Genomic DNA, 57,671 nt, shown 5'->3' with positions numbered 1-57,671 from the left:
CCTTATCGGAGCCTAACCATGTCTACTCCCAACCTCAACGACCTCTTCCAATCCGCCCAAGACGAAGGGTTACTCTCTAATACCTCCTTCCAAGCCCTCAACGTGATTGATATTGGTGCCCAAATCCAAGCCGGTTTAGGGATCGCGATCGATGACGTAACCGCCAGCGAAGTGGTGCTCGTCACTATCATGCCCGACGACTCCGGCTCCATTCGTTTTTCCGGTAATACCCAGGTCGTTTGTGCCGGACATAATACCGTTGTCAACGTCCTCCAATCCTCTGCCCAAAAAGACAATATCCTCATCCACAACCGCTATCTCAATGGCACCGTTCTCTATCCCTACTGCCCCGTCACCCAAGCCATCCTGATGGACAGCCACAACTATGATCCCAACCTGGGAACCCCCCTTTATGATCAGACAGTAGTACTGTTGGGAACGGTGCTAGCCAAAGCCCAGGAATTTGCCGATAATGGCATACCTGTGCGCACGATTACCCTCCTAATTACCGATGGAGCCGATGCCCATTCCCAACGGGCCACCGCGAAGACCGTGCGATCGCTCGTCCAGGATATGCTACGAGCCGAAAACCACATTATTGCAGCAATGGGCATCGACGATGGCGGCTCGACCAACTTCCGGCAAGTCTTCCGCGACATGGGCATTCGTGATGAGTGGATTCTCACGCCAGGGAACGGCCACAAGGAAATCCGGCAAGCCTTCCAACTCTTCTCCCAGTCCGCCCTTCGCGCTAGCCAAAGTGCTGCGGCCTTCAGCCAATCCGCCCTGGGAGGATTTGGGAGTACTGGTTCGATCAATTAAAACCCATTCAAATTAAAAACCCATTCAAATTACCCGATGAAAGTTAGGTGTTCGAGAGCATTGAAGCCATATCCTGAGAAGCACTACGGGTTGTCTCGCGCTGGCACGAGGCGATCGACGACTTGCACCAACTGCTGCACAACAGCTAGCATTTGTTGTCCCTGCGCCTGTGTTACTTGAGCAAGATTCTCCAGGCTGCGTTCCATTCGCTGCCCCTGCGCCTCGACCACCCGCTCTAAGCGATCCAAACCCCGCTCCATGCGATCCAGGCTGTGCTCCATCCGTTCAAAACCCTGCTCCATCCGTTCAAAACCCTGCTCCATGCGCTGACCCTGAGCTTCAGTCAATAGGCGTAATTCAGTGATCGACTCAGATAACATGCCGATCTGTTGGGTTTGCAGTTCTAGATTACGAGTCTGCTGCTGCGAGGTCCTGACCAAATCGGCACTCATGACCACCAACTGCGCTAAGTCTACCTGCATCTCATCGAGTTGCTGTTGCATGGTCACTCACTTACCTCCTGTCTAGACCCCTCGCGTTTAGCTGAAGCATAGCGTTGATGAGTTTACCTATTTTACCTTATGGCTTTCTACCCTATGACTTTATGACTTTACTTTGACCTTGGCGATCGCGCCTGCAACTTAAGAACTTCATGATCATTAGCGTCTTCACCCGCGTCTTCACAATCATTGGCGTCGCTACGGTGGCGATCGCGAATGCTTTCAACGAGAGCAAGGGTTACCAAGTACGGTAGGCTTTTGGATACGTTTGCATTGCGTTTAAACTCTGTCCTGCTGCTGTTGCTGTCAAGTCATGTCGCGATCGACTGCCCTACGTGCCTACATCCTGGCTCGGTTGTTGCTGGCCCCGCTGATGCTATGGACCATCACCACCCTGGTCTTTCTCCTGCTGCGGGCGACCCCCGGTGATCCGATCGATGCCCTGCTCGGTCCCCGTGCCCCCGCCAGCGCTAAGGAAGCCCTCCGCCAACAGTTGGGGCTTGATGCGCCCCTCTGGTCCCAATACCTGAACTATTTGCAAGATCTCCTGCGCTTGGATCTGGGAAGTTCCCTCGCGAGCCAGGGTCAAACCGTCTGGCAAATTATTGGTGCCCATTTCCCGGCCACCGTTGAACTTACCCTAGGGGGAATGCTGGTGGCCAGCAGTGTGGGGATTGGGATTGGGGTGCTGGCGGCGTCACGCCCCAATTCGCGCTGGGATGTCGGGGGACGGTTGTTTGGGATTTTGACCTATGCGGTGCCGGTGTACTGGTTTGGCATGATTTTGCAACTGCTCTTGGCTGTCCAACTGCGGTGGTTCCCGATCGGGACCCGTTTTCCCCTGAATGTATCCCCTCCCCAAGGACCCACGGGTTTATATTTATTGGATAGTCTCCTCGCGGGCAATCTGCAACAATTTGGTCTGACGCTCTACTATCTCGCCCTGCCTAGCTTAACCCTGGGTATTTTGATCAGCGGCATTTTTGAACGGATCGTGCGGGTCAACCTACAACAAACCCTGAAAGCCGATTATGTCGAAGCTGCCCGTGCCAGAGGTATCCCCGAACGCCGGATTGTGCTTAACCATGCCCTGCGTAATGCCCTCATCCCCGTAGTCACCGTCCTGGGCTTAACCTTTGCCTCGCTCTTGGGGGGAGCCGTCCTCACGGAAGTGACCTTCTCCTGGCCGGGATTGGCGAACCGACTCTACGAAGCCATCTCCCAACGGGATTATCCTGTTGTCCAGGGTTTGATGGTCTTCTTTGCCGCGATCGTGACGATCGTGAGCATCCTCATCGACATTCTCAACGCCTACATTGATCCCCGCATTCGCTATTGAAAGACACGCCCTAGGGCATCTGACCTTGGAAAAGTTAGGACGCCCCATCGGCTGCTTAAATCAGATAATACGCCGCGATCGCTCTGGCCCGCCTTCCACATTAGTAGCCCTATGGCTGCGCTTCAGGGTGTTTTCCAGCCCGTATTATGCCAGCAGTTCACCCGTGGCTTGCAGGGTATGCAGGCGGCTGTAAATACCCGGTTGGGTGAGGAGTTGCTCGTGACTGCCAATTTCAGCAACTCGGCCCTGATCAAGGACGACAATTTGATCGGCATCGCGGACGGTGCTGAGCCGGTGGGCAATGATGATCAGGGTGCGGGTGCCGTAGAGCGATCGCATGGCCAGTTGGATCTGCCGCTCGGATTCATAGTCCAGGCTGGAGGTGGCTTCGTCGAAGACCAGAATATCGGGATCAACCAACAGAGCACGGGCAATCCCTAGGCGTTGGCGTTGACCGCCAGACAGGCGCAGGCCCCGTTCCCCAACGATCGTTTTGTAGCCCTGGGGTAGCTGGGTGATGAATTCATCGACGCGGGCGATCGCGCAGGCAGCTTCCACCTGATCAACGGTGGCGTGGGGGTTGCCGTAGGTGAGGTTATCCAGCAGGGTGCCGTTGAAGACACCTACCTCCTGATGCACGATCGCCAGCCGTTGCCGATAGCCCGTCACATCCAGCCGTCGGATATCCTGCCCGTCGATCCGAATCGCACCGCTGGTGGGGTCATAGTAGCGGAACAGGAGTTTCACCAGCGTGGATTTACCCGACCCCGAGCGCCCCACTAGGGCCACGGTTTAGTACGGCTCAATCACGAAATTAATATCTTGGAGGACTGGGCGATCGGCATGGTAGGCAAAACTCAGGTGCGCAAATTCCACCTTGCCCGTAAACCGATAGTTGGGCGGGGGAGCCGTGGTCTGATCCACCCAAGTGGCGGCATCCACCCCCGTCGGCTGGTGCATCAGTTCGTGGAACCGCAGCATGGGGGAGTAGCGACGGGCGAAGACTTCGGCCAGGTTATTGATGGGATCGAGTTCGGCGTAGGCCATGCTGGACACCGTGAGGACGGTGATAAAGTGTCCGATCGACATCTGGCCGCGGACCGTTGCCCCCAGGGTGAGGGCCAGCACAATAAAGACGGAGGTTTGTACCAGAATGCGTTGCCAGGTGGCGAGGGTGACATAACCCTTGTGGATGCGATAGTCCACGACTTTGAATTCCCGCTCGACCCGTTGCCGTTGCCGATCTAATTCCTTGGCTTCGGTGGCAAAGGCTTTGACGGTTTTGATATTGGTGATGATTTCTGAGGTGCGGCTTTCGGTGTTTTCCATGTAGCGATCGAGGCGAGCTTCGGTGTTAATCAAGGCCCGGAGTCCCCGAAAGCTAATGGCCAAAATCAGGATGAAGGAGGCGAAGGAAAACAGGGCAATGCGCCATTCAATCACGCCAATGATGGCAAAGATGCCCAACACCCGGAAGAGTTTGGGAAACATCTGTCCCGCCAGTTCGGGATAGCCCCAGGTGTGGTTCATAATGCCCCGCGCCACCCGTCCGGCAATCCGACCGGGGTTGTTTTCGTCGTAGAACCCTAGGGGCAGGGTCAAGATCTTGCGCAGAACCCGCTGGTTATGGTCCCGGCGTGCCCGCAGGGGGATATCCCAATGGAACCACAGGGTGAGCCAGGGTTGGATCGGTGCCCGGACGACGGTGACGAGAAAAATCAGCGCCAACAGGGTCAGCAGCGCCAGGGTTGGGGTCATACTTTGACCGCTCAGGGTGGCAATGCCTTGCACGAGGCTCTGCACCGGGCGATCGAGGGGTTGTTGGGACAGGACATTGAGAATCTGCCCGATCGCGTAGGGGACGAGCAGGTCGGTAATTTCAAACAGGCTGGTGATGCCAATACTCAGGAGGGCGATGCCCCAGTGGGGCCGGTAGTAGTTGAGGATATCGCGAAAAGAAGCCATAAAAATCCAGGGCGATCGAGTCTCGCCCCGCCTAATGCGGTAGATGATCAGCAATGCGCCTTTGGTATCGCCAAGCGATCAGCAGCCTTGGCAGCTTGGCAAGCATCAGCGATCGCGGTAAAGCCTAGCGGTGTCTCAAAAATAATGAATAATTGTAACGTAACGCACCGACGATCGTGTGGCTCCTCAATTGCCCATGCCTAGTACAGCAAACATAAAGTTCCGCCATGTTGGTAGTAACGACTTTAGTCGTTGCCGGCTAAAGCCAGCACTACGAACGTTGCAGAATTGACTTGTCGAGCTACTAGATTCCGTTGCCCATCAAGAGCCTGGGGGATAGCTGTCTGAGTCTATCGAAGACTCGACTGTCTCAGGGGCAGGCAGGATAATGAGATTGGTAACAAGGCAGATTAGATTCGGTCCTCCGTCAACCAAAGTTTCATGGACATCTCTCTCCTGAACTAGAATGAAGGCAAAACCCTTGAATTTAAGCGTGATCTTTCCTCACCGCAGAACTTGCTGAAAACCCTAGTTGCCTTTGCCAATACGGCTGGAGGTAGGGTGATTATTGGGATTGATGATCAGACTAGGCAACCGATTGGGATGCCCGATCCGTTAGCTGAAGAAGAACGGCTTGGGAATTTGATTGCTGATGCCATTAGTCCGCGTCTAGTGCCTAATATCGAACTGTTTACGCTGGAGGGCCAGACGCTACTGATTGTTGAGGTTTATCTGAGTAGTTCTCGGCCCCATTACCTGCGATCGCAAGGTCCTGAGAAGGGAGTGTATGTCCGGCTAGGTTCGTCTAATCGACAGGCCGATCGCGAGTTAATTGCGGAGTTGCGGCGATCGGTGGCTGGGGTAACGTTTGATGAACTGCCGATGCCGGAGTTATCTGTGGATGATCTGGACCTAAAGGTGGCGCGGCGTTGTTTTCAGGGGCGGCGGGATTTAAATGAGCAGGCATTGTTGACGCTGAAATTAGTGCGATCGGAGCAGGGTAAATTAGTGCCAACGCAAGGGGCCATGTTGTTATTTGGCCACGATCGCATTAATTATTTTCCCGATGCTTGGGTGCAGTGTGGCCGGTTTATTGGCCGCGATAAGGCAGTAATTTTTGACCATATTGAGCTTTATGACCCTCTGCCGCAAATGGTTGAGAGTATCCTGCTTTTTTTGAAGAAACACGCGCTCCGGGGGGCTGATTTCTCGGCGCTCCAACGGCGGGATGTGTGGAGTATTCCCCTGGGAATTTTGCGGGAGGCGGTGATTAATGCGCTGGTTCATGCTGACTATTCCCAGCGGGGGGCACCGATTCGGATTGCTTTTTTTGACGATCGCATTGAGATTGAAAACCCTGGCATTCTCCTACCAGGGCTGACGATCGCGGATATGAAGCAGGGGATTTCTAAAATCCGTAATCCGGTGATTGCCCGTGTATTTCGCGAACTGAATTTGATTGAGCAATGGGGCAGTGGTGTGCGGCGGATGTTCAATGAGGCGGCTGCGTTGGGGTTGCCGGAACCGGAAATCCTGGAGATTGGGATGCGCCTACGCTTGATTGTCTATCTGGCGGATGTGGTAATGGTTGCCCCATCGGGTGTACAGACTGAGGCACAAGTCGAGGTACAAGTTGAGGGATCAGAGGCACAAGTTAAGGAATCAGAGGCACAAGTCGATCGCGATATTCTTGCCCTGTGTGCGATTCGGCCCCGTTCTTCGAGTGAGATTGCAGCCGCTTTGGGGCATAAGCGTTTGAGTGGGAATGTGCGCCAAGCGCTCCCGCGTCTCAAACGGGCAGGGTTGTTGGAGTATACCATTCCGGAGAAACCCCATAGTCGCTTGCAAAAGTATCGGCTGACGGCGAGGGGGAAAGCGCTGTTGGAATGAGGGTGTAGCGATCGCGCGTTGGGTGACTGGATTGGATCGCGGGTTCAGATCGGCGATCGATCCAGGATGTAAATAAAGCTTAACAATTTTAACGAAAAATGTAGGGCGATGATATTGCTTCGGGCGAGTCCTGTCCCCTGTTAGCAAGCCTACGCTAAAGTAGTTGATATCAAAATCTTCTATGCAGGTATCGGGATAGTAACCATGCAAGACACTAGAATATCCATCCCTGTAGATACTGCCACCGCCCAGGCTTACCAAGCAATATCAGCAGAGGAACAGAGAAAAATAGAACTCCTACTAGGTGTGCGGATGCGCGAGCTACTCAACTACCCATCCATACCGTTATCACAACTTATGGATGAAATTGGTCACAAGGCAGAAGCTAGTGGCCTAACCCCAGAGATACTGGAAAACCTTTTGCGTGATGAATAAACCTCGTTATATCCTGGATACAAATGTAGTTGTTAGTGCTCTTTTGCAACCTCGATCTGTCCCACGCCAAGCCTTTGATCTTGCCTTTATGAGGGGCACAGTCTTAATCTCAATAGCCACGATCGATGAATTAGATTCAGTCCTCCGCAAGCCAAAGTTTGATCGTTATATTTCAGAACGCGATCGCTTGCATTTCTTGGCAATCTTTATTCAAGATTCGATAATAGTTGATTTACGGGAAAAGCTAAACATATCTGATTGCCGTGATCCCAAGGATAATAAATTTCTAGAGCTTGCTGTGAGTGGGAATGCAGATTGTATTATTAGTGGTGACGACGATCTATTAGATCTTCATCCATTCCGAGGGATATCGATTATCACCCCTCAAGGATTTATCTGTCATTAAATCGTGCCAACTCAGCGAATGAACGAATTTGGCGGGGTGGGGTGTGTCCAGATGTTTATGCGACAATGGGGGGATGGCAATTCCCTAACTTTACCTATGGCTGATTCACTGAAACTTTTGATTGATTTGAATGGGGCAGGTCTGGAGTTGGACCGGGCGGCGATGGAACGGTTTGCCTTCAGTTTGGCGCAGGAGATCCAGGGGGTGTTAGTGGATGAGGCACGCTTGGCACGGGAAGCAGATATCCCGGAGGGGGCGCGATCGGGGGCGGCGGCGTTTCTGATGGGGATTTTGCTGGCGGAGGTGAATCGGGCGAATCTGAAAAAATTGACGGATTTTTTGGGGAATCGGTTTTATGGGACGAAGCTGGTGTTTAGCTATGAGGAGGATGGCAAGAAGGTAAGTTTTGAGTATCGCGATGAGGCGGAGTTGGATCGGGCGATCGCTCGGATTGAGGCGGTTAGGGCTAAATTAGGGGTGCAGGTGGTGCCGGTCGATCGGGAAGTGGGTTAGATGGGTAAGTTTGCGCTGCTGATTGGGGTGGGGGACTATGACGGCAAAAGTTTCAAGCCGTTGGCTGCGGCTCCGAGGGATGCGGCGGCGGTGGCGCAGGTGTTGGCAGATCCGGCGGTGGGTGGGTTTACGGTGGCAACGTTGCTCAACCCAACACGGGACCAGTTGGCGGAAACACTGGAGGTATGGCTGGCCGATCGCAGGGCGGCGGATACCTGTGTAGTGTTCTTTTCGGGGCATGGGGTGAAGGACGATCAGCGGGATTTGTATTTTGCGGCGACGAATACGCGCAAGGTGCGGGAGCGGTTGGTTACGTCTTCGGCGGTGTCGGCCCGGTCAATTTATAGCTGGATGAATCAATGTCGGGCGCAGCAGCAGGTGATGATTTTGGACTGCTGTTTTAGTGGGGCGTTTGGGGATTTGGTGGTTCGTGATGATGGGGTGGTGGATTTGCAGGGGCAGTTGATTGCCGAGGCGACGGGGCGGGTGGTGCTGACTTCGACGAGTTCGGTGGACTATTCGTTTGAACGGAAGGGGGAGGATCTGTCGATCTATACGCGCTATTGGGTGGAGGGGCTACGCACGGGGGCGGCGGATCTGGATAATGATGGCGCGATTTCGGTGGATGAGTTGCACCGCTATACGAAACGGAAGGTGCAGGAAGCGGCTCCGGCGATGGAACCGCAGTTGATTTCGTTGCGGGAGGGGGAGGGTTATCGGATTGTGTTGGCGAGGTCGCCGCAGGATGATCCGAGGTTGATTTTCCGGAAGGCGGTGGAGGACGCGGTGAATTCCCAGGGTAAGTTATCGGTCCCGGCGCGGCGGTTGTTGGCGCGGAAATGGCAACAGTTGGGGTTATCGCAACCGGAGGCAGAGGCGATTATTGCTGAGGTGCGGCAGCCGTTTTTGGAATATACGGCTAAGCTGGCAGATTATCGGCAAACGCTGGTGGAGACGTTGCAGGAGGAACTGCAATTGTGTGCGGAGACGATGCAGGATTTGCATAAATACCAACAGGAGTTGGGGCTGCGGGATGAGGATGTGGCCGCAATTCAGCGAGAATTATTAGGATATGTTTTAGGTGATGGTTTATGGCTTAATAATTTTGCCCTTACTATCCAGGTTTTTGAGTTTGAAATAGTTCGGGTGAATGAGCAGGGATCGGTGATTGAGAAGATTCCTGGACGGGCGGGAGGGTTGCGAGAAAAGCTGAGTGAGCAGGTTTGGCTGGAGATGGTGCGGATTCCGGCGGGGCAGTTTTGGATGGGACAAACGGAGGCAGAGAAAAAAGAGTTGATTCGGCTGGTGGGCGAAGAAAATTATCACAAGTGGTATGCAAGGGAATTACCGGGACATCAGGTGACGGTCCCGGAATTTTATCTGGGTCGATTTCCCGTAACGCAAACGCAGTGGCGGCTGGTGGCAGAAATGTCCAAAGTTAATCGAGATCTCCAGCCTGATCCGGCTAAATTTAAGGGGGATAATCGTCCGGTTGAGCGTGTTAGTTGGGATGAGGCGGTGGAGTTTTGCGATCGCCTAACCCGCCACACCAAGCACAACTATCGGTTACCTACGGAAGCAGAATGGGAATATGCCTGTCGGGCTGGCACGGATACGCCATTCTATTTTGGGGAAACCATTACGCCGGAGTTGGTGAATTATAACGGCAACTCTACCTACGGGCAGGGACCAAAGGGTGAATATCGCCAACAAACCACCGAAGTTGGCCAATTTTCGCCCAATGCTTTTGGTTTATATGATATGCATGGGAATGTTTGGGAATGGTGTCAAGATATTTTCCATCCTGATTACAATGAAGCACCGATAGATGGCAGTGCGTGGGTGATTAATGGCAATGCTGCTTATCGCCTGCTGCGCGGCGGTTCGTGGGGCTTCAATCCGAGGGACTGTCGCTCGGCCTACCGTAGCCTCGGCCTACCCGACGGCCACGACGACAACCTTGGTTTTCGTTTGGCGTGTTCGGCGGCGAGGACTCTGTAGCCCTTTGCCCTCTTCCCCTTTTGCCCTTTGCAATTCTTAATATTTCTTCTTTTTTCTCTTTAAAATGGGGGCTTTAAAAAATTTAAAATTTCAAAAATCGAGGTTTGCAAACTTTTGTTAACCACTAAGGCACAAAGAACACGAAGAAACACAAAGGGGGCAGGTTTATCAAGATTGTCTGTGGGCCGTATAGATTTTGGGATTGGGGCAGGTTTATGAAGATTATCTGTGGGCATCATAGATCCTGGCGAACCTGCCCCTACATACCGATGAATTTGATGCCGGTAGGGGCAGGTTGCGAAACAATCGATGGGGGAAACCAATCATATTTATGAACCTGCCCCGGATAACACCTGCGGGTAAACCAAGGGATCGGGGCAGGTTGATCAAGATTATCTGCGGGCAGCATAGATCCTGGGATCGGGGCAGGTTTATTAAGATTGTCTGTGGGCAGCGTAGATCCTGGCGAACCTGCCCCTACGCATCCATAAATTGAATACTGGTAGGGGCAGGTTGCAGGACAATCGATGGGGTAAACCGATGATATTGGTGAACCTGCCCCCGATAACGCCTACGGGAAAACCGAGATATTGGCATGGGGCCGCATAGATCCTGTGGGTCGCATAGACCCTGGGATCGGGGCAGGTTTATCCAGATTGTCTGTGGGCATCATAGATCCTAGAGAACCTGCCCCTACATACCCATGAATTTGTTCTGGTAGGGGCAGGTTGCAGGACAATCTATGGGGCAAACCGATGATATGTGTGAACCTGCCCCGGTAATACCTATGGGGCAACCGAGATGTTGTCTGTGGTCCGTATAGATTTTAGGATTAGGGCAGGTTTATCAAGATTGTCTGTGGGCATCCTAGATCCTGGGATCGAGGCAGGTTTATCAAGGTGTTCCTTGCCATGTCCGACATACACAACGGGTAACGTGAATTCAAGCGGGCTAACGGCCTGTATGGCTCATGTGTTGAATCCATCTAGACTATGTAGCCGCTACCCTGTTGCCGATCGCCCAACGTAGGGCTTACCTTGAGCGATCATCGCACCCCTCACCCCTTAAGTGGTCGTAGACGGGCTAATCAGGTTATAGATTGAGGTCATCCAGTCGGGGTGATAGCTCTGGATTGCCTTCATATACTGTGCCCGTTCAAAGGCACTCTCATCTGGACAGTGAATCTGGCTCATACTGCCCTGCATTTGTTTGACCGAATCGTATTCGTTTTCCTCCAGCCAGTGACGCACTTCCCGTTCCAAAACCTGGATATGCTCAATCCCATGCCGGAGTAAGACCGAACAGATCTGGGTGATTTTGGCACCTGCCATGAGCATTTTGATCACATCCGGAGCCTTGTGAATCCCACTGGTTGCAGCGAGATCAGGACGAATCCGACCATAGAGAATCGCGATCCAGCGCATGGGTAAGCGTTGATCCTGCGGTGAACTCAACAGCAAGTGGGGATAGACTTCAAGATTATCGAGATCAATATCCGGCTGATAGAAACGGTTAAACAGTACTAATGCATCGGCCCCTGCTTCATCCAGGCGTTTGGCCATATTTGCCATATTGCTGAAATAGGGACTGAGCTTAATGGCCACGGGAATGGAAACCTCAGCCTTCACCTCCCGTAAAATATCAATATAATTCTGCTCCACCGCCGATCCGGGCATATCCGGATTCGTGGGCACATAATAGACATTGAGTTCGATCGCGTCAGCCCCGGCCTCTTGCATCAGCCGTGCATATTCCACCCAACCGCCACGGGAAAACCCATTCAAACTGGCAATAATGGGAATCTGAACCGATGCCTTCGCCGCGCGAATGTGTTCCAGATATAACTCCGGTCCCACATGGAATTCTTCTGGTTCCGGGAAATAGGTCAGAGATTCTGCAAAACTGTCAGTCCCATAGGTCAGGTGATGGTGCAGTTCAAATTTTTCCCGTAACAACTGTTCCTCGAATAAGGAATGCAGCACGATCGCAGCCGCTCCCGCATCTTCAAGCCGCTTAATATTGTCCAAATCTTCCGTCAGCGGTGCAGCAGCAGATGGTACGAGGGGCGATCGCAAATTCAGGCCCAAATAGGTCGTGCTTAAATCAACCATGATGTTCTCCTTGTCACCGATGAATGGGGGTGCAATGACTGGTGGGATGGGCAGCTTGCCCGTCAGGACCAAGCGTGAGGAGAGAGGAGTGAGGAGTGAGGCGTGAGACGTACACTCTCTCCTCTCTTCTCTCTCCTCTCTCCTCTCTCCTACCTAAACTGGCGTTGTCGGCTGGGAGCCACTGGTCTTCTCCGTCGCCTCACTCCCCACTGGGCCATGCCCATTGCCATGCCCATTCCCCGTTTCCATCGGGCGGGCTGCTAGGTATTGGTACATCTGCCAGCGCAGGTTCACATCCTCCTGGGCTTCCTGGAGCAGGCGTTTGGCATCGGCGGGTTTGCTCTTGGTGAGCATCTTAAAGCGGTTCTCGTTGTACATGGACTGGGCCACTGGTTGCTTCGGTGCCCGCGAATCCAGTTGCAAGGGGTTCTTGCCTTCCTTGCGAAGATCGGGGTTATAGCGATAGAGCAGCCAGCGTCCGCTTTCGACCAGATCCTTTTGATGGTTCATGGCGGTGGTCATATTGATGCCGTGGGCGATGCAGTGGCTGTAGGCAATGATCAGCGAGGGACCGTCGTAGGCTTCCGCTTCCAGGAATACCCGCAGCGTATGCTCATCCCGTGCCCCCATTGCGACACTGGCGACGTAGATGTTGCCGTAGGTCATGGCGATCAAACCTAGATCCTTCTTGGGTGAGGGTTTCCCGCCAGCGGCGAACTTGGCGACCGCCCCCCGTGGCGTGGCCTTGGAGGATTGACCGCCCGTATTCGAGTAGACCTCGGTGTCCATGACCAGGACGTTCACATTGCGGCCACTGGCGAGGACATGATCCAAACCACCGTAGCCAATGTCATAGGCCCAGCCATCCCCACCGACAATCCAGACACTCTTGCGCACCAGGTAATCGGCCAAACTCAGCAGTTGTTGGGCCTCTGGGGTATTCATCCCTTGCAGAATTTGCTTCAGTTGGGCCACCCGTTCCCGTTGTTCCCAAATATCGGCTTCGGATTTCTGGACGTTACTCAGGAGCGCCGTGACCAGGGAATCGCCAATTTGACCCGCTAGCCGTTGCAGCAGTTCTCCGGCGAATTGCGCTTGTTTGTCGATCGCCAACCGGAACCCCAAGCCAAACTCGGCATTGTCCTCAAACAGACTATTGGACCAGGCGGGACCGCGCCCTTCAGCGTTTTGGGTCCAGGGCGTAGTGGGTAGGTTGCCGCCGTAGATCGAGGAACAGCCCGTGGCATTGGCGACTAACATGCGATCGCCAAACAACTGGGTCGCCAACTTGATATAGGGGGTTTCCCCACACCCAGCACAGGCCCCGGAGAACTCGAACAGGGGTTCCTGCCATTGCTGTTGCCGAATGCGATCGAGGTGCAAATGACGGCGATCGGGGTTGGGCAGGCTCAGGAAGAAGTCCCAATTTTGGCGCTCCTGTTCCCGCAGCGGTAGCTGGGGTTCCATGTTGATCGCCTTGCGGGAGGGCATGGATTTATTCTTGGCCGGACAGACATCGACGCAAATGCCACAGCCGGTGCAATCCTCCGGTGCCACCTGAATCGTGAACTGTTGACCCGCAAATTCCTTATCCTTGACCGCCGTGGCCTTAAAGGTAGCCGGAGCCTGGGCCAATTCCGCTGCCTCGTAGGCTTTACCCCGGATCACGCCATGCGGGCAGACCATAATACACTTGCCGCACTGGACGCACACATCTGGGTCCCACACGGGGATTTCCTGGGCGACATTGCGTTTTTCCCACTTGGCGGTGCCGGTGGGATAGGTGCCATCGATCGGCAGGGCACTCACGGGCAGATCATCACCTTCACGGGCCGCCATTTTCCCTAACACCTCGCGCACAAAGGCGGGCGCGGTATCGGGGATGGGGGGATGCCGATGCAGGACGCTGCTGGTCTGGGTGGGAATTGTGACCTCGAACAGATTCGCCAGGGTATTATCGACCGCCTGTAGGTTCATGCGGACAATTTCTGTCCCCTTCTTGCCGTAGGTCTTTTCGATCGCCTTCTTGATCTGGGCGATCGCTTCCTCACGGGGGAGAACCTTGGCGAGGGCAAAGAAGCACACCTGCATGATCGTGTTAATCCGCCCCCCCATGCCACTCTCACGGGCGACCTTGTTGGCGTCGATCACGTAGACCTTAAGCTGCTTCCGGATGATTTGCTCTTGAACCTCGATCGGCATCTGATCCCAGACTTCATCGGGACCGTAGGGGCTGTTGAGCAGGAAGGTGGCCCCGTTGACGGCTTCCTTGAGGACATCCAGTTTTTCCAGGAAATTCCACTGGTGACAACCGACAAAGTTAGCCTGGGAAATTAAATAGGTCGAGCGAATCGGTTGCGGCCCAAAGCGCAGGTGGGAGACGGTGATCGACCCGGATTTCTTCGAGTCGTAGACAAAATAGCCCTGGGCGTAGTTATCGGTTTCTTCGCCAATGATCTTGATCGAGTTCTTGTTCGCCCCGACCGTGCCATCGGCCCCCAGACCGTAGAACATGGCCCGGACCACAGATTCGGGTTCCGTCGAGAAGCTGGGATCAAATTCCAAGGAGGTGTGGCTGAGGTCGTCGTGAATGCCGATCGTGAAATGATTCTTCGGCGTCGCCTGACTTAGGTTGTCGAACACCGCCTTGACCATTGCCGGACTGAATTCCTTCGAGGAGAGGCCATAGCGTCCGCCGACGACCTTGGGCATTGCCCCGGTCCAACTTTCCATTAATGCCGTCACCACATCCAGGTACAGCGGCTCGCCACTGGCCCCCGGTTCCTTGGTGCGATCGAGGACCGCGATCGCCTGCACACTGGCCGGTAACGCCGCCACGAATTGCTGAGCCTCCCAAGGTCGATAGAGCCGGACTTTCAAGACCCCTACCTTTTCCCCCTGTTGGGTGAGGTAATCCACGGTTTCATGGACCGTTTCACAGCCCGACCCCATCAGCACTACTACCCGCGTCGCATCGGGGGCACCGTGGTATTCAAACAGGCGATACTGGCGGCCCGTCCGGGCCGCAAACTGATCCATTACCCGCTGCACAATCTCCGGACAGGCGGTGTAAAAGGGATTCACCGTTTCCCGCGCTTGGAAGTAGACATCGGGGTTTTGGGCGGTGCCGCGCAGGACCGGGCGATCGGGGGTCAGGGCACGGGCACGATGGGCCAGGATCAAATCTTCGCGAATGAGGGCACGCAGATCGTCATCCTCCAGCAGCGTCACCTTCTGTACTTCATGGGAGGTGCGGAACCCGTCGAAGAAGTGGATAAAGGGCACCCGTGCTTCCAGGGTCGCCGCCTGGGCAATTAGGGCAAAGTCGTGGGCCTCTTGGACCGAGGCAGAACACAGTAAGGCAAAGCCCGTTGAGCGCACGGCCATGACATCCTGGTGATCGCCAAAGATCGAGAGAGCCTGGGCCGCTAGCGATCGCGCCGCAACGTGAATCACCCCACAGGTCAGTTCCCCAGCAATTTTGTAGAGATTCGGGATCATCAACAGCAAGCCTTGGGACGCCGTAAACGTCGTGGTCAGGGTCCCTGCTTGCAGGGCACCATGCACGGCTCCAGCGGCACCGCCTTCACTTTGCATTTCCACCACACTGGGGATCGTGCCCCACAGGTTGGGGCGACCTTCCGACATCCAGGCATCGGCCCATTCCCCCATTGGCGAGGCCGGGGTAATCGGGTAGATGGCAATTACTTCGTTTAAGGGATAAGCGACACGGGCAACGGCTTCATTACCGTCGATCGTGGCTACAGCTTTCGTACTCATAATGGTCTCCTCAAACCTTGAGGGTACGCGTCAAAATCGAGTGAAAAATCCTTGCTTAATGAACGCTTAATGAACTCCTATGAAATCAGGTCGATCGTTTTCCCTGGTATGAGTCAAAATCAAGAAGATAATTAACCCTATCAACAGATACAAAAAATCGCTAATTTTAACTACATAGGACATTAAGAAAAAATTACGAGATTCCAAAATTATTGTTGCAAGTAATACAGCCGCTCCCTCTCTAGGGAAGTACGGTCAAGCCTTGCGAACGAGGAGCTTAAGCCCCTTGTCTGTACCTCACCGAGTATGGAAGTGCTGTATCTGTCAAGCTATTTACAGGATATAAGTTCTAGACCTAACAGGTTTTAGCCAATTAGTTAGCCAATTAGATTGATAAGCAATTATTGGTTAAATATCAACCGGATATTGACAACTGGCTGCGATCGTCATCATCGTCATCTATCATCCATGAAGTTTCATCCTGTTAAACGCTGTACTGATTTTCCTTACAAGAAGTCCCATTCAGTCCCTACAGTACTGATCATCCTAGATAAGCCTAGCAATAGATGAAAATATCAGTTTTTCTTAACACCCTGCATTCCAGGAACATCTCCTTGCTATTCATTACTATTCATTACTATTCATTGCAATAATGCGGAGTTATTGACAACTCTTAATCTTGGTATACAAAAGTATATGTAACTTAATGTAATAGATGCACTTGAGTGGTTGATTATTTGATTTGTGGCTTACAAAAGTGTTAGACTGGATAGAGTATTTTGATTTTATATCAAGTTCTCTATCAAGTTTCTTGTATGGGTGCTGTTGCACCGAAGAGGTTTGTATTTATGAAAACGATTAAGAAGGTATCGGCTTCCCTTTTTGCTTTGATTGTGATTTGTTTCTTCCTGCCATTTATTTCGATATCGTGCCAAGATCTATCGATTCTAGAGTTATCAGGTATTGAATTAGTTACTGGCACAACGGTGAGTATGCCAAGCTTGGGGTCCCAATCTCAGCAAGAGAAAATTCCACCGGATGCGAGAGCAATTTTTGCATTGACAGCCGCTGCGGTTGGCTTAGGGACAAGTTTTGCTCAAAAAAGAAGAAGTTCGCTATTTTCAGCTATTTCAGCAATCATTGACTTTTTCTCACTACTATGGCTAAAATCTTCTCTGGATGATGAAATTGCTAAACAAGGTTCTGAATTTATGGGAATTAAGGTGGCTTATGAATCGGGTTTCTGGGCAGCCTTTTTACTATTTATCTCGGCTGGCATCTTAAATGCATGGATCTTCTTTGAGAAATCAATAAAGTCACTCCGGGAAGATTGATGTCTGCTGTTGTATCATCGCTACTGGTGACAAGCGATACCTGCCTGCACCCTACGAAGCGGCTTAATCCTTAGCTAACTTTCCTGTGTTTCTAGGAGAAGACGGGAAGTAGGGGATCAACGGGAGACCGTTGCTTCGGCAAGGCGCAATCGGGATTCAGGTTAAAAACTAGGGGGCGCGATCGTATCGATGCATGAACCATGACTAGTGGGTATTGACTGGCGTTGTATCCGGGGGGAACTCACCACCGTGAGGGATGCGGGTGACAGCGGCGCAGCGTGCGACGTGTACGCCCCCGCAGAATTTCCATAGCCGCTTAGGAAGCAGGTACGATACCATCCTTGTATGTATACTGCACGACACCAGCATCATGGAGCCAGACTCGCTGCCAACCGAGGTTATTCTGACACACCCCCAGCAAACTCTAGGGCGTGTGCGTCTGGAGGGAAATCTGCAACCGGGTAGCTATCTCGACTTTCAGGGGCAAACCTACACAGTGCTAGAACGCCGACATCGTTACCAGTTTCGATCGGGCCGCTATCGTCTCCACCAAATTGCCCTCTATGTCCAATCGGCTCCCCAAGCGTTAACCGAAAAGAGTTGGGTTGATGGCCGTTGGGTGATCGGCGATGCCACCTGTCAATTTAATGCCCTTTCGGAACTTATTCGCTGTGCCGTCCATCCTGAAGGCCCCTGCGAAACTTGCCGCTCCTATGAACCACGGGCTTAGGATGTCAGCATGAACAAGGTCAAAATCCTGAATGTAGAACTGGATAATCTCTCCCAGGCTGAAATGCTAGCCCAACTCCAGGAAGGGGTTGTGTTTACGCCCAACGTTGATCACCTGATGCGGCTCCAGTGGGATCGGGCGTTTTTCAATGTGTATCAGGATGCTACCTTTAAGGTCTGCGACAGCAAGATTATGCTGTATGCCGCTGCCTTTCTGGGGACCCCGCTGAAGGAAAAGCTGTCCGGGTCCGATTTCTTCCCGGCTTTTTACACCTATCACCGCGATAACCCCGCTATTCGGATCTTCCTGTTGGGGGCAGCACCCGGTGTGGCCCAACAAGCCCAAGCCAATATCAATGTCAAGGTGGGGCGAGAGATTATTGTGGGTGCCCACTCCCCCTCCTTTGGGTTTGAGAAAAATGAGGCCGAATGTGATTTTTTGATCGATCTGGTCAATCAATCCGGGGCAACCGTTTTAGCTGTGGGGGTGGGCGCACCGAAGCAGGAGATCTTTATCCACACTTATCGCCACCGGATGCCTCAGATCAAAATCTTTCTGGCGATCGGGGCGACGATCGATTTCGAGGCCGGGAACGTGAAGCGATCGCCCAAGTGGATGAGCGAGATTGGCTTAGAGTGGCTATACCGACTCCTAGCCGAACCTAAGCGCCTCTGGAAACGCTATTTGGTGGACAATCCCCCTTTCCTCTGGCTGATTCTGAAGCAAAAGTTCAATGCGTATCGTGATCCCTTTACTTGAGCTAACCGGCCCACTTCTGGCCACTGGGTAGCAGTGTAGAATAGGGCTGGAAAACGCACTGTGGGTTGTCCAGGGAGGAAGGTATTTTGGACGAGTTACGGTCTGCCCTAGAGTTAGCCACCGAAGATGAACTACGCCACCTCACCCAACTTCTCTTCTGTCGGCGGCTGAATCCTTTGGACTATTGGCAAACGCCCGATCCCCTGCATGTGCAAAGCCTGGATCGCGATCGCTGGCTGGCCAGCCTGGAGCAGCGTTTTCGGTTTCTGGCGGCGGATGGCCTGACGGTCCTGCAACAGAAGACCGATCGGGTGGGCTATCGCCAAGTCCTGTTGCGTGTGTGCCACTACCTCAAAATTCCCTATCGCGAGTCGCTGGCTACCACTGATCTTGAAGCAGAAATCTTTTTGCACCTAATGCACCAGGCATGGCAGCACCTTTCTCCTGGTGAACAGGATCGCCTCCGGTTGCGGGTGCAGCGTGCCCTTGCCCAGATGAAACCGGGCGAACCGCTGCCCGCGAGTCTTCAGCATGACCCGATCGGACTATTGCTCAAGGGGGGGGGCGTCCTGGCGGTGACCTCTGTCCTGCGGCCCCTGCTCCTGCGCCAGATTGCCCGCCAAATGGCCCTTCAGATGGCGACGTACCAAGTGGCGAAACAGTCCTTACTCAGGGGCGGGATGACCGCTGTTACCCAGTTGCATAGTCAAATGATGCTGCAAACCGCAAAACAAGGGATGGCCCTGGCTGCCACCCGCCAGGTTGTTTTACGGGGACTGTTGGCCTGGTTAGGTCCTGTGCTGTGGGCCTGGTTCCTGAGTGATCTGGGTTGGCGCACGATCGCCACTAACTACGGTCGCATTATTCCCGCCATTTTTGCCCTGGCCCAAATTCGCCTGTTACGCACTGAACATTGGGAGATCGCTTGAATCCCCGTTTTCAGGTCCTCTCTGGTGGTGATCGTAACCTGGGGGCAGGGCTACGATCACCCTGGTTGTGGATGCAGCTATTTTGTGGCCTGTTCCCCTTCAGCCCGATCCTCGCGGGCCTGAGTTTTGGGGTCGTGCTGGTGCAGATCCTCCGGCAGCGGGCGGCGGTGATGGCCCAGCGTCCCCTCAATCGGGCTTTGGCTGCCCTCAGTGGGTGGCTTATCTTCACGGCAGTTGTGGCCGATGATCGCGGGAATGCCCTCCTGGGGTTGGCGAACTTTTTGCCCTTCTTTCTGTTCTTTGCTGTGGTGCGGGAATTGCGGATGACCGTGGCCCAAGTTCACCGCATGGCCTGGATTCTGGTGATCGCGGCGGTCCCTGTCATCGCGATTGGCTTGGGACAGATCTATGGAGGGTGGGCCGGTCACGTGCGGCTGTTGGGGGGAACCTTTGATTGGCTGATTGAAGCAGGGGGAACGCCGCCGGGGCGTATGGCCTCGATCTTTGCCTATGCGAATGTGCTGGCTAGTTACCTAGTGGTTACCTTCACCTTAACACTGGGGTTATGGGTAGACGCGTGGACAACCCTGCACCGTAGGCACTTGCAGACGGCAGCTTCAGGGGCATGGCTGCGATCACCCCAGGTTTTCACTCGTCTGCGCTGGCAATCGTTCGACTGGACAGCTCCCATTGTCTGGCAAATCGGATTTCTCTCCCTCACCGTCGCCGCGCATCTGGTGGCTATCTTACGCACTGACTCGCGCAGTGCCTGGGGGATTACGGCGATCGTCGGTCTGGTATTTGCGATCTATTGCCGCTGGTATGGCGTCATCCTGGTGGGATTGGGGATGATTGCCAGCGTGTTTTGGGCCGCCTTTGGTCCCTTTGGGCAATCCGTACTGCGGGCGATCGTCCCTACTTTTCTGTGGGCTAGGCTAACGGATCAAAATTTCCCCGATCGGCCTCTGGCCTCCCTGCGGATGACCCAATGGCAGTTTGCCGCGACGATGACCCAGGAGCGCCCTTGGACGGGATGGGGCCTGCGCTCCTTTTCCCGACTGTACGAAGCCACAATGGACTATTGGCTCGGACATCCCCATAATCTGCTCTTGATGTTGGCCGCAGAAACGGGGATTCCGGCCACCCTGGGTTTGGTGGCGATCGTGGCCACCGTGCTCTATCGGGGCGTTCGCCAGTGGCAAGTCTGCGATCGTCAGTCTGACCCGACGCTTGCTCTAATGCTGTTCACCTATGGGATGGCCTTTGGGACCTGTCTCCTGTTTCACAGCTTTGATGTTCCCCTCTTCGATGCCCGCATTAATGGGCTGGGATGGCTGCTCTTGGCAGCGATCGCGGCGCTAGCAGGTGCGCCCAAGCCCGACGCGCCCAAACCCGATGCGTCTAAAGGACCGATCGGCCAGGGATGCGGTCATTAGCGTACCGTGAACAATCCCGATCTTGTCGTGATAGCGAACGTAATCTAGTCGGTTGGGGCAGTTGCACCGCCCCGATGCCAATGACTCGAGAGGCCCATGAGTCATTAACAGTAGGCGGTAACATCCTCGCCACAGTCATCGGCTAGATAGCACAGGGCACGGAAGCGCAGCCCCACCATTTGCTCATACAAGGGGTTGAGCTTACACAGGGGCGGAATGTGGACAACCTTATGGCCAAATAGCTGAATATCCCGCTCAAAGGGGCATTGGGGCGGAATCATTTTGCACAGGAAATGGGCCAAGCGGGGATCATGAACTTCGAGGCCATCCAGCCAATCTTGAATGGGACGTAGGGGTTGGATACTGGCTTTGTCGCTCGATCCGTGTAGGGAAGAAGCCACCCCCGTTGTGAGGCCTTCGTGAATGGCCGTGACCGCTCCCGTGTCTGGGTCCTCCGGGGTATGCAGGGTGGTGCGGAGGGCTGCAAGAACGCCCAAATCCAGGTTGAGGGCCGTGGCAAACTGGTGGAGAAGATCGTCCTCTGGGGCAGAATAAACCCCATCCGCGATCGCTACCATGACGGCTGTTCGCAGGAAGTTTTCGCGGGTACTGGGTTCTGGCCCCAACCCCGCTGCCAGTTCATTGGGGGTTAGGGGGGTGAAGGGATCGAGATCGATCGCGGGACCTAGATCTGTTTGCAGGAGATCGTGAATCAGGTCCTTTTCTTCGGCGTCGAAGTGGCCGTCTGCCCACGCCAGGGTAATTAAACCACGCAACCAGGTCGCGATTTGTTCGTTGGTATAAGTTGGTTGGATGACTCCCGTCATAACCCGTTAGCCCTCATGACGTTCTGATTTAGTGATTATCCGACTCAATTCTAAAAGATTCTGAGGGGCAGGTAAGGGATCATTGGCGATTCCTAAATTGACCGTTCAAGATCTTAAGAATTTTTAAAGCTTGCTTCATCAATATTCGGTTCATTGGATGCTCTGTTTTAGGAGGTTTTAATTAAGATTTAACCGGCAGGGAGGGGGGCTATTGATAAGCGCTGGGATGCTATAGCTGTTGCCTCTCTAATGAAGGACTGTTGAAGTACGGTCAAGCCTTGCGAACCAGGGGCTTAAGCGCCTTGCCTGTACCTCACCGAGTATGGAAGTGCTGTATAACTCCTGCCGGTCTGCCAACGATCGTGCCTAAGCAGGCATGGGAAAAGCCCAGGAGTGGGTATTTTGACGACTAAAGTCGTCACTACAAACTAAGCAGGCATGGGAAAAGTCCAGGAGTGGGTATTTTGATGACTAAAGTCGTCACTACAAACTAAGCAGGCATGGGAAAAGTCCAGGAGTGGGTATTTTGATGACTAAAGTCGTCACTACAAACTAAGCAGGCATGGGAAAAGTCCAGGAGTGGGTATTTTGACGACTAAAGTCGTCACTACAAACTGGGTATTTTGACGACTAAAGTCGTCGCTACAAACTGGGTATTTTGACGACTAAAGTCGTCACTACAAACTGGGCGGATTGGGTTATCGGGGTAGAGGCGGGTGGTTGTCGTGGTTTTGGCTGCAAGCTTCTGCCTGGCAAGGCTACTAAATGGAGAGCATCTTGATGCCAAGCAGGATCAAAACTACACCACCCAGAAATTCAACTTTTTCCCCAAAATGTCCTGAAATTCGCTTCGCTAGAAAAAGTCCTAAATAGGTTGACAGGAAGGCCCCGATGCCAATCACAATGGAATAGATTGCAATGGGTTTGCCGATCAGGCCGAGGGTCACCCCTACCCCCAGGGAATCAATGCTGGTTACGCTAGACACAAACAGGATTTTCAAAGGGCTGTGAACTTTGACTGTATTGCTTTTGTGGAGCGCGGGCGATCGCATTTCCTGATAGGACTGATAGCACATGTGCCCGCCCACTGCACATAACAGGAAAAAAGCGACCCAATGATCGTAGTCAACAATCAGATTTTGGGCGATGCGACCCAGGAGAAATCCTAAAAAGGTAGCCAACCCTTCGGAAAACCCAGAACTGAAGGCAAAGAATAAGGCCCGTCGGCGGGAAAAGTACCGAAACCCTAGGGCCAGGGCTGCGGAAAATGAATCAATACTTAAAACGAGCGTAAAGATCAATAGTTCCAATAGCATTTCTAGATCCTATGCGGGGCTTGCTAGAATCTTACCGAAAAAAGCAATAATGCTAATAAAAAAAGCACCTCTTGCAAGGTGCCCTTTCAATTTTGAATCAATTATGAAAATGCCGTGGTTTAAGTCTACAGTTGCTTCACTTCTGAAACGAGCTTGGAAACCACATCTTTGGCGCTACCAAAGAGCATCATGGTTTTGTCCTTGTAGAACAGGCTATTGTCTACCCCAGCAAAGCCTGTACTCATCCCCCGCTTGATCACGATCGTATGTTGGGCGCGATCGACATCCAGAATGGGCATCCCATAAATTGGGCTGCTGGGATCTTCCCGTGCAGCGGGATTGACCACATCATTGGCCCCAATCACTAACGCCACATCGACCCGCTCAAATTCGGGGTTGATATCGTCCATGTCGTAAAGCTGGGGATAGGGGACATTCGCCTCGGCCAGCAGCACATTCATGTGACCGGGCATCCGTCCGGCGACGGGGTGAATCGCGTATTTCACCTCAACGCCTAGGCGTTCCAGTTGATCCGCCAGTTCCCGGACGGAGTGCTGGGCTTGGGCCACGGCCATCCCATAACCGGGCACAATCACGACCGATCGGGCATAGCCCAACATCATGGCGCCTTCTTCCGGTCCGATCGAATGGACGACGTGTTCCGTTTGGCCCGCCGCACCCGCCACTGCCGCACCGCCACTGGTACCAAAGGCACTGAAAAGCACATTCGCCAGCGATCGATTCATCGCCTTGCACATGATGTTGGTCAGGATTAACCCCGATGCCCCCACCAAGGCTCCGGCAATGATCAGCATATTGTTATACAGAATGAACCCGGCAGCACTTGCTGCTAGCCCAGAGTAGGAGTTGAGCAGCGAAATCACTACGGGCATATCAGCCCCGCCGATCGGGATCACAAACAGGACCCCCAGGATGAGGGAAATCGCCACCAAGCCCCAGAATACAGTCAGGTTATAGGGGTTGATCAGGAGGTAAATACTGCCCACCAGAAAGCCACCCAGCAGGAGTGCATTCACGGGCTGTTGCAGTGGGAAGGTAATCGGTGCGCCCGTGACTAGCCCCTGGAGTTTGGCAAAGGCCATCAAGCTGCCCGTGAGGGTGACCCCCCCAATCAGGACACCGAGGGAAATGGTCAAATTCGCATCTAGGGGGACAGTCGCAGTCCCCTGCAAGCGCCAAAACTCCGCGATCGCAATCAGGGCCGAAGCAGCCCCCCCTAAACCATTGAGAATCCCGACCATCTGGGGCATATCCGTCATCGCCACGGTCTTGGCAATCACAACCCCAATCAGGGAGCCGATGAGAATCCCCACCAGCACCATTTCGTAATTCACAACTTGCCGATCGAGCAGGGTCGCAATGATCGCGATCGCCATGCCCACCGCCGCAATCACATTTCCCTGCCGCGCCGTTGCCGGGGACCCTAGCTGCTTGAGGCCAAAAATAAACAGAGACGCGGCGAGCAAATAGCTCAGTTGAATACCCGTGGGCAGAAATTCACTTAGATTGCTCAGGACACTCATGCCTTGACCTCTTTCTTCTTAAACATTTGCAACATGCGATCGGTCACCAGGAAGCCACCGACCACATTCACGGTTGCCAGGATCACCGCTAACAGCCCCAAGGCCACGGTGAGGTTCCAATCCCGCGCCCCCGCCACCAGCAGCGCCCCCACCACCGCGATCCCGGAGATGGCATTCGCACCGGACATCAGCGGGGTATGGAGGGTAGGCGGCACCTTGTTGATCACCTCAAAGCCCACAAAGGCCGCTAGCACAAACACAACTAAACTCGTAATCAATGCTTCGGGCATGATGCTTGATAACTCCTTGGGAAATATTTGGGAATGCCTTAGTTGCCTGATGGCTAACTTCCGGCTAACTCCCGGCCAACTGACGGCTAACTGACGGCAGACGGTTGGTTCTGCCCGGCGGCCAAACTATCCCGCACCCGCTGATTCGTGATCTCGCCCGCATGGGCCACGCAGGTACTCCGGATAATGTCATCCTCAAAGTTGAGGTTGAGTGCCTGATCCTTAATCAGCAATTGCAAGAGGGCAGCCAGGTTTTTGGCATACATCTGGCTGGCATGGACGGGCATGGCCGATGCCAAATTCATCGGACCGATAATGGTCACGCCATTACGTTTGACATCCTTCCCCGGTTCGGTACAGGCACAGTTCCCCCCCTGCTCAGCGGCAAGGTCTACCAGGACTGATCCCGGTTTCATCTGTTGCACCATCTCTTCCGTCACCAGAATGGGCGCACGACGCCCCTGGACTTGGGCTGCCGTAATCACCACATCGGATTGGGCCACGTGGGCGGTCACCACTTCCCGCTCTTTTTGCTTCGCGGCTTCCGAGAGTTCACAGGCATAGCCCCCCTCGGCACAGGTTTCCTCATCCAATTCCACTTCGACAAACTTAGCGCCTAAGCTTTGGACTTCTTCTTTCACTTCGGGACGAATATCAAAGCCTTCAACCACAGCCCCCAAACGACGGGCCGTGGCGATCGCCTGTAATCCTGCCACCCCAGCCCCCATCACGAGCACTTTGGCGGGGGGAATGGTCCCGGCGGCGGTGGTCAACATGGGGAAAAACTTGGGCGAGACGGTGGCGGCAATCAGCACTGCTTTGTACCCCACCACCGAGGCTTGGGAGGAGAGGGCATCCATGCTTTGGGCACGGGTGGTGCGTGGGATCATTTCCATTGCAAAGGTCGTGATCTGGCGCTCCGCTAGAGCCTGGATGCGTTGGGGATCGCCCAAGGGGTTCAGAAAGCTGATCAGTACGGCCCCTGGCTGGAGGCGATCGGCCTCCCAGCCTCCTTCTGGTAAGCCTTGGGGCGGATTCAGCTTGAGGAGAATATCGGCTTGAGACCAGAGGCTATAGGCATCCGGGACAAGGGTCGCGCCTACGGCGGCATAGGCATCATCACTAAAAAAGGCACGATCGCCCGCCCCACTTTCGATCAGGACTTCGATCCCTTGCTTCACTAGCCGTCCGGCCACCTCTGGGACCAGGGCGACGCGGTTTTCACCCACCGCAATTTCTTTCGCAACTGCAACTTTCATCGGGTCTCCCTTCGTTCACTCGATTCGCTTAGACATCGCTACGGTAGCCAGGTCGCCAGGTATACTGGCCTACCCCTTCACCAACCACGGACGAGCCGGGGTTGTCTGAAACCCTTGGGACTTGTCTTGCATAGTAGGACGATCCCCCGATCCTAAATGGGGATCTTCACCTTGTTTTCAGGTTGTTTCATGGCCTGACAACCGAATCGGTCCTGAGAGAATCCAAGGCTGCGGCAAAATCTGTATTTTTTCTTTAGTTTTCTTTGCTTGTCCCTAGAAGGTGGCGAATTTCAAGCGGACGTAATGCAGCCGTGAAAGATACCCATACTCAAGGGTTCAGTCACCAATTTTTAACAATTTGTTTGAGTATCTTGGAAGATTAACGGCAGCATTGTCTGCCTATCCTCTGGCTTCCCAATCACGTTTATGTTCAACAATAATGTCAAGATTTTACAAAGTTTTACCCTGAAAACCTCAGAGTAAATTACTCTCATCATTTCCTAATGGTGTTAGGTTTTACCCGCGTCCTCTTATTGGGGATCACGATCAACAGGGCTGCTGGCGAGAACCCTTAAGACAGGTCTACTAAAATTCCCCATTGCGATCGTCGAAGCGAACCCAATGGGGAAAAACAAACCTAAGTAGGCACGTAAGTTAGATAATTATTGGGCTTGATGATAAGCCTGGGGGCCACTCCAGACGTTATCCGTCATTTGGCCAAAGATCAGGGGTTGATCGGTGTTGGCCAATCGCGTCTCACTGCGCGTATCCACAGACCAGAGTGGCCAGCTTTCATCCCCTAATTCCCCTGCTTGGAAGAGAACCCGATCGGGATGTTCCTGGCTCCAGCCCAGCAGGATGGCATTGCTATACATCATGCGGGTGGGGGCAACGGTAGTGGTTTGGCCCGCCTGCCGCTCCCAAATGACCGCATAATCCGAGGCATCTGAGGTATTAAAGAAACCCTCAAACTGTCGCGCCAGCAGGCGATCGCTTTTTTCACTCCAGGCGATCGGCACGATCATTGAAATCGCCCCTGGTTGCTCCGCTTCGCGGTTGGGCGTGCGCGGATTCGTGGCCAAGGGAGAGGTGGCGGTCACAACCTGTAGGTCACCCGTTCTCAGGTTTTCTAAAAACATGACACTGCTGACCCGGCTACGGTACATCTCCGGTTGCACTTGCATTTGGAGACGGCTATAGGCGGCATAGTCGCCGTCGGGGGAGACGAGCGATCGACTGCGGTAGTAACGTAAACCCGCCCCTTGGGTTGAGCTGACCTCATCTTGGGTCGCTAACACCCAACTCCAGGGCACGGGATGGGGACTGTTAAGGGGATCCAGTTGAACCGACGATTCCATCATGGTGGGGGCAGCAGGGTCAGACAGGGGAGGATTAGCGATCGTGGGGGCATTGGGCACCGCAGTCGCATCAGGGTTGGCGAACGCCCTCTGATGACCAACAAACACCCCTGGTACCCAGAGGAGCGCAACCGCTAACCCCAAGCACGAATGAATCCGAGGTCGGATGGCGTGAATGGTAACTTTAAACATCAAAATAGGATCTCTAGACGGCAGCTTTTAGTGTGAGCAGCGACGCCAGAACAGTGGGTAATTATCTCGGCTTTCCTTTTTATGTATAGCAAGTTGACAAGGGCAAGCTAGGGCTGTTGATTAAAGTTTGCGCATCCCTTAGCATTTCTTTACGATTGGGGCACGCGGAACACTGATCAAATCAAGGTCAGTGCCGGAGTCTGATAATCTAGAGAAAGCACGTAACGAAATCTTACAGAACGCAGCTATGGCACTCCTCACCACGGGTAAGCGCTTTATTCGGGACCTGGAAGCGACTGGTGCTTTGGGATTGTATGTTCCCCTAGAGGGCGGCTTTGAAGGTCGCTATCAACGGCGATTGCGGAATGCGGGCTACCCAACGCTGCATCTGACCGCCAAGGGGTTAGGGGATTTGTCCGCTTACCTCATGGGGGTGCATGGGGTCCGTCCCCCCCACTTGGGCAAGAAAAGTGTGGGGCATGATGCGGCAGTGGGTAATGTCTACTTTGTCCCGCCGATTCTGGGGATGCATTTGGAACAACTGCCCAGCACCGCCAAGGGACTGGCCCTCTGGTTGATTGAAGGCTATGTCTTGACTCAGCAAGAATTAGCCTATCTGGCGGCTCTGCCTAGCTTGGAACCGCGCCTGAAGGTGGTGGTGGAGATGGGCGGTGAACGGGTCTTTACCTGGAAGCCGTTGAAGAGCTTGCTGGCGGTGGCCTAAAGGGAGCATGAGGGGACGATCGTGACGGGCCGATGGGGAAGCCAGGGTTTCCCGTCCCGTGCTGGTGTTCCCGTTGCTGCCTAGCAACTACTAGCAACTAATCGTAACTACTCGACATATTGAACTGTGACGGCATCCGCTATCCTGAAGGTGGGTTCCTTCGTTTTGTAGTTTCAGCTACCGTTAACTATGTCTAAAGACAATGTCTTTCAATTCTTTTCCCAAGCAGCGAAGAATGAGCAATTAAAGGATAAGCTGCAAATGGTGACGAGTCCGGAGGATTTAGTTAACCTGGGCAAGCAGGAGGGGCTAGACTTTTCCTCTGAACATGTAGAGGAGGCGATCGGTGAGTTAAAGGAACAGCCGAATTTCTTCCGCTCGCTGGCTGCTGCTGCTTTAGCGGTTTTCACCCCTTCCCATGACGATTACCCAGAAGTCGGCGTTCAACCCTTTAGCGGCGATCCGAATCCCCACCCGTAAGCCAGCCATTCCCACACTCTCCTAACGCTAAGCCCAAAGTATCCCTGAGTGTCCCTTAGGGTTCTTGCTGCCTTTGGCCGCTTAGGGGGAATTCTCCTGTTCTCGAGCGACTGGTGGTGCAGCCAATTCTGGGAACGTCACTTCTTCATAGACAGCCGCGATCGCCCCCTCCCAGCCCACACTCGCCAGGGAAATGCGATCGCCTTCGCCATAGGGATGCAATACCCACAACCCCTCAGCATTCCGCCGAAACACCTCCACTTGGGGGCGAACTTGGGAAATCAACACGTATTCCTGTAGGCTTTCCAGGTGGCGATAGTCTGTGAACTTGTCCCCGCGATCGAAGGCTTCCGTACCTTCAGATAGCACCTCAACAATGAGGCAAGGATGTTGTTTGAAGAGGTTACATTGCCGATCGCGATCGTCGCAGGTCACCATCACATCTGGATAGTAATAGCGATTAATTGCCTCAATCCGGGCTTTCATATCGAGGGCATAAACCCGGCAGCCTCGGTTACGCACATGACTGCGTAACATCCCCCAGAAATTTAGGGCAATGGTAACATGGGCGTCGGTGCTCCCCGCCATTGCATAGACTTCCCCATCCCGATATTCATGCTTGATGGGGCTAGTTGCCTCCGCTTTGAGGTATGCCTCTGGAGATAGATAGGTTGAGGCCGGAACTGCAATCATAGGACAACGATCGCCTTCAGATAGAATGCTTGACTATTGTGACCCATCATCCAGTACCTAGGACGTTGCTAACCTATGCGACTGCATTCTAGCACCCCACCTTTGTCGGTTTTCCTATGGGGACTGGCAAGCTGACTGCCCTCTCAAAGCTGATGATCTGTTGTATGGGAGCGTCAAAGGTCAGGAATGTTAGAGTGGAAAGCGGAGCTTGTCAAGCATTGAGGCCCCTATGGCTGGAGCACTAAAACGCGTTGAGCAAGAAATGGCAGCCTTGGATCAGGCGGTTGCCGATCTCGCTGCGGAGATGAAAAGTGTCTATAGCAGTTATTTGGCGGTTTTAGGCCAAGCTGTCCACAAGCAATTGATCCTGGCCTGCTATCGGCTGTGTACCCAAGGCTATCCGGAAGCTTTTTTGCATCTCTCCTTCCCCCAACGGCAACAGTTCCAACAAGCCCTGCGTACCTTGGCGGCCCAAGCTGCCGATCGCCTCACCCATCTGCTCACCCCCGCCCATCCGGAGACGCTTGCTGGTAACGAGTTGGCCCCCGATCAGGACCATCAGGCCGACGATCGCCCCCATCCGCCTGACCAGCCCCCCCTAGATCGCTCCTGGGATGATGAAGAAATCCTGTCATCGCTGGCGGCGGGCATGAAGGCTGCCCTAGAACAAGCCCAAGCTGAAAATCGCTTACCGGAGGGCCTCGACTCCGGCGATCTGTCTGCAATGGTACAGGCATTCTTTAAGCAATCCCAGGCAACCGGGAACAGCGATAGCTCCCCGGTAGAGCAGCTTGTCCGGTGGCAAAAACGCCAAGAAGCCGCGATCGCCGAGCAACTCCAGCGCACCTCCTATCACGCCAACCGCCTGTTACAGCGTTTCAACATTCTGCACCAGCACCTACCAGATCAAGTCTTCAGTGCGATCGCCCGTGCTGATGCACCGGAAGGCAGTAGCCAATCTCCCCATATTCTCAATCTGTTGGTGGAGACCAAGGAGCGGGAGCGCCCATCGGTCGTGGTGAGGGAAGTAGATGCAGAGGCACAGAGCGATATCACTCTTGACGAAATGGAGGCAATGGATGAGATGCGTGAGATGGATGAGATGGATGAGACAGATGGGGAGGGAGATGATGAGTCGCGATATCGCCAGCCAGCCCTTACTCACCTGATTGCCTTAAACCTGCGGTTAGCAGAAATTGAATTTATTGATCCCAACGTCATGGCTGGACGCAATCGTATCCGTGACCTCACGGCCCGATTGAAACAACTACGGCGGACCTATCGCAAGAAACAACGGGAATGGGCCATCATCGAAGCCGAAGCCGCTTGGCGATCGAGTTGGGTGGAGGATTAACCCGTGCGCCGCGATGCCATCTTCTACCAACTGTTCCAACGCTGCCCCAGCCTCCTGTTCACCCTCCTCGGCCTTGACCCCCGCCAAAGTCAGGGTTACCGCTTCGAGTCCTTGGAAGTCAAAGAACCCACCTTCCGCATTGATGGCGTTCTCTTACCCCCGCCCGATGCCCAACCCCAGATCATCTGCTTCGGCGAAGTCCAATTCCAAAAAGATGACAACCTTTACTACCGCTTCTTCGGAGAAAGCTTCCTCTACCTCTACCGCAACCCCCGCCGCTTCGACCAGTGGTACGGCATCATTATCTTCCCCAGCCGCAGCCTCGAACCCGACGACACCCGCATCCATCAACCCCTGCTCGATAGTCCCAATGTGAAACGGATCTATCTGGATGAACTCACCCCGGAACAATCAGCCTCCCTGGGCATCCGCCTGATGCAATTAACAGTGTTGCCGGAGCCAGAAATGGCCACCCAGGCACGGGAGATCATCGTCACGGTACAGCAGACCCCACCTGACATCCTTTCTGCAAACGAGATAATAGAGATAGTCACCACCATAGTGGTGTACAAATTCACCACCCTTAGCCGCGAGGAGGTAGAAGCCATGCTTGGACTCACCGGAACGACCCTGGAAGAAACCCGCGTTTACCGCGACGCCAAGGAAGAAGGTCGCCAGCAAGGTCGCCAGGAAGGTCAGGAACAGGTGTTAGCCGTGACGGTGCCGTTGCTGCTTCAGGCGGGGCTGACGATCGAGCAAATTGCGCAACAAACCGGGATTGATGTTGAGATGATTCGGCGAGTAGTGGGGGAGAGTCGTTAAGATTTCCTGACTAATATGTGAGTTTATCCATATTTCTAGGCATTCTTGATCTCAAGACGACGACATCCCTGTTTTCTCCACATTCGGAAATAGATAGAATGCCCCCCTATTGCCGGACAACTCAGCCCTGGAATCGCATTCAACGCATCCAACATCAGCTTGCGCCGCTTCGCAAATGCCTGCCGCATCTCTTCCACGCAATCTTGGGGGGATTCGAGGGCCGCGATCGCGAAGTTTGCTCAAAAACGGGCGATCGTGCCACAGGCTATGTTTAGCCTGATGGGAAAAGGGTGGCAATCTAGCTGAAGGACTCAAAGACGATCGCTAGCCCAATAATGATGAGAACGACGATGGCGAGTGGCGGTACTGCCTGGGTAAATAGGCTAGTCAGCAGGGCAGTAATACTGCTAGCTTGTAGACTCATGGACATGATGATTGAGATGCTAATCCCCATCAGAAATAGGGCAGTGTATTTAATGGTATGGAAGACTAACTTGATCCGAAAGCTGTAGTCGTAGTTGCTGCGATCGCTAGGGTTGGGGGTGTTTAACTGAGAATGGGGTTTTAACATAACGACACCTCTTGATTAGTGGCAAATACAAAAAGTAGTTTTGAATGGAATAATCAAGGGGCTACTGACAAATACACTGTTTGATACTGGCTAGATCTAGGTAGGCATCAGCAGCAGCGACTAGGTTTCTACTCGTCATGGCTTTCAAGCTGATAACCTCAACACGCCGCCCTTGCGCCTTGGCTTGCCTAACGGCATAGGCAAAGTCACCATCTCCACTGACTAGAATGGCTGTGTCATAGGTGTTTTCAAAGGCTTTCGTGACTAGATCAGTGGCAATCTCTACATCTAGGTTGGCTTTTAAGGTGCCATCTTTATGCCGAATAATGTGGCGATCGATAATCTTATAGCTGCGCAAACCTGCCTTGGCTTTTAAGTGCCGCTTATGTCGATTTGAGTTGACGGCAGTGTATAGGAACGCTCCTGAACACTGGTTACCTGCGGTCAGGTGTTCAAGAAGGCGGGAGTAGTCGATTTTGATACCCAAGATACGTGCAGCGTTAAAGAGATTAGCCTCATCGATAAATATAGCGACACGACCACGTTTCAGCAGGGTGCGAGGTTCGTCCTTTTTGCGATCAGGTTGCGGAGTCCGCCTAGGCTTAAGTTTCGGATGAGGTTCAACTAGCAAGTGCTGAGTGCTGTTCACCTTACTAGTCCCTTTACGAGAGTTTGCACTGCAAGTGGCTAGCATTAGAGTTCTCCTTGGCTTACAGGGTGGAGCAGTGTTATATCCTGCCTGTACATAAGGAGTTTCAGAGATAGCTAGGATCGTGGATGAAGCGACTGAAAAACAAGTCGTGATGAGGGCTTCAGTTTTTTTCTGGGGAGAAGCAGGCTGAAATTTGGTTTCAAGGTTACAGTTTTTTCTGCGTTAGCGATGAGATCGTGTCTCAGGTGCTTCGGGGCGATCGCACGGCGTAGACGACGATGCCTAGCTCGAAGCTGGGACGGTAGCCTTCCTGTTCGTAGATGAATAGCTGACGTGCAGGACCGACGTTGAGTTTATGTAACTGCTTGCTGATGCGGTGGATAGCAACTTTGAGAGGAGAACTGCTACTGGTTTTTTTGTACTCAATCTGAACTCCCGATCGCACGCCTCTGCGCCCGTCTTCTGCATAACCATAGGCAAAGTCTTGACGTTCAAGGGCATCGGTGTCAATGTCAACGCTGGCTGCTTTTTTGGAGCGACGGGAGGTGTGTTGGTAGTCTTCCTCCCGAATTAGGACATTGCCTTGGGTTTCGGTCTGGCGGGCCAAGAAGGCCAGGATTTGAAAGGCACTGGAGTCGGGTTTAAAGATTTTTAGGGGTTCGAGGCGCTTAGAACCCGGCATTTCTAGGAAGACGGCTTGGGTTTCAGCCCGTTGCCAGAGTTCGTCTAGAAACCGAGGTCCCCCTTTCGCCAGGAGAGGGGCGATCGGAAGAAACTGGCGCTTGGGTATCTCCATCTGTTCAACGATCGCGGCGTGGGTTTCTTTGGGAAAACCGAGACCGATGAGGATTTTGGGAGTGATGACCTCGGCTTTGGTGGTGACCCGTGATCGCCTAAGCAGATCAATGATCCAGCCATAGCTGCCGTCGGGGTCTTCTTCAATATCCAGTTTGTGAACAATGTCAATGACCCCCGGTTGTCGTCTGAGTTTTTGGGTTTCGCGGCGGAAGACTTGGCGATCGCCGTCGTGCTCGTCACTGGCGAGTTGGGGGGCGGCGGAGATGACGATAAATTGGATGTCCGATCGTTGGGCTGTAATTTCGCGGATGATACCATGTCCCTGCCAACGCTGTAATTCGCCAGTTTCGCCTTGGCTGGGTCCAGGAGGGACATAGAGACTTTCATCGATCAAGATGAATTTAATGGTGGGGTCAGTTTTGGCAGCCTTGAGGGCTTCTTTGGCATCCTGGGTAGCATAACAGTCGAAGCCAGCATTCTGTAAGCGCCGCTCGTGCCGCGCTAACCATAGCTCATCGTCTTCGAGGATCAAAATCCGTGGGGTGTCAGTCACGATCGCTACCTGGGCCTAGAACACAAGATGGGATAAGTATTTTAGTTAGGTTTTCTGCCAGGGTTAAGAGGGGTGCGATCGTTGTTTACCCACGCCCGCAGATCGGCGATCGTCTTGAAATCCAATAAAGCTTCGCCTAAGGTTTCCAATTCTTCTAGAGACAGTTGGTTGATCTGCTGGGTTGCTGTCGCCGATAGCTGGCCAAAGGGACGGGTGAGTTGGCGGATGATCAGCGATCGCCCTTCTTCTTGGCGACCTTCCTGGCGGCCTTCCTGGCGACCTTCTGCTTTGGCTTCCTGGTAAACCCGTGTTTCTTGTAAGGTAATCCCTAGCATTGCCTCCACCTCTGTGCGACTCAACTGGCTAAACCGATGCACCATGATTGTTGTGATCAATTCAATTATGCCGCGATTATGGGGGGCTGGTGGTGGTTTCTGTTCCACCCGTGCCATGAGCGATCGTGCTGCAACGTTCGTAGTGTTGGCTTTAGCCTGCAACGACTGAAGTCGTTACTACCAACATTGCGAAACTTTATCTTTGCTGTACTAGCGTCAGATTTTCGCCTACGGCGGATTGGACTAGCAGATACCATTGGTTAAAAGCCTCTTTCAGGTAGGTGAGGCAGGCAGTTGATCCTGGTTGTTCCTGGAGGCTAGCCAGTGCTTGACGCAGGTGTTGCTGGATTTGTAGGTGCTTGCCCTCGATTGTGACTGGGGTATGGCAGGCGACAGGGGTTTGAGTGCGCAGTTCTTCAATCAGGTTAGCCACTTCCTGGAGGGCAGCGCTGCGCTGATCGGGTTGCCCTAGTTTTTGTAGACAGGGGACAATTTTGTGTTGATAGATCTGGCTGATGGCCCGCATTTCGTTCTGGAAGAAGCGCAGGTTTTCGGGTTCCATTGGGACGAGGTCGGTGGCTGTGTTGAGAAGTGCATTTAGGGAAAAAGGGATCGGGAGGGCATCGTGGGAGCCTTGCGCAAAACGAAGGACGCGATGTTTTTTCTTGAGGATAGGGAAAGTATCCAGGGAGAGAACGAGGACGGCTCCCGCAAAATCGCGTAGGCGCAAGGTTGGCAAGTGGGCCATTTGAGGTTCGGTCAGGAGTAGGGTTGAGTGGCGAGGAAGGTTGGGTCGATCATGAAGTGCATCGGGTTTAAGAATAAAGCGTTTAATGTTAGGTTGCTGGGCTTTGAGGCGCATGGCAAGAACGGCGGCACTGGCAGCGGTTAAAAAACTACCGTCGATCGCCAGGATGGCTTCTGGCGGTTCAGAGGCCGCCTCTGGTTGCCTGAGGGTTTGATCTTCGGTAGAGATCCTGAGCATCTCTCGCAGGGTTCTATAGGCATCGGCAACAATTTGAGGAGAGACAAAGGGGGGATTGATTTCATAGCCGGTTGGCTGTTCAGTGACTAATTGTGCCAGTAGGCGATCGACGTTACTCCGTGCAAGGTTGGGGTATGGCGATCGCAGCCATTCTTCGTTCAGGCATTTCAATGCTCTTTGATAAGCACCTTGATTCAAGCTACCTTCCTCCAGTAAGCCCAAACTTTCCAGCCACCATCTAGGTTGGTTAGTGATAGATAGTAGCTTATCCACCCTAGTGGATTCTTGGTACTGCTGACAAAGCAGAGCGAGGGCCGGGAGAAAATCAGGGGTATGAGGGGGTTCACACATTGCGGGGAGTTGCGATCGCTCTCCGGAGATGAAGGCAATCAGTTCATCAATATCACTAGAGGTGACAGAAAAGTCAGGGTGAGTTTGACGATAGATTGGAATCACATCTGATCGCTTCTGAGGAGTACCAGGGGTATTAAATTCAAAAGTATACTTTGTCTTAATTGGAATATGTTTCAGGATTTTCATGTCACTGTAGTGGAACAAAATAGCATCCACAAATTCAGGCAACTCGCGAGAAGAGAGTGATCTTCCTTTAGGGTTATCTAATGTGAAGTATCGAAATCGCCTAGCTTTGATCATGTAAAGCTCTGGAATCCTCTCGGAGAGTAGGTTGATCCAAGCATCATTACGATCATCATTACAAACAATCATGATTTTTAAGCTTGGCATTTCTGGTTCTCCTTTCCTAGAGATTTAGAAGTATTTAGAACTAGTGACCAAGTATTCTGTGGACGCAATAATGATTTCATCTCGCTCCATATACACAACGCCAGGGCTAAGAAAACCATCGCGATTAAACACCATTGTTCGCCATAGCTCAGCGATCGCGTTCCTCGTGTTACTAATCATCTGACCAGGGCGCTCTGAACCAAAAATCTCAATTTGATTGCTATCAAACTGTTGCTCAAGTTGTTGAGCTAGACTTTTAGCCCGATCAGAGGCTCCTTCTGAAGCACTCCATTTTAGGCAGATTTTAAGGACTTCACCTTTGCCTTCAAAGAAAGCTCCTTCAACCTGTGATTCTTCTTTTGCTCCATTACGCGGTTCAAACATCCGAAAGAAGAAATTATAAAGCGCGATCGCTGAAGCTCTAGCACGCTTCGTTCCTTGCAATGGGAAAACAGCAGCAGTGATGTGATCAGCGTGCTTCCAAAAATTAGGATCGCTAGCTAAAGGGTCAATATTTCTGAAAATATCATAATGGGCTTTGAGGGCGACAAGGTAAGTGGCACCTACTGAAATATTGCGACACCCAGGTTGATTGGTATTACCACAAAAAACATCGCCACAAATACTCTTTAAGGATTCATGGATGTTTTTGACTGTTTCTAGATCCTGCCACCATACTTCCGGAAATGAGAAGCCTAAGGCATTTTCGATAGCGTGCCTGTATTTTCCAAATGGCAGTGAATTAGACGATGCATCATAGAACTTCTCTTTTACCTGCGTGAAATTATGAAGGACGATACCACTTTTAGAGTCATTAAACCAACCAACCGTTTTTTCCCATACCATTTCTAATGGAGTTGCTTCAAAGCCTAACCATGTTTTCAGTTTGTCAGGAAGTAATCCAGCAAGCGTATTATCGATATCTCCCTTGGCAAATATAGGCAGGTTATGCGGATCTTCCCAACCAAGGGCTACGCCTGCTGTGCTGAGATAAGCAATGTGTTCTCGATCTTTCGGTAGAATTTGCCGCTCTTTCCATCGCTCAATAAACTTGTGACCCACAACATAATGCGTACCAAAATAAGTATCGATAAACATATAGTAGATAAAATCATCTCGCGTAAGAGAATCCTCATCTAACCATCCAGATTTCCTAGTTCTAGATGAATCTAAACAAACACGGTTTAGCCAATCATCAATGCAATCAATAATTTTATCAGAATCTTCCTGTAATTTAGAGGGATCAGGTAGATTGAAGAATCCAATGCCCCTTGTGGACCCCCAGTCACGGGTTACACTATACAATTTCAATAATCCACCAGCCGTACTTGGAGTAGTAGAAGCTTTATACCAATCCGGCAAATTATAAAAATCATCGACTACAATAATGATTCTTTTACCTCGTTTACTGCTTTCAACATAGCCAATTGGATCATCTGCATTCGGATATGGAATTAAATTCATAGCCACTGGAATCAATGAATTCATGATTAATCTTCCTAAAATAGTTTAGTAACTGTTGTTATCCAGTAAGTTCCCTGTGAAGTGGGTCCTTCAACTTTGAAGTGACCTGACAAGCGTTGATTAATATCATTGAAAAAATCAGAATCACGGGGTAATGTTCCTGTTTCTGGAGGTAAAGCACTTTCCTCTATAGGTACACCAGCGTTTAGGATACGAGCCTGATTGTCCTCTATCCACACCTGAAGGTAAGCACTTTGAGTCCCAGGCAAGGGATCATACTCACCGCACAATGCCCGAAATCCATGATAGGTCGCTTGCCAGAAGGCATGGTGGAAGCATAAAACGAAGCCACGGTAGGTTACCCAATCAGGCCAGTCACACAGTGGACAAGCTATCCCCAAACGTCGTCTCAACGCAGAAGTTGGCTCAGGAGTATTAAGGATGTCAAAGGCTTGCTTACGGGCTATTGTGTCAGCAGGGAGTGCGTTAGGACGGGGGAAGGTTGCCCGTTCAAGGGCATGATCTAGACTAAAATCTACAAGATTCTCCATTACATCAGTAATTGACTCCTCTTGCCAATTTGGAAAATCAACATCTGTAATTTTCTTTTGAGGTTCTAGATCGTTATTTCCCCAAATCTGAATGAGGGTATTCAAGTGCCAGAGGTTGGCTCTGGTGGGAAGGTCTAGGGTTTGAACGCTAGGGTTACGCCAAACTGATTGTATTAAGCCAGCAGCCTGGTGAGCAAATTTTTGAGACTGACGTTTTTCACCTTCTGCAATAGCTTCTGCCTGCTCCTTCGCGATCGCATTAGCTAAATCATCCACAAGCTTATACAAGCCGGGAATTTGTCGCACGCCTGCCTTATAGCCATTAAGCTCATGTGCAATCAAAGCTAACTTTTCGGGATAGTCTTTTAACCAATTTGGCCCGAATATTTGGATGTGTTCATCTGCATATAACTCATACACATTTGTATGGGATTTATTTTCACAGCCAATCTTTCTGACGTTAAAACACACAAAATAATCGCGAACAACCTCAAATAAAACATCCTCTTTAGGAGTACCGGCTCGTAGTTTCTTCTCGGCCTGCTTGAGCGCTTCTTCTCGTAAAGAAATCTTTAGCGTATCTGATACCGATTTAATCGTGCTGTAAACCTTGGCATACTTCCGACGATTGAAGACCTCTGGGATATCTCCATCCGCCGGGTCAACATTTAAATCGGAATAGATTAATGCAACCCCCGCAAACCAATAATCATCAATCAGGAGTGGATAGTAAATTAAGTAACGAAATTCAAGCTTTTCCGGATCAGTTAAATCAAGTCGATGAACCAGGGAGCATTCTACACAGGTAAACCACTCCCAACCCTCTGGATAACCAATCCACTTCCTGCCGTGACTCAAATTCTGTTCATTAATAGTGCGGATTTCAGGATTATCTAAGCCCAGATCTTCAGCCATCTCTTCTAGTAAACGGGGATACTGTTTTCCTGTTGCCTTAATGAAAAGGCCAGCCAGAAGTCGATCAAACTTTGGCTCATCTTTTTCAGGATTACCTAGAGGAATCAGCTTTCCCTGCTTCCAGGCTTCATAAATTAAAGCCGTGCTACCCACAGTCGTGGGAATATACTGGACTTCGTAACGATTTAAGAGATAACGCAGAATCTTTTTTACTTCGCGAAGCTTATTCAGGGTTTCTGGAGGTTGACTTTCCTCATCTTGCAGTGAGGTCGAATCCAGATCCTTCAATTGCTCATACAGAGAACCTAATTTCCGAATTGAATCACTTAAATTCTCTATACTTTTTTTGACCTTATCGGCAAGGTATTCATCATCCTTAATATGTGCGGGTACAGACCAGTCAACCTCGGCCAGATCCAGACCTAGCTTTTCTGCATTCCGGTAGAGACGCTTCAGATCGTCTAGGCAGGTGGCCAATGATGCCTGATCAAATAGCCGATCCGAAACATGCGGATCAAACTTGCGTTCGATTTTCCCTGGTTCTGGCCTATCATTTTCGATTTTCCCTGGCTCTGGCCTATCGTTAAAGAGAATCTCAAACGCGATCGGGCGTGGGTTATAGGTTGCTAATGGCTTGCTTTCCATCAGGTAAGCTTTAGCCTTCGCATCTGTCAGGGAAAGAACGGCCAAGTTTTCTTGAACGCGCTCCACGTAGTCAGCGAAATTAGGATTAGCCGTCATTGGTCTTGCATTTCCCCCACGATCGCAGGAATCATTAAAAGTCTAATCCCTGCTACCATTAGTTGGGCAAGGAGACTCGTAGAATTTATACCAATTTCAGGCTCAAAGGCAGGGATATACCGATCGGCGGCTGACCCTCAAGGGGATGCGATAGACCGCGTTCGCCTGTGGCAGGCCATCCAGCACCAGCACCTCACCCCTGCTGCCCTATCCCAACACCTCGCCCAACGAGCTTGTCCCGTCCAACTAGAAATCGGCATTGGCAACACCTGCGGCCTCGAATGTCAGCATTGCTTCCTAGGATACCGCAGCGGCCCCATGCACCGATCGCTCACCCCCCTTCTGACCCTGTGCCGTGCGACTACCAGCCTCGTCCAAGACCTGGGCACCCGTTTGATTTGTGTTGCCGATCGCGATGCCCTCATCCCCCAGCGATCCATTCCCTACTTCAACCACCTCGCCCACCTGCGCCAGCAATACCCCGACCTCAAATTTGGCGGCATCACCAATGGCCTCAGCCTTCATCACTACCTGGATACCCTCCCCCCTCTCCACCTTGACTACCTGGATATTTCGATCGATGGCCCCCAACCCATTCACGATGCGTTACGGGGGGCAGGTACCTACGCTTGCGTCCTCAGCAACCTCCGGCTCGCCCACCAGCACACTCTTGCTGAGCGGATAATCGTGGCCACCACTCTCACCGAACCCTACTGGGAAGCTGCCATCACCTTGGTCCCCCACCTCATCCAAACCGAAGGGGTCCAGTGGTTTACCCTCAGCCCCCTCTTCCCTGTCAAGCTATCCACAGCCCAACTACAGCCCAATACCCTGCCAGCGATCTTGCAGCACCTAACCCGCACCCTTGCTGCTCTCCAGCCACCCCAAGCTGTTACTATTCTGGTCGAAATTCCCACCTATAGCACAGCCCTCTTATCTCCCCTGATCGCCCAAGGCTGGCTCCAGCCAACCCAACTACGCCAAGACCTCTACGGTAGCCTGTACCAAGACATCCCCCTCAACCCAAGGATTACCCTTACCCTACGGCCAGCGCTAATCCCCGATTACTGGTGGCACACCCTCCGCATCAGTGCCGATGGCTATGTTCTCGGTGGCTGTGAATTCCTTGCCGATCCCCACTACCCCCAACAGGCGATCGGCAACATCCAATCCGAACCCATCACCCGCATCTACGCCAGAGCCAGCCCACCGCCAGCCCCCTGCCAACACCGGCTGTCAGCCTAATGAATACCCTTACCCTAACCCTGCCGCTGAAACTTAAACGTTAAACTCCCCTTCGCCCCTGCCTCCACACCAGACCCCAGTAGAATTAGTTGCCCTTTAGTAGAAATTTCAGCCGATACCGAAAGCTCTGTCAGCGAAAACTCCCCTACCTTTTCAGGCGCTTTCTCCAATATGACCCCTATATGATTCAAGAAAGCTTGAACATTCTCGGCCAACTCAGAAACCTTCAGTTCTTTAAGCCCATCAGATCCTCGTCTAACTGTAGTATCAGCGGAAGTACGAACTAAAATTACATCATCATCCATTGGTGTTCTCTACTTGAACTAATTGAGTTGATGGATAAGCATACAAAGAATACAATAAGCCCGAAGGATTGTTATATCGTTTCAAAAAATGCAATCGTGATTCTAATACACTTTCTCCTAAGGGCTTCCCCGATAAGAAGCGTTGATAAAACTCTTGGGCAAAGTCGGCAGCAAAAGCATCAGGGACCTCACATTCAGTCGCAACCACACCTCTGGCTCCACATCGCAGGAAGGTGTCAACAAAACTAAAAGTATCTATACTGAGAGGATTAGAGTTCCCTGTGTCACAGGCATTCATAATAATTAAGGGTCTATCTTGAAGTTCTTGTATGTACAGTTCAATGTCTGAAAGGGTGATATCAAAGTTCTGTGAAAGGCGGATATAGGAGCGAGTTCGAGGTGTAACATTGCAAGCATGGCAGGCAAAATGCACTAACTGTAATCTATTATTCCAAAAACACCTAAATTCATTAAATTCTTGCTCTCTCTCATCAGGATTCAGAGATCGCAAGCAAAAGAGAGAAATTCTACCTTCTTGACTCAATTGATGTAGAAAGATAATCTCGCCTGTTTTAACCCCTACTAACTCGCGGTAGGTTAGTAAACCTAACTTAGGGCAATTATCAACCTCGATTGTCCGTGGAAGGCAGGGCCTTCTCCCCGACGCTGTAATAACTCGATAAATATGATGACGCATTCCCCAGAAGTTTTCATAGGAGAGTGGCTTATCTAGAGATGCAGGGTATATGAGTTCCCAAGGAAGGAACAAAGACTCTGATTCGATTGCGATGGTTGCTTGATCACCGGGACGAAAAACACCGGAGAGAAAATCCCATGCTCCAGAATCCACCAAAATTCTCTTAAAAGCAAGATGACCTTTCTCTGCTAATTGCTGGACTTCCTCAGATGTCGGTGAAGCCTGATCGTGATTATTCCTTACTACTTGATATAAACACTCACGAAGATCTTGACTTATTTCATTAAGAGCAGCTTGTGTTAAATTAGTTTCAATTCTCCTTTTTCTTCGACCATTTGCTTTGACATCTAGATAAATTTTTTCTCCTGGACCCAAGTAGATATCCAGGGAAACATCAATGGAAATATCAATCGAGTTATTATGATACTCAAAGCGAGGAAGTGAAGTTTCTAGTTGCATATTTTCTAAAGTTCCTGCTCTTGCTTGATTGATATTTTTATGAAGCCTAAGCTTTGCAGACTATATCTTCAATAACTTTGACTTTAAACTCAAGTGTTCCCCGCCAATCTAGCTGATGATGAAACTTAACACGAATTGTTGTGTCTCCTACCTGCTCCGGCTTCAGTTGAAAACTGATCAGGGTAGGATTTTCTTGTTGAGGTAAATTAATCTCCTGAGACCAGTCAGGCATGATTATCATACCTGGTGCTTGCACAGTGATTTCCAAGGATTTGGTGTCTGGGTTCAACGCATCATTGCCAGTCAGCTTATGAAAGACACCCGCCTGGAGTTCATATTCTGTCCCTATTTTTAACGGTTGCTCTTGTTCGTGATCCTTAAGATTAGCGATCGCAACCAACGATCCTTCTGAAACCATTTTAATAAGTGAAGTTAGTCGATCAAAAGTAGCTTCTGTATCTTGTCTTAGCTCAGGTTTAGAAATTACCTCAATAACACCAGGGAGTTCTTTCAAATCTTTTCGACCTGATTTCGTAAAGAAAATAGAGGCAAGATCAGGTCGAATCTCATGTATATTACGAACGACAGCTTCCCCCTGGTATTTTTGCAGATCACCATCCTCTTGTTCTAAAATCTGATCAATAATTGCTGTATCAATTTCGGGATTTTGGGCAAGCTTAATGGCTTCTTTAGCAGATTGAGTGGGAATACACGGTATCCCGCGTTCTTCCATATTTTGTACAATCTGTTCAAGGAAAGCCCTTTCGTCTTCGAGAACCAGTGTCTTTGACATAACCCCTCTTTCTAAACTCAATATCTTAGGTTGATCTAGATACCTAAGCCTAATTTAGCTGTTTGCGGTTTCAATCAAGCTTTAGTAAATTTGTTTTATCTTAGCGCACCTATAAACAAGTCTCTGCTCTCCACAAGACTAGCATTGCCTCTAGCCATAACTTACCTCCTAACAACGCTAAAACGGACTTTCTCCTATCACAATTATGACTCAAGCCCCCTGGAAAGTCTATTCAGCCTCTAGCGCCATGTGGACCCACTGCCCAGCCCGCACGATCGCAAAACGAACATTAACCTACTCCCCATTAACCCAAACTGGATCAACGGATGGCCGATAAACTTTGGTACTTTCCTTGGGATCTAAAACCCTACGATCGCGACTTCAAAAATTTTTCCAAACGCTCCATACCCTTGAGGATCGTCGCATCATCCGTGGCGTAGGACAGGCGAATATGACCATCCGCGCCAAAGGCCGCACCGGGCACCGTTGCCACATAGTAATCCGTCAGCAGCGCCTCACAAAACGCCAACGATGACATCCCCGTTTTCTCAATGTTGGGGAACAGATAGAACGCGCCGCCCGGTGTCGGACAACTCAGCCCTGGAATTGCATTCAACGCATCCAACATCAACTTACGCCGCTTCGCAAATGCCTGCCGCATCTCTTCCACGCAATCTTGGGGGGATTCGAGGGCCGCGATCGCGCCAAACTGGGCAAACGTACACACATGGGACGTACTGTGGCTCTGCACCGTCATCGTCGCCTTCACAATTTCCAGCGGTGCCGCCAAATACCCCACCCGCCAGCCGGTCATCGAATACGCTTTCGCAAAGCCATTACTGGTAATCGTGCGGGCAAAAATCTCCGGCCCCAGCGACCCGATACTTAAGTGTTCCGCCCCATCGTAAATAATCTTTTCGTAAATCTCATCGGCAACGACCAAGATATCGCGATCGACAATCACCTCCGCCAGCGCTTTAACCTCTGCGGGCGTATAGACCACCCCCGTCGGATTCGAGGGCGAATTCAACACAAACAACTTCGTCGCAGGCGTAATCGCCGCCGCCAACTGGTCCGCCGTAATCTTGTAATCCGTCGCCGCCGTCGTCGTCACAATCACCGGCGTTCCCCCCGCCAGCTTCACCATCTCCGGATAGCTGAGCCAGTAGGGAGCCGGGATAATCACCTCATCCCCCGGTGAAACCAGCGCCATCATCAGGTTATAGAGCGACTGCTTCCCGCCACAGGTCACCGCCACCTGCTCAGCCGCGTAGGGCAACTGGTTATCCCGTTGCAGCTTCCGGGCGATCGCCGCCCGCAATTCCGGTTCCCCCGGAGCCGGACCATAGCGCGTCTTCCCCTGATCCAGAGCATCCTTCGCAGCCGCCACCACATGGGCCGGCGTGGGAAAATCCGGCTCCCCCGCACTAAAACTACACACATCCAACCCCTCCGCCTTCATCGCCTTGGCTTTGGCGGAAACTGCGAGGGTGACCGAGGGCGTGACTTCGCCAATCCGTGCTGCCAGCTTCATAGTTAACCCATTGTCGATCGACTGCGGTTTTCTAGTGTCGCAGAGGATTCCCCGGCGTGCTGTTAAGATTTAACTTTTTTCTTCAGCCTTGCCCTGTACCTTGCCCTCAGAATTATCCTGGGGATTGCCCTGCAAACGCTAAAGCCAACAGCGGTTAAGCGAGTAGCTCGAACAGTAAGTTCTGCAACGTTCGCAGTGCTGGCTTTAGCTGGCAACGGCTAAAGTCGTTACTACCAACGTTGCGAAACTTTATGTTTAACTTTATGTTTACTGTACTAGGTTGCCTGGCTCCGCAGCCCTCACCCCCGTGACGCAGCCACCAGGGTCGCGGCCCGGGAAAACCACGCGTCGAACCAACCGGGCTGCAACTCCATCTCAGTCAGATTGGCGGCCACCACCACCATCCCTGTCAAGAGCAAAGCGGCCAACAGACGTTCCCAGGTATTGAGTGTAACTAGGGTCCCTTTGGCGGTGGTGTTGCGTGAGATTGCATTCATTGTTGTCCCTCCCCCTAAACCCAACCGATAGACTGGCAATCTTCCGTCTATGACTATTCTCTACTCAACATTCCCAGTCCAGTGTGAGAAGTGATCTCGGCCTTAGTGATTCTTAAAGTTAAGTGCTGTGATCTTCATCACGCTACCTACCCGCAGGGGCTACTCCCCCAGGAAGGGGTCAATCCGTGTCACGTAGGGTAACCGGGCTAGGTCAAGCAACACGCGACGCCAACGGGGTTGGTGAGTTGCCCCGATCGCCAATACCTGATCCCCTCGACACCCGATGCGGCCAGGGGACTGGCGATGGACTTGCAAGCTGGGATCGATCGCCTGGATCTGCTGGATTACACTCTTGGTCGCCGGAGCACAAAACTCGTAGCTGAGCGATCGCAACCCATCGGGGGGCCCCACTAGCCCATTGGGGGCAATCTCGGCCAGATCGAAGCTGATTTTCGCTAAAGCCGCTGCCGTACTCAGCTTGGGTGGCCGTCCTGCACAGGCCAAAATCAGGGGAGTGAGAAGTCCCCCCACAATCCATCGCCTACAGACTGGCCGCATTCCCTGTTCCTGCAAAACCGCAAGTTAAAAATATTGTAAGGTCAGGGGAGATGCACAGCCCCGGCCACCCAACTCCTAATTAACCCGCTATGCCAACCTGGCTCATCCCCCTGCGTCGGTCCCTACGGTACGTCCTGCGTCCACGCCGGATTGCCATTTTGGAAGCCTGTCTCATTGGGTTGGTATCGGGATTAGCCGCCGTCCTCTTAAGCCAGAGTATTGGCTGGTTGGGCCTATGGCGGGTTCGCACGTCCTATACCTTTTCTGCCTACTTGATCCTGCCCCTCTTTGGCCTGTGTGGCGGGTGGCTGGCGGGGATCATGGTGGCCTGGTTGGCTCCGGAGACTGAGGGGAGTGGCATTCCCCAGGTGAAGATGGCCCTGGCCGGGTTACCCATGCCCCTGAATTGGCGAGTGGCCCTGGTCAAGCTGGTGAGTACAATGCTGGTGGTGGGATCGGGGTTTTCCCTGGGACGGCAGGGACCGATCGTCCAAATTGGAGCGGCACTGGCGGCCCAGATGAGCCATTGGTTTCCAACCTCACCAGAGTATCGTCGCCAGTTGATTGCTGCCGGAGCGGCTGCCGGGTTGGCGGCGGGCTTTAATGCCCCGATCGCTGGCGTCCTATTCGTCATCGAAGAGCTACTCCAGGACTTTTCGGGGTTAACCTTAGGGACGGCGATTCTGGCCTCATTTATTGGTTCCGTGGTCTCCCGCGTGTGGGGGGGCGGGGGCTTTGTCTTAACCCAACGGGCACCGATTTTAGGCCGCAATTTGGCCGATACCCTCTCCGGCGCGATTGATATTCGCTTTTCCGTGCAGGATTTACCATTTTTCCTGATCCTGGGCATCCTGGCGGGGGTATTAGGGGTGTTGTTTAACCAAGGTGTCCTGACCAGTCGCCGTTTTTACCAGCGCACTCTTCCTCTAGGGTTGTCCCTACGGCTGGCCGCGACAGGGTTAGTGACGGGCCTGTTAATGGCGCCATTGCCGGAAGCGTTTCACAACCATGCGGGGCTGCAAGATTTTCTGCTCACCGGGAATGCTACTTGGCTCGTGATTGCCCTTGCCTTTGTGATGAAATTTCTCCTGACGATTGTGGCGGCGGGGACTGGGGCACCGGGGGGACTCTTCGCACCGAGTTTGGTCCTCGGCGCAGCCCTGGGATCACTGGTGGGGGTGACTTCCCAGGCATTGGTGGGCCAGTTGGTCCTTTGGGACTGGGTAGCGGCGGATGGGGTCGAACACTTGGCGGCCCCCCGCACCTACGCCCTCGCTGGGATGGGGGCGTTTTTTTGTGCGATTACCCGTGGCCCGATTACGGCGATCGTGATCGTGTTTGAAATGACCATGAGTTTTGATCTGGTCCTGCCGCTCATGATCGGCTCGGTGGTCGCCTACCTCATCTCGGAACCCTTTGCTCGTGGTTCAATCTACGATCGCCTCCTCGCCCTCAATGGTATTGACCTCAGTAAAGAAAGCCAGAACCTCGATACCTTTGTCAGTCAACTGACTGCTGCCGATGTCATGCAGCAACGGGTGGAAACCCTGAGCAGCCAACTGACCCTGGATGAAGTCAAACAAGCCTTTTCGCGATCGCACCATCGCGGCTTTCCCGTGGTTGATAACGGCAGGCTGGTGGGCATCGTGACCCAAAGTGACCTGATGCAAATGCGGCTAGGTTCAACCTCGCCCACCCAACCCCTCCGGTTGCACGAATTTATGACCCCCGACCCGATCGGGGTCAGCCCCCAGGATACCCTCAGCCATGTCTTGCACCTGTTGAATACCCACCAGATGAGTCGCCTGCCCGTCACCGAGGGGCGCAAGTTGGTGGGGATTATCACCCGTGGGGATATTATTCGCGCCGAGTCGGACCAACTCAGCGGCAAAGCCGATCAACTGGGACCCCAACCCGATCCGTCTTATGTGGTTTACCAAACCCGCGCCCCCGCCACGGGGCAAGGTCGCATTTTGGTGCCGATGGCCAATCCCCACACGGCTCCCCTATTGCTGCAACTGGCCTGTGCCCTCGCCCGCGATCGCCACTACGAATTGGAATGTCTCCAGGTGATTAAAATCTCCCGCAGTCAGGCGACGGATGCCACCGCCGTGAATATCAGTGCGGCCCGTCGGCTACTGCAAAAGGCGGCTCGGTTGGGGCGATCGTGGCAAATCCCCGTCCATACCCAAATTCGGGTGGCCCATGATGCGGCCCATGCCATTTTGGAAACCGTTCACGATCGCCATATTGACCTGATTCTCACGGGCTGGAAGGGGGAAAGTACCACCCCCGGTCGGGTGTTCGGCAGTACGGTGGATACACTGATTCGCCAAACCGCCTGTGAAGTGATGGTGGTGAAGTGGAGTCAGGACCTGATCGATCGCATGGTGGAAGCCGAAGCCAATGGCAATACCCTCCAGGAAGCGGCCCTCTCCTTGGCGTTCGATCGCTGGCTGGTCCCCCTCGCGGGCGGTCCCAATGCCCAACGGGCCATCCAATTCCTACCCGCCCTGACAATTTTTAGCGAAGCCCCGGAAATCCGCCTCTGCCAGATTTTTGAGCCAACGACCTTACCCCTGGATACCCGTGTACTCGATCGCGATGCCGATTACCTGGAGCGCCACCTCCACGGTAGCATCCACACTCTCCCCATTCAGGCCACGGCCATTGCCGACACCCTGCTTGACCTCACCCAGCAATACCATTGTGATGTCATTTTGCTGGGAGCCAGCCGGGAGGGGTTGTTGCAACAGGCATTGAAGGGCAATATCCCCGCCGCGATTGCTCGCCGGAGTGCCTCGACCGTCATCCTGGTCCGCAGTACCGTAACCGATGTGCCTCCTGTAGGGGGCTAAGTCGGTTGATCTCAATCAAGGCGAGGGGAATCACCGATAGGGCATATGGGGAAATCCCCAGCCTGCGCTCCCAAGCAACGTTATTCCGTCGGCTTGGGCAGTTCAATTGCCCCCATCCCAGATTAATCGAAGTGCCATTAAGCAAGGGGTAGACTCAGGGGATTCTCCTGTGGAGACACGATGCGAACGAAAAATCATTGTGGGTTAAGCATCCTGCCTGCCCCTGAGACAGCCGAGACGGTCATCCCACACTCAATGTGTGATCTCCTAAGACGGTCATACTCAAATTACTTGGCCTGTTCCCCCGCCCCTGCGTTATAACGAATAAACCTCTGGCCACACCTGAGTCTGGGACCGATCTCGCCACTGGCATTCCTCAAAATGGCTGGCCAACGCTGCTGCACTGGGCCGAACATCTGCGTCCTGCGGAAAACGGACCTTGCAACCATCCAACTTGGCGTAGATGGTCTGTCCCAACCAAGGAGCCACATGCACCTGGGACGTAGATGGATCGATCGTCAACAAATGCAAATCAAATAACACGTGGAGATCGGCGCGTAGCAATAGGCAATTGCTCGGATGATTCGTCTTCTCCCCTGCATAGGGCAGAATATAGGCCACCTCCAACACTTGCACTGCCGTACAGCCCGACACCACACAGCGCTGTTGATAAGCCGCCAAAAGCTTCTGGCGTAATTGGGTATGGCCCTTGCGCAAGAGCAGCGATCGCAGAATCCGGCCCTTACCCTCTTCCGGGTTACCCGGTTGGAACAAATGGGCGGGTTCAGCCTGGAAAAACGTCGTCCACTCCGATTCCATTGCCAACTCCTCCGTAGCCTTCGGTGCGATCGCCCGTTCAGCGACCGGCACCACGATCGCTGCTTCAGCCGCCGGGACCTGGGTAGCCACTACCCCATCTGTAACGGGTGGTAAAGCTGACAACACTTGATCATAAGACAAGGGTAAGTAAATCGACGGCTTACGCACCCGCGCCAGAAGTTGGGTGCGATCGGCCTCACTGGGTAAAACCGCATCGGTCAAATCCGCCGCCTCCAACTCAGCCCCCGCTAGGTCCGCTGCCTGCAAGATCGCCCCCCGCAGATCCGCCCCCTTCAGGTTGGTACCCTTCAGGCTGGCCCCCGTCAGGTCCACCGTCCGCAAATCTGCCCCACACAGGGACGCTTCATCCAACGTGGCATAGCTCAGGTTTGCCGCATTCAACCCCGCCCCGCAAAGCATTCCTCGCGAACAATCCGCCCGATATAATTGGGCACCCTGTAAATTCGCACCAATTAAATTAGCCGCTTGCAAATTTGCCTGCGTCAGATTCGTTTGCCACAGCTCCGCCCCGATCAGTTGCGCCTGGGCTAAGTTAGCCCGCTCCAACTGCGCCCCACTGAGATCAATAAACTCAAGGCATGCACCAGCGAGGTTAGCCCGTAGGATGGCCACCTGCTGAAAATCACGCTGACCCCGACGATAGCGCCGGAGTAATTCTTTTACCTTCATGGATGCGTCCCCCTAACAGCGAACCTGTAACGCCCTCTACGCTGATCAAAGCCGTGTCATTCTCTGCGCTTCCCACCGCTGCGATCGCACGGAACCAATGGGAAGGCTGCATTTACCTTTATTCAGTCAAAATGCCTGTCGTCCGGAGGACTATTGCTCAAGCTTGAGCCGTTGCCAAGGTCTGGTCTAACTTCGCCGCGATCGCGCTAATCCACGCCTCCTCCTGTTTCGTATAGCTACGCGGCGCATTCGCCCCCAGGAGCAACACCCCTGCCGTGCCAATGGGCTGACAGATAATCCCCTGGGTATTCGGCGGCAACACATCAAACTCCACCCGTCCCGGATATAACTTGGCATCCACGAGATACACCGGACGCTGGGTTTGCAACACCCGCTGCCCGATCGCCCCCGGCACCCAGTCCGCCTGCGGTCCTAAAATCCCCCGCCGCAGGATCACCCGCCCCCCGTACCACACCACCAGCGATCGCGTCGGTGTCTGATTCAGCAACAGCTCCGAGGCCCAAGCCAACTCCTGTTGGGCGGCTGCCGATAAGCCTGGGTCTAACTCAAACCCGTCTTCCCCCTCTAGCACCACGGCCTCCGGCGGCTTCGGTTGAAACTGCTGCCACAGCAACCCCGTCAGAATCAGCAAGGCACTCAGCAACACCCCCACCACATCCGATCGCGATTGGGAAGGGGTCAACTCCGACGTTAACAGCCGATTGAACATCAATAAACTGCCCCCAATCACCCCAACGGCGATCGGGAGATAGCGCCAATCCGTCACAGGTTTCCGAACCGTCATCAGTTTCTACTCATCCGTCTCTACTGATTCAGTCTCCACTTAATCAGCCTCTACTCATCAATCAGCCTCTACAAAGGCAGCCATAGAAAACCCATACTATCTATTGACCTAAACTATTATCCCCTCCGCCTCCCTCTATTCTGATCCTTGCAGGAACCCATCTGGGGTGATGCTTGTGGTGATGCTACCGGAGTGTGACACAATGAGAAACGCGATACCATCAAATGCTATTCGTTACGCCATTCGTTCGCCATTTATTGTTGTTTAGAGTTTAAGACCTTAACCGCTGTGAGCCTTACCGTCCAAGCGCCCCCCGCCCGTCGTGCTGTCTTCCCCTTTACGGCCATTGTCGGCCAGGAAGAGATGAAGCTAGCCCTGCTATTGAACGTGATTGACCCCAAAATCGGTGGGGTGATGATTATGGGCGATCGCGGTACGGGCAAATCCACCACGATTCGCGCCCTCGCCGACCTGCTGCCGGAAATAGAAGTTGTTGCGGATGATCCCTTCAACAGCCATCCCACCGACCCGGATTTGATGAGTGATGAAGTCCGGGAACGCCTGAGCCGAGGCGAGCAACTCCCGATCGCCCACAAACCCATTTTGATGGTGGACCTGCCCCTAGGGGCGACGGAAGACCGGGTGTGCGGCACGATCGACATTGAAAAAGCCCTCTCGGAAGGGGTGAAAGCCTTTGAACCGGGCCTGTTGGCCAAGGCGAATCGCGGCATCCTCTACGTGGATGAGGTCAACCTGCTGGATGATCACCTGGTCGATGTCCTGCTGGATTCCGCCGCATCGGGATGGAACACGGTGGAACGGGAAGGGATTTCCGTGCGGCACCCGGCCCGCTTTGTCCTCGTCGGTTCCGGTAACCCGGAGGAAGGTGAACTGCGGCCCCAATTGCTCGATCGCTTTGGGATGCACGCCGAAATCCACACCGTCAAAGATCCCGGTAAGCGGGTTGAAATCGTCGAACAACGCTCCGAGTTTGATCGCGATCCCCTTGGCTTCTTGGCCCGATACCAAGCCCAGCAGCAGGCCATGCAACAACAATTGCTCCAGGCCCAAGCCTTGCTACCCTCCGTGACGATCGAGCACCAGATGCGGGTGCAGATCTCCCAAGTTTGCTCCGAGCTAGATGTGGATGGCCTGCGGGGCGATATTGTCACCAACCGGGCCGCCAAAGCGTTAGCCGCCCTAGAAGGACGGGCCACCGTGACCGTAGACGATATCCGCCGGGTGATTACCCTGGCCCTGCGCCACCGGTTACGCAAAGATCCCCTGGAGTCGATCGACTCTGGCTACAAGGTCCAAAAGGTCTTCTGCCGCGTCTTTGGCTTGGAAGAAGCGGTCGCCGAAAACGGAGCCGTGGCCGCTAGGGCCTAGAGCGACTTACCGGCGATCAAAAAACAAATTGTGGGGTAGGCATCCTGCCTGCTCCTGAGATCGCCGAAACGGCTACTCGAAATCCTGGACAGCATTCAGGAACCGATTACGACATCCTGCCTGCCCCTGAGAGCGCCGAGTCTTCGAGATACGCAGACGGCTACCCCACGTTCAATTTGTGCGCCAGTGACGTAGGAGCATGGATACCAGTTAGGGCAGATCACCTTGGATTGCACGTTTGTTGCACGCACATTTATGACACGTTTATGGCTATTGCACGTTTATTGCAGAGAGGACTGAGTACAATGGCGATCGCAGTGGGAGACAAGGCTCCGGATATTACCTTACCCGATGCGTCGGGCAACCCCGTGAGTCTGAAGGATTTTCAAGGCAAAAAGACCGTGGTGTTGTACTTTTATCCCAAGGACGATACACCGGGCTGTACCAAAGAAGCCTGTAGTTTTCGAGATAGCTATACCGTTTTCCAGGAAGCGGGGGCCGAGGTGATTGGCGTGAGCAGTGACGATGCCGCCTCCCATCGAAAATTCGCCGATCGCTACCAACTGCCCTTTACCCTACTCAGTGACACCAACAACCAGGCCCGGAAAGCCTTTGGGGTGCCGTCTACCTTCGGTCTACTCCCCGGTCGCGTCACCTATGTGATTGACAAGGATGGCATTGTGCGCCATATCTTCAACTCCCAACTAAACTTCCAGGGCCACATTGAGGAGTCACTGAAAATTGTCCAAAGCCTGGGGGGATAAGCGGGGATCTGAGTGCCCCTTGGTGTCCTCCGTGCCTTTGTGGTGAACAAGCCAACCGGTGAATAAACCACAGAGACACAGAGATCACAGAGACACAGAAGATCACAGGGAATTGACTAGCTGTCCGTACCACGGACTAATAGCACAGGGCAGTTAGCATGGACACGCACGTAGTCGGACAGGGAGTCGCCCAAGAGGCGATCGAGGTCGGGGAGGCTCTTGGCGATCGAGGGGCGGCGATCGGGTGAACCCAGCACAACCATATCCGCATTTAAATCTTCTGCGGTTTGGCAGATCACTTCCCCGGCCCGACCAGACGCGAGTAATGTGCGCGCCTCAACACCCGCCTTCTTGGCCTCGGCTACGGCGGCGGTCAACACCGGATCAGCGTCTGTACTGGTCACCGTACTGGGAGGGTTGACGTGGAGCAACGACAACTGCGATCCCTTAATATCCCGCAACCAAGAAAGGACATATTTCAAGGAATTGGTCGCAGCGACTGAGCCATCAACGGCCACCAGGACCCGGTTCAGGCGCTTCACGTAAATGTCGTCCTTGATCAGCAACATCGGGCGCGAGGTCAGTTGGAAAACGTACTGGCTCACCGAGTTTTGTAGAATCGATTGCAGCCGACCCAGGGCACGCGACCCCATGATGATCAGATCCGAGTCTTCCTCATCGGCCACCTCCAGCACCACCATTTTGGGGTCGCCTTGCTTCAGGCGCGGGTTAATCTTGCTGGGGTCTACCTTGAGGGTTTCCACGGCCTTGGCCAGGATTTTGCCCCCCTCTTCGAGGCGTTCGGCCATTCCCCGCGCCCCAAACTGGGGGGGAACAACGTGGAGGACTGTCACCGATGCTTGCTGAAAGCTGGGGATGTCCATCAGCATATTAAGCATCTCTTCACACAGCCCTCTACCGGCAACTGTGATTAAAATCTTGTTAACCATGCGGCTGTTCTCGCCTTTGCGTCCTAAGTTTCTTTACCTATATTCAGGATACGCTTGCACCCTGAATCCAGGGTTTGAAGAGATGTAGTGTTTTGGAACGAATTGTAAAGTGTCTGATCCTCGTTTGCCTTTTCCTAATCCGGCTGCCGATCGCGCGATCCAACCCCATGCGTTCGCGACGATCGATGAAAGTTGGTTTGAATACCCCGTGCGGGCCAACCCCCACCACACCGACTATGGCGGCATCGTTTGGCACGGCTCCTACCTAACCTGGATGGAGGAGGCGCGGGTTGAGTGCCTTCGCTCGATCGGGGTTGAGTTTAGCGATCTGGTTGCGATGGGCTGTGACCTGCCCGTTGTTGAAGTGGGAATGCGCTACCACCGATCGCTGCTGATGGGAGAGTTGGCGATCGTCCAAACCCGCATCAACGACATTGAGGGTGTGCGGATTCACTGGGACTACCGCATCCAATCCCCGCCGCCAGAGGAACCTGATACCTTGCCCATCACCTACGTGACGGCTCGTGTCACCCTGGTGGCCGTCGATCGCGATCGGGGCAAAATCCTGCGTCGGTTACCCCCCAATGTTCAGGATGCCCTTGCCAAAATCGCCAGTCGCCACCGTTCGCCCTAGCCCCCTTCCTCCCCTCTCCCCCCAAGAAAAGCGTCAACTTTCGCTAAGCTTGGGGAAGTGGCTTCCTCTGGCGTTTGATCATGTCCCAACATCCGACCCGCATTTGTATCCTGGGTGGTGGCTTTGCTGGCCTCTACACTGCCCTACGTCTAAGCCAGTTTCCCTGGACAGACACCCATAAACCCGACATTATCCTGGTGGATCAGCACGATCGCTTCGTCTTCCTGCCCCTGCTCTACGAACTGATGACGGGTGAACTGGCAACCTGGGAAATTGCGCCCCCCTTCAGTGAACTGCTGGCGGGGACGGGGGTTCACTTCCAACAAGATACGGTGACGGACATTAATCTCGATGCCCAGCGGGTGCATCTGCAATCGGGCCTCACCCTCCCCTACGATCGCCTGGTCTTGGCCTTGGGCGGGGAAACCCCCTTGACCGGGGTGCCTGGGGCTAGTGAATATGCGTTACCGTTTCGCACCCTGGCCGATGCCTACCGCCTGGAGGAACGATTACGGGCATTGGAGGCAGGGGAGTCGGCCAGTATTCGGGTGGCGATCGTCGGAGCGGGCTACAGTGGGGTGGAGTTGGCCTGTAAGTTGGCCGATCGCTTGGGGGAGCGGGGACGCTTGCGACTGATTGAAAAAGGCGAACACGTGCTGCGATCGTCGCCGGAATTTAACCGGGAAGCCGCCCTGCGTGCCCTCAGCGATCGCCAGGTTTGGCTGGATCTGGAAACCAGCGTGGCGGCGATCGGACCAGGGGACATTTCCCTCACCTACAAGGACACCACCGATACCCTACCCGTTGATCTGGTGCTGTGGACCGTGGGTACCCGCGTTCCTGCCGTGGTGCAACACCTCCCACTCAAAACCGCTGCGAACGGCCAAATTGTCACCCAAGCCACCCTCCAGGTCGTCGATCATCCTGAAATCCTGGCCCTAGGGGATCTGGCCGCCTGTCATAATGCCGATGGCCAAGCTGTCCCCACCACGGCCCAAGTGGCGATCCAACAGGCCGACTATGCCGCCTGGAACCTGTGGGCTGACCTGAACCAACGTCCCCAACTCCCTTTCCGTTATTTTCCCCTGGGGGAAATGCTCACCCTGGGTATCGACAATGCTACCCTCACGGGCCTGGGACTCAAGCTTGACGGTCCACCCGCCCTGCTCCTCCGCCGACTGGCCTATCTCTACCGCTTGCCCAGTCGGGAACACCAACTCCGCGTGGGCTTTAACTGGATCACCCGCCCGATCGTCGATTGGCTCCTGTCCTTGTGAACACAGCCCTGCCACTAACGCTCCCCTAAGCGGGTGTTTGCCAAGTCCAGAAACAAGTCGTTTTGGCGACTTTAGTCGCCACTACAAACGCCAAGCAATCCTTAGGACAGCCAAGCGTCGAGGTTCGTAGTCGTGGTTTTAACCACGATCCCCCTTTTAAGACATCCTCTCAGGTTGGACGTGATACTAGCCATCTGTTCCCTGGACAATTGCTGGGACGCAGGCCACCTCAAGCTTGCCCCTGGTGAATGGGAATTTTAATGATAAATTCTGCCCCCTGTCCAGGTTCCGAAAGACAGTCCAAGCTCCCACCGTGGTATTCGGTAATAATCTGATAGCTAATCGACATCCCCATGCCGGTGCCCTTGCCGACGGGCTTAGTCGTGAAAAAGGGATCAAATAGGCGTTTCCGTACTTCCGGGGTCATCCCTGGCCCATTGTCGGCAATATGAATCGCGATGTGGGTATTATCAAGCACCGCTGTCTGAATGGTGATGGTTTTCACCGGGTCTGCTTCGGCTGTGGGCAATGACGCTTGACTATCCAGGGCATCGATCGCATTGGTGAGGATATTCATAAACACCTGGTTAAGCTGGCCCGCATAACATTCCACCAGCGGCAGCAGACCATAGTGTTTGATTACTTGGATGGCAGGATGATCGGGCTTGGCTTTCAAGCGGTTCTGTAAAATCATCAACGTACTATCCAACCCTTCATGGATATCCACCTCCTTAAGGGCTGCTTCATCTAACCGCGAAAAATTGCGCAACGAAGCCACAATATCCCGAATGCGATCGGCTCCAAGTTTCATGGAATTGAGCAGTTTGGGTAAGTCCTGGCGTAAAAATGGCAGGTCAATGGCTTCCTCTTGGGCCTGGATTGCTGGGGGCGGGGTTGCAAATTGGGCACGATACTGTTCTAGCAAGGCTAGTAAGTCCTGGATATACTCATCTGCGTGGGCAAGGTTGCCATGAATAAAATTCACCGGATTATTAATCTCGTGGGCAACGCCAGCTACTAACTGCCCTAGACTTGACATTTTCTCAGCCTGGATCAGTTGGGCCTGGGTTTGTTGGATATGGGTCAGGGCTTGCTGAAGTTCCTGGGTTCGCGTTTCAACCTGTTCCTCTAGGGTTTGTTGCAGAAGTGTTGAAAGTTAGGTTAAGCGATGGAAAAAAGGGACAGAATGCAGTATTCTGTCCTCTAACAAATAAAAAATGATGTTCTATGATAGCCTCATTCCCGAAGCTTGTCAAATTGATCTTGAAGCAGCTTTGTC

The 57,671-nt window shown here is 53.0% G+C and carries 52 protein-coding genes and 1 pseudogene; 24 read left to right on the top strand and 29 right to left on the bottom strand.

Translation table 11 applies throughout. From position 1 onward, the window contains the following. Positions 1–18: 18 nt before the first annotated feature. Positions 19–822 carry a hypothetical protein gene (locus ACWIUF_RS18500; protein WP_448573998.1) on the top strand — a complete coding sequence of 268 codons (804 nt, stop codon included), beginning with the start codon at positions 19–21 and terminating at the stop codon, positions 820–822. Positions 823–905: 83 nt separating this feature from the next. Here the strand turns inward: ACWIUF_RS18500 and ACWIUF_RS18495 are convergent, their stop codons facing one another. Further along, on the bottom strand, positions 906–1,331 hold the full coding sequence (locus tag ACWIUF_RS18495) for a hypothetical protein (RefSeq protein WP_448573997.1): 426 nt from the start codon (positions 1,329–1,331) through the stop codon (positions 906–908). 304 nt (positions 1,332–1,635) lie between these two features. Between ACWIUF_RS18495 and ACWIUF_RS18490 the strand changes: the two genes are divergently transcribed. Continuing rightward, entirely contained in the window at positions 1,636–2,661 is a 1,026-nt protein-coding gene (locus ACWIUF_RS18490; RefSeq protein ID WP_448573996.1) for an ABC transporter permease, read from the top strand. Positions 2,662–2,805: 144 nt separating this feature from the next. On the opposite strand, the gene ACWIUF_RS18485 is transcribed toward ACWIUF_RS18490, so the two are convergent. Beyond that, positions 2,806–3,441: an ABC transporter ATP-binding protein gene (locus ACWIUF_RS18485; RefSeq protein ID WP_448574009.1), complete on the bottom strand. Its 636-nt coding sequence runs from the start codon at positions 3,439–3,441 to the stop codon at positions 2,806–2,808. A gap of 12 nt (positions 3,442–3,453) precedes the next feature. Beyond that, the gene (locus ACWIUF_RS18480) at positions 3,454–4,626 is read right to left on the bottom strand and encodes an ABC transporter transmembrane domain-containing protein (protein WP_448573995.1); all 1,173 of its coding nucleotides are present in this window, start codon (positions 4,624–4,626) and stop codon (positions 3,454–3,456) included. 480 nt (positions 4,627–5,106) lie between these two features. Here ACWIUF_RS18480 and ACWIUF_RS18475 point away from each other — a divergent pair. The 6 genes and pseudogenes from ACWIUF_RS18475 to ACWIUF_RS18450 all read left to right on the top strand — a co-directional run. Continuing rightward, positions 5,107–5,433 (top strand): annotated as a pseudogene (locus tag ACWIUF_RS18475) (AlbA family DNA-binding domain-containing protein); the annotation flags it as partial. Between the two features lie 75 nt (positions 5,434–5,508). Continuing rightward, complete coding sequence (locus ACWIUF_RS18470; RefSeq protein ID WP_448574008.1) at positions 5,509–6,516, top strand: ATP-binding protein; 1,008 nt, start codon at positions 5,509–5,511, stop codon at positions 6,514–6,516. A 204-nt stretch (positions 6,517–6,720) separates the two neighbouring features. Continuing rightward, a complete protein-coding gene (locus ACWIUF_RS18465; protein ID WP_448573994.1) occupies positions 6,721–6,951 on the top strand; it encodes a hypothetical protein in 231 nt (76 codons plus the stop codon). After that, positions 6,944–7,357, top strand: coding sequence for a putative toxin-antitoxin system toxin component, PIN family (locus tag ACWIUF_RS18460; RefSeq protein ID WP_448573993.1), 414 nt, complete (start codon positions 6,944–6,946; stop codon positions 7,355–7,357). The genes ACWIUF_RS18465 and ACWIUF_RS18460 overlap by 8 nt, the downstream gene beginning before the upstream one ends. Before the next feature lie 96 nt (positions 7,358–7,453). Continuing rightward, entirely contained in the window at positions 7,454–7,870 is a 417-nt protein-coding gene (locus tag ACWIUF_RS18455) for a hypothetical protein (RefSeq protein WP_448573992.1), read from the top strand. Next, positions 7,871–9,871, top strand: coding sequence for a caspase, EACC1-associated type (locus ACWIUF_RS18450; RefSeq protein ID WP_448573991.1), 2,001 nt, complete (start codon positions 7,871–7,873; stop codon positions 9,869–9,871). 1,064 nt (positions 9,872–10,935) lie between these two features. Here the strand turns inward: ACWIUF_RS18450 and ACWIUF_RS18445 are convergent. Further along, positions 10,936–11,982 (bottom strand): dihydroorotate dehydrogenase-like protein, encoded by a 1,047-nt coding sequence (locus ACWIUF_RS18445; RefSeq protein WP_448573990.1) that lies wholly within the window; start codon positions 11,980–11,982, stop codon positions 10,936–10,938. Positions 11,983–12,135: 153 nt separating this feature from the next. Then, entirely contained in the window at positions 12,136–15,762 is a 3,627-nt protein-coding gene (gene nifJ, locus ACWIUF_RS18440; RefSeq protein WP_448573989.1) for a pyruvate:ferredoxin (flavodoxin) oxidoreductase, read from the bottom strand. Positions 15,763–16,610: 848 nt separating this feature from the next. Here nifJ and ACWIUF_RS18435 point away from each other — a divergent pair. The 5 genes from ACWIUF_RS18435 (at position 16,611) to ACWIUF_RS18415 (ending at position 20,950) form a co-directional block, all read left to right on the top strand. Further along, positions 16,611–17,096, top strand: a complete 486-nt coding sequence (locus tag ACWIUF_RS18435) for a hypothetical protein (RefSeq protein WP_448573988.1) — start codon at positions 16,611–16,613, stop codon at positions 17,094–17,096. Between the two features lie 370 nt (positions 17,097–17,466). Further along, the gene (locus ACWIUF_RS18430; protein WP_448573987.1) at positions 17,467–17,826 is read left to right on the top strand and encodes a DUF6464 family protein; all 360 of its coding nucleotides are present in this window, start codon (positions 17,467–17,469) and stop codon (positions 17,824–17,826) included. A 9-nt stretch (positions 17,827–17,835) separates the two neighbouring features. Next, positions 17,836–18,585 (top strand): WecB/TagA/CpsF family glycosyltransferase, encoded by a 750-nt coding sequence (locus tag ACWIUF_RS18425; protein ID WP_448573986.1) that lies wholly within the window; start codon positions 17,836–17,838, stop codon positions 18,583–18,585. Positions 18,586–18,671: 86 nt separating this feature from the next. Beyond that, positions 18,672–19,514 carry a YaaW family protein gene (locus tag ACWIUF_RS18420; RefSeq protein ID WP_448573985.1) on the top strand — a complete coding sequence of 281 codons (843 nt, stop codon included), beginning with the start codon at positions 18,672–18,674 and terminating at the stop codon, positions 19,512–19,514. After that, positions 19,511–20,950, top strand: a complete 1,440-nt coding sequence (locus ACWIUF_RS18415) for an O-antigen ligase family protein (RefSeq protein WP_448573984.1) — start codon at positions 19,511–19,513, stop codon at positions 20,948–20,950. Before ACWIUF_RS18420 ends, ACWIUF_RS18415 begins: the two co-directional genes overlap by 4 nt. A 104-nt stretch (positions 20,951–21,054) precedes the next feature. Here the strand turns inward: ACWIUF_RS18415 and ACWIUF_RS18410 are convergent, their stop codons facing one another. The 6 genes from ACWIUF_RS18410 to ACWIUF_RS18385 all read right to left on the bottom strand — a co-directional run bounded on the left by ACWIUF_RS18410 (position 21,055) and on the right by ACWIUF_RS18385 (position 27,736). Next, a complete protein-coding gene (locus ACWIUF_RS18410; RefSeq protein WP_448573983.1) occupies positions 21,055–21,777 on the bottom strand; it encodes a Mo-dependent nitrogenase C-terminal domain-containing protein in 723 nt (240 codons plus the stop codon). A 761-nt stretch (positions 21,778–22,538) separates the two neighbouring features. Then, the gene (locus ACWIUF_RS18405) at positions 22,539–23,093 is read right to left on the bottom strand and encodes a manganese efflux pump MntP (RefSeq protein WP_448573982.1); all 555 of its coding nucleotides are present in this window, start codon (positions 23,091–23,093) and stop codon (positions 22,539–22,541) included. A gap of 125 nt (positions 23,094–23,218) precedes the next feature. Continuing rightward, on the bottom strand, positions 23,219–24,637 hold the full coding sequence (locus ACWIUF_RS18400) for an NAD(P)(+) transhydrogenase (Re/Si-specific) subunit beta (RefSeq protein WP_448573981.1): 1,419 nt from the start codon (positions 24,635–24,637) through the stop codon (positions 23,219–23,221). Beyond that, complete coding sequence (locus tag ACWIUF_RS18395; RefSeq protein WP_448573980.1) at positions 24,634–24,927, bottom strand: NAD(P) transhydrogenase subunit alpha; 294 nt, start codon at positions 24,925–24,927, stop codon at positions 24,634–24,636. Before ACWIUF_RS18395 ends, ACWIUF_RS18400 begins: the two co-directional genes overlap by 4 nt. Before the next feature lie 86 nt (positions 24,928–25,013). Beyond that, entirely contained in the window at positions 25,014–26,186 is a 1,173-nt protein-coding gene (locus ACWIUF_RS18390; protein ID WP_448573979.1) for a Re/Si-specific NAD(P)(+) transhydrogenase subunit alpha, read from the bottom strand. 662 nt (positions 26,187–26,848) lie between these two features. Then, positions 26,849–27,736 (bottom strand): hypothetical protein, encoded by an 888-nt coding sequence (locus ACWIUF_RS18385; protein WP_448573978.1) that lies wholly within the window; start codon positions 27,734–27,736, stop codon positions 26,849–26,851. A 247-nt stretch (positions 27,737–27,983) separates the two neighbouring features. On the opposite strand from ACWIUF_RS18385, the gene ACWIUF_RS18380 reads away from it, so the two are divergent. After that, positions 27,984–28,460, top strand: coding sequence for an NAD(P)H-quinone oxidoreductase subunit N (locus ACWIUF_RS18380; RefSeq protein ID WP_448573977.1), 477 nt, complete (start codon positions 27,984–27,986; stop codon positions 28,458–28,460). 189 nt (positions 28,461–28,649) lie between these two features. Beyond that, a complete protein-coding gene (locus ACWIUF_RS18375) occupies positions 28,650–28,940 on the top strand; it encodes a Nif11-like leader peptide family natural product precursor (RefSeq protein WP_448573976.1) in 291 nt (96 codons plus the stop codon). Between the two features lie 81 nt (positions 28,941–29,021). Here ACWIUF_RS18375 and ACWIUF_RS18370 read toward each other — a convergent pair whose 3' ends face one another. Beyond that, positions 29,022–29,633: a Uma2 family endonuclease gene (locus tag ACWIUF_RS18370; RefSeq protein ID WP_448573975.1), complete on the bottom strand. Its 612-nt coding sequence runs from the start codon at positions 29,631–29,633 to the stop codon at positions 29,022–29,024. Between the two features lie 229 nt (positions 29,634–29,862). On the opposite strand from ACWIUF_RS18370, the gene ACWIUF_RS18365 reads away from it, so the two are divergent. From ACWIUF_RS18365 to ACWIUF_RS18355, 3 genes are all read left to right on the top strand, one after another. Further along, positions 29,863–30,987 (top strand): hypothetical protein, encoded by a 1,125-nt coding sequence (locus ACWIUF_RS18365; protein WP_448573974.1) that lies wholly within the window; start codon positions 29,863–29,865, stop codon positions 30,985–30,987. 3 nt (positions 30,988–30,990) lie between these two features. Next, the gene (locus ACWIUF_RS18360) at positions 30,991–31,809 is read left to right on the top strand and encodes an Rpn family recombination-promoting nuclease/putative transposase (RefSeq protein WP_448573973.1); all 819 of its coding nucleotides are present in this window, start codon (positions 30,991–30,993) and stop codon (positions 31,807–31,809) included. A gap of 98 nt (positions 31,810–31,907) precedes the next feature. Next, entirely contained in the window at positions 31,908–32,084 is a 177-nt protein-coding gene (locus tag ACWIUF_RS18355) for a hypothetical protein (RefSeq protein WP_448573972.1), read from the top strand. A 23-nt stretch (positions 32,085–32,107) separates the two neighbouring features. On the opposite strand, the gene ACWIUF_RS18350 is transcribed toward ACWIUF_RS18355, so the two are convergent. The 7 genes from ACWIUF_RS18350 to ACWIUF_RS18320 form a co-directional block, all read right to left on the bottom strand. After that, positions 32,108–32,380 carry a hypothetical protein gene (locus ACWIUF_RS18350; protein ID WP_448573971.1) on the bottom strand — a complete coding sequence of 91 codons (273 nt, stop codon included), beginning with the start codon at positions 32,378–32,380 and terminating at the stop codon, positions 32,108–32,110. 61 nt (positions 32,381–32,441) lie between these two features. After that, positions 32,442–33,029 carry a LabA-like NYN domain-containing protein gene (locus ACWIUF_RS18345; RefSeq protein ID WP_448573970.1) on the bottom strand — a complete coding sequence of 196 codons (588 nt, stop codon included), beginning with the start codon at positions 33,027–33,029 and terminating at the stop codon, positions 32,442–32,444. 244 nt (positions 33,030–33,273) lie between these two features. Then, entirely contained in the window at positions 33,274–34,383 is a 1,110-nt protein-coding gene (locus ACWIUF_RS18340) for a hypothetical protein (protein WP_448573969.1), read from the bottom strand. A gap of 41 nt (positions 34,384–34,424) precedes the next feature. Beyond that, positions 34,425–34,880 carry a DUF4351 domain-containing protein gene (locus ACWIUF_RS18335; RefSeq protein ID WP_448573968.1) on the bottom strand — a complete coding sequence of 152 codons (456 nt, stop codon included), beginning with the start codon at positions 34,878–34,880 and terminating at the stop codon, positions 34,425–34,427. Between the two features lie 34 nt (positions 34,881–34,914). Next, positions 34,915–36,159 carry a hypothetical protein gene (locus tag ACWIUF_RS18330; RefSeq protein ID WP_448573967.1) on the bottom strand — a complete coding sequence of 415 codons (1,245 nt, stop codon included), beginning with the start codon at positions 36,157–36,159 and terminating at the stop codon, positions 34,915–34,917. Positions 36,160–36,471: 312 nt separating this feature from the next. Beyond that, positions 36,472–37,935, bottom strand: coding sequence for a hypothetical protein (locus tag ACWIUF_RS18325; protein ID WP_448573966.1), 1,464 nt, complete (start codon positions 37,933–37,935; stop codon positions 36,472–36,474). A gap of 11 nt (positions 37,936–37,946) precedes the next feature. Then, positions 37,947–40,118 (bottom strand): hypothetical protein, encoded by a 2,172-nt coding sequence (locus tag ACWIUF_RS18320; protein WP_448573965.1) that lies wholly within the window; start codon positions 40,116–40,118, stop codon positions 37,947–37,949. On the opposite strand from ACWIUF_RS18320, the gene ACWIUF_RS18315 reads away from it, so the two are divergent. Further along, entirely contained in the window at positions 40,074–41,363 is a 1,290-nt protein-coding gene (locus ACWIUF_RS18315) for a radical SAM protein (RefSeq protein ID WP_448573964.1), read from the top strand. The genes ACWIUF_RS18320 and ACWIUF_RS18315 overlap by 45 nt on opposite strands. A 14-nt stretch (positions 41,364–41,377) precedes the next feature. On the opposite strand, the gene ACWIUF_RS18310 is transcribed toward ACWIUF_RS18315, so the two are convergent. The 6 genes from ACWIUF_RS18310 to ACWIUF_RS18285 form a co-directional block, all read right to left on the bottom strand. Continuing rightward, positions 41,378–41,668, bottom strand: a complete 291-nt coding sequence (locus ACWIUF_RS18310; protein WP_448573963.1) for a Pepco domain-containing protein — start codon at positions 41,666–41,668, stop codon at positions 41,378–41,380. Next, positions 41,661–42,824 carry a CHAT domain-containing protein gene (locus ACWIUF_RS18305; protein WP_448573962.1) on the bottom strand — a complete coding sequence of 388 codons (1,164 nt, stop codon included), beginning with the start codon at positions 42,822–42,824 and terminating at the stop codon, positions 41,661–41,663. Before ACWIUF_RS18305 ends, ACWIUF_RS18310 begins: the two co-directional genes overlap by 8 nt. 46 nt (positions 42,825–42,870) lie before the next feature. Next, on the bottom strand, positions 42,871–43,617 hold the full coding sequence (locus tag ACWIUF_RS18300; protein WP_448573961.1) for a hypothetical protein: 747 nt from the start codon (positions 43,615–43,617) through the stop codon (positions 42,871–42,873). Positions 43,618–43,984: 367 nt separating this feature from the next. Continuing rightward, positions 43,985–45,151, bottom strand: a complete 1,167-nt coding sequence (locus ACWIUF_RS18295; RefSeq protein ID WP_448573960.1) for a pyridoxal phosphate-dependent aminotransferase — start codon at positions 45,149–45,151, stop codon at positions 43,985–43,987. 299 nt (positions 45,152–45,450) lie between these two features. Further along, positions 45,451–45,648 (bottom strand): hypothetical protein, encoded by a 198-nt coding sequence (locus tag ACWIUF_RS18290; protein WP_448573959.1) that lies wholly within the window; start codon positions 45,646–45,648, stop codon positions 45,451–45,453. Between the two features lie 159 nt (positions 45,649–45,807). Then, entirely contained in the window at positions 45,808–46,179 is a 372-nt protein-coding gene (locus ACWIUF_RS18285; RefSeq protein ID WP_448573958.1) for a hypothetical protein, read from the bottom strand. A 116-nt stretch (positions 46,180–46,295) separates the two neighbouring features. On the opposite strand from ACWIUF_RS18285, the gene ACWIUF_RS18280 reads away from it, so the two are divergent. Continuing rightward, positions 46,296–49,064 (top strand): chloride channel protein, encoded by a 2,769-nt coding sequence (locus ACWIUF_RS18280; protein WP_448573957.1) that lies wholly within the window; start codon positions 46,296–46,298, stop codon positions 49,062–49,064. Positions 49,065–49,379: 315 nt separating this feature from the next. Here the strand turns inward: ACWIUF_RS18280 and ACWIUF_RS18275 are convergent, their stop codons facing one another. Both ACWIUF_RS18275 and ACWIUF_RS18270 read right to left on the bottom strand, forming a co-directional pair. After that, positions 49,380–50,573: a pentapeptide repeat-containing protein gene (locus ACWIUF_RS18275; RefSeq protein WP_448573956.1), complete on the bottom strand. Its 1,194-nt coding sequence runs from the start codon at positions 50,571–50,573 to the stop codon at positions 49,380–49,382. A gap of 157 nt (positions 50,574–50,730) precedes the next feature. Beyond that, positions 50,731–51,378 (bottom strand): cofactor assembly of complex C subunit B, encoded by a 648-nt coding sequence (locus ACWIUF_RS18270; protein ID WP_448573955.1) that lies wholly within the window; start codon positions 51,376–51,378, stop codon positions 50,731–50,733. 363 nt (positions 51,379–51,741) lie between these two features. On the opposite strand from ACWIUF_RS18270, the gene bchI reads away from it, so the two are divergent. Continuing rightward, positions 51,742–52,767: a magnesium chelatase ATPase subunit I gene (gene bchI, locus ACWIUF_RS18265; protein ID WP_448574007.1), complete on the top strand. Its 1,026-nt coding sequence runs from the start codon at positions 51,742–51,744 to the stop codon at positions 52,765–52,767. A 266-nt stretch (positions 52,768–53,033) separates the two neighbouring features. Next, complete coding sequence (locus ACWIUF_RS18260) at positions 53,034–53,531, top strand: peroxiredoxin (RefSeq protein ID WP_448573954.1); 498 nt, start codon at positions 53,034–53,036, stop codon at positions 53,529–53,531. Positions 53,532–53,647: 116 nt separating this feature from the next. Here ACWIUF_RS18260 and ACWIUF_RS18255 read toward each other — a convergent pair whose 3' ends face one another. Further along, on the bottom strand, positions 53,648–54,481 hold the full coding sequence (locus tag ACWIUF_RS18255; protein ID WP_448573952.1) for a universal stress protein: 834 nt from the start codon (positions 54,479–54,481) through the stop codon (positions 53,648–53,650). A 109-nt stretch (positions 54,482–54,590) separates the two neighbouring features. Here ACWIUF_RS18255 and ACWIUF_RS18250 point away from each other — a divergent pair, with 109 nt between their 5' ends. Together ACWIUF_RS18250 and ACWIUF_RS18245 are read left to right on the top strand one after the other, a co-directional pair. Further along, on the top strand, positions 54,591–55,115 hold the full coding sequence (locus ACWIUF_RS18250) for an acyl-CoA thioesterase (protein ID WP_448573951.1): 525 nt from the start codon (positions 54,591–54,593) through the stop codon (positions 55,113–55,115). Positions 55,116–55,195: 80 nt separating this feature from the next. Beyond that, positions 55,196–56,392, top strand: a complete 1,197-nt coding sequence (locus ACWIUF_RS18245; protein WP_448573950.1) for an NAD(P)/FAD-dependent oxidoreductase — start codon at positions 55,196–55,198, stop codon at positions 56,390–56,392. A 229-nt stretch (positions 56,393–56,621) separates the two neighbouring features. Here the strand turns inward: ACWIUF_RS18245 and ACWIUF_RS18240 are convergent, their stop codons facing one another. Further along, positions 56,622–57,431, bottom strand: a complete 810-nt coding sequence (locus ACWIUF_RS18240) for a sensor histidine kinase (protein ID WP_448573949.1) — start codon at positions 57,429–57,431, stop codon at positions 56,622–56,624. Positions 57,432–57,671: the final 240 nt, after the last annotated feature.

It is taken from the genome of Trichothermofontia sp. (genome assembly GCF_053493415.1).
This window is presented reverse-complemented; position numbering and strand designations above follow the sequence as displayed.

Excerpts from the sequence above, each read along its gene's own strand:
- ACWIUF_RS18500 (WP_448573998.1), top strand. The coding sequence starts at position 19 with ATGTCTACTCCCAACCTCAACGACCTCTTCCAATCCGCCCAAGACGAA.
- ACWIUF_RS18490 (WP_448573996.1), top strand. The coding sequence starts at position 1,636 with ATGTCGCGATCGACTGCCCTACGTGCCTACATCCTGGCTCGGTTGTTG.
- ACWIUF_RS18480 (WP_448573995.1), bottom strand. The coding sequence starts at position 4,626 with ATGGCTTCTTTTCGCGATATCCTCAACTACTACCGGCCCCACTGGGGC.
- ACWIUF_RS18470 (WP_448574008.1), top strand. The coding sequence starts at position 5,509 with ATGCCGGAGTTATCTGTGGATGATCTGGACCTAAAGGTGGCGCGGCGT.
- ACWIUF_RS18465 (WP_448573994.1), top strand. The coding sequence starts at position 6,721 with ATGCAAGACACTAGAATATCCATCCCTGTAGATACTGCCACCGCCCAG.
- ACWIUF_RS18460 (WP_448573993.1), top strand. The coding sequence starts at position 6,944 with ATGAATAAACCTCGTTATATCCTGGATACAAATGTAGTTGTTAGTGCT.
- ACWIUF_RS18455 (WP_448573992.1), top strand. The coding sequence starts at position 7,454 with ATGGCTGATTCACTGAAACTTTTGATTGATTTGAATGGGGCAGGTCTG.
- ACWIUF_RS18450 (WP_448573991.1), top strand. The coding sequence starts at position 7,871 with ATGGGTAAGTTTGCGCTGCTGATTGGGGTGGGGGACTATGACGGCAAA.
- ACWIUF_RS18445 (WP_448573990.1), bottom strand. The coding sequence starts at position 11,982 with ATGGTTGATTTAAGCACGACCTATTTGGGCCTGAATTTGCGATCGCCC.
- nifJ (WP_448573989.1), bottom strand. The coding sequence starts at position 15,762 with ATGAGTACGAAAGCTGTAGCCACGATCGACGGTAATGAAGCCGTTGCC.
- ACWIUF_RS18435 (WP_448573988.1), top strand. The coding sequence starts at position 16,611 with ATGAAAACGATTAAGAAGGTATCGGCTTCCCTTTTTGCTTTGATTGTG.
- ACWIUF_RS18430 (WP_448573987.1), top strand. The coding sequence starts at position 17,467 with ATGGAGCCAGACTCGCTGCCAACCGAGGTTATTCTGACACACCCCCAG.
- ACWIUF_RS18425 (WP_448573986.1), top strand. The coding sequence starts at position 17,836 with ATGAACAAGGTCAAAATCCTGAATGTAGAACTGGATAATCTCTCCCAG.
- ACWIUF_RS18410 (WP_448573983.1), bottom strand. The coding sequence starts at position 21,777 with ATGACGGGAGTCATCCAACCAACTTATACCAACGAACAAATCGCGACC.
- ACWIUF_RS18405 (WP_448573982.1), bottom strand. The coding sequence starts at position 23,093 with ATGCTATTGGAACTATTGATCTTTACGCTCGTTTTAAGTATTGATTCA.
- ACWIUF_RS18400 (WP_448573981.1), bottom strand. The coding sequence starts at position 24,637 with ATGAGTGTCCTGAGCAATCTAAGTGAATTTCTGCCCACGGGTATTCAA.
- ACWIUF_RS18395 (WP_448573980.1), bottom strand. The coding sequence starts at position 24,927 with ATGCCCGAAGCATTGATTACGAGTTTAGTTGTGTTTGTGCTAGCGGCC.
- ACWIUF_RS18390 (WP_448573979.1), bottom strand. The coding sequence starts at position 26,186 with ATGAAAGTTGCAGTTGCGAAAGAAATTGCGGTGGGTGAAAACCGCGTC.
- ACWIUF_RS18385 (WP_448573978.1), bottom strand. The coding sequence starts at position 27,736 with ATGTTTAAAGTTACCATTCACGCCATCCGACCTCGGATTCATTCGTGC.
- ACWIUF_RS18380 (WP_448573977.1), top strand. The coding sequence starts at position 27,984 with ATGGCACTCCTCACCACGGGTAAGCGCTTTATTCGGGACCTGGAAGCG.
- ACWIUF_RS18375 (WP_448573976.1), top strand. The coding sequence starts at position 28,650 with ATGTCTAAAGACAATGTCTTTCAATTCTTTTCCCAAGCAGCGAAGAAT.
- ACWIUF_RS18370 (WP_448573975.1), bottom strand. The coding sequence starts at position 29,633 with ATGATTGCAGTTCCGGCCTCAACCTATCTATCTCCAGAGGCATACCTC.
- ACWIUF_RS18365 (WP_448573974.1), top strand. The coding sequence starts at position 29,863 with ATGGCTGGAGCACTAAAACGCGTTGAGCAAGAAATGGCAGCCTTGGAT.
- ACWIUF_RS18355 (WP_448573972.1), top strand. The coding sequence starts at position 31,908 with ATGCCCCCCTATTGCCGGACAACTCAGCCCTGGAATCGCATTCAACGC.
- ACWIUF_RS18350 (WP_448573971.1), bottom strand. The coding sequence starts at position 32,380 with ATGTTAAAACCCCATTCTCAGTTAAACACCCCCAACCCTAGCGATCGC.
- ACWIUF_RS18325 (WP_448573966.1), bottom strand. The coding sequence starts at position 37,935 with ATGAATTCATTGATTCCAGTGGCTATGAATTTAATTCCATATCCGAAT.
- ACWIUF_RS18320 (WP_448573965.1), bottom strand. The coding sequence starts at position 40,118 with ATGACGGCTAATCCTAATTTCGCTGACTACGTGGAGCGCGTTCAAGAA.
- ACWIUF_RS18310 (WP_448573963.1), bottom strand. The coding sequence starts at position 41,668 with ATGGATGATGATGTAATTTTAGTTCGTACTTCCGCTGATACTACAGTT.
- ACWIUF_RS18305 (WP_448573962.1), bottom strand. The coding sequence starts at position 42,824 with ATGCAACTAGAAACTTCACTTCCTCGCTTTGAGTATCATAATAACTCG.
- ACWIUF_RS18300 (WP_448573961.1), bottom strand. The coding sequence starts at position 43,617 with ATGTCAAAGACACTGGTTCTCGAAGACGAAAGGGCTTTCCTTGAACAG.
- ACWIUF_RS18295 (WP_448573960.1), bottom strand. The coding sequence starts at position 45,151 with ATGAAGCTGGCAGCACGGATTGGCGAAGTCACGCCCTCGGTCACCCTC.
- ACWIUF_RS18290 (WP_448573959.1), bottom strand. The coding sequence starts at position 45,648 with ATGAATGCAATCTCACGCAACACCACCGCCAAAGGGACCCTAGTTACA.
- ACWIUF_RS18280 (WP_448573957.1), top strand. The coding sequence starts at position 46,296 with ATGCCAACCTGGCTCATCCCCCTGCGTCGGTCCCTACGGTACGTCCTG.
- ACWIUF_RS18275 (WP_448573956.1), bottom strand. The coding sequence starts at position 50,573 with ATGAAGGTAAAAGAATTACTCCGGCGCTATCGTCGGGGTCAGCGTGAT.
- ACWIUF_RS18270 (WP_448573955.1), bottom strand. The coding sequence starts at position 51,378 with ATGACGGTTCGGAAACCTGTGACGGATTGGCGCTATCTCCCGATCGCC.
- bchI (WP_448574007.1), top strand. The coding sequence starts at position 51,742 with ATGAAGCTAGCCCTGCTATTGAACGTGATTGACCCCAAAATCGGTGGG.
- ACWIUF_RS18260 (WP_448573954.1), top strand. The coding sequence starts at position 53,034 with ATGGCTATTGCACGTTTATTGCAGAGAGGACTGAGTACAATGGCGATC.
- ACWIUF_RS18255 (WP_448573952.1), bottom strand. The coding sequence starts at position 54,481 with ATGGTTAACAAGATTTTAATCACAGTTGCCGGTAGAGGGCTGTGTGAA.
- ACWIUF_RS18245 (WP_448573950.1), top strand. The coding sequence starts at position 55,196 with ATGTCCCAACATCCGACCCGCATTTGTATCCTGGGTGGTGGCTTTGCT.
- ACWIUF_RS18240 (WP_448573949.1), bottom strand. The coding sequence starts at position 57,431 with ATGTCAAGTCTAGGGCAGTTAGTAGCTGGCGTTGCCCACGAGATTAAT.